The organism is Pseudomonas sp. A-B-19, assembly GCF_019947515.1.
Taxonomy (GTDB): Bacteria; Pseudomonadota; Gammaproteobacteria; order Pseudomonadales; family Pseudomonadaceae; genus Aquipseudomonas.
On record NZ_JAGYGN010000011.1, the window covers coordinates 57,195 to 112,587 of the forward strand.

At 61.2% G+C, this 55,393-nt stretch carries 57 protein-coding genes (2 of these 57 only partly in view); 29 read left to right on the forward strand and 28 right to left on the reverse strand.

Annotated features, from left to right (window positions below; translation table 11 throughout):
• Positions 1–673 carry the 3' portion of an RNA polymerase sigma factor RpoH gene (rpoH, locus tag KGA81_RS14480; RefSeq protein WP_223546892.1) on the forward strand. Its footprint begins 182 nt before the window's first position, so only the last 673 of its 855 coding nucleotides appear in the window; the start codon falls outside the window, past its left edge; its stop codon occupies positions 671–673.
• Positions 674–848: 175 nt separating this feature from the next.
• Here rpoH and mtgA read toward each other — a convergent pair whose 3' ends face one another.
• The gene (gene mtgA, locus KGA81_RS14485; protein ID WP_223546893.1) at positions 849–1,571 is read right to left on the reverse strand and encodes a monofunctional biosynthetic peptidoglycan transglycosylase; all 723 of its coding nucleotides are present in this window, start codon (positions 1,569–1,571) and stop codon (positions 849–851) included.
• 74 nt (positions 1,572–1,645) lie between these two features.
• Between mtgA and KGA81_RS14490 the strand changes: the two genes are divergently transcribed.
• Positions 1,646–2,017, forward strand: a complete 372-nt coding sequence (locus KGA81_RS14490; RefSeq protein ID WP_223546894.1) for a DUF423 domain-containing protein — start codon at positions 1,646–1,648, stop codon at positions 2,015–2,017.
• 9 nt (positions 2,018–2,026) lie between these two features.
• Here KGA81_RS14490 and KGA81_RS14495 read toward each other — a convergent pair whose 3' ends face one another.
• Positions 2,027–4,174: an acyltransferase family protein gene (locus tag KGA81_RS14495; protein ID WP_223546895.1), complete on the reverse strand. Its 2,148-nt coding sequence runs from the start codon at positions 4,172–4,174 to the stop codon at positions 2,027–2,029.
• 72 nt (positions 4,175–4,246) lie between these two features.
• Between KGA81_RS14495 and thiS the strand changes: the two genes are divergently transcribed.
• From thiS to trmB, 3 genes are read left to right on the forward strand one after another with little or no spacing between them, the layout of a single operon-like run.
• Positions 4,247–4,447 (forward strand): sulfur carrier protein ThiS, encoded by a 201-nt coding sequence (gene thiS, locus KGA81_RS14500; protein ID WP_050562648.1) that lies wholly within the window; start codon positions 4,247–4,249, stop codon positions 4,445–4,447.
• A gap of 60 nt (positions 4,448–4,507) precedes the next feature.
• A complete protein-coding gene (locus KGA81_RS14505; protein ID WP_008019974.1) occupies positions 4,508–5,302 on the forward strand; it encodes a thiazole synthase in 795 nt (264 codons plus the stop codon).
• A gap of 9 nt (positions 5,303–5,311) precedes the next feature.
• Positions 5,312–6,037, forward strand: a complete 726-nt coding sequence (trmB, locus tag KGA81_RS14510; RefSeq protein WP_223546896.1) for a tRNA (guanosine(46)-N7)-methyltransferase TrmB — start codon at positions 5,312–5,314, stop codon at positions 6,035–6,037.
• A 117-nt stretch (positions 6,038–6,154) separates the two neighbouring features.
• Here trmB and KGA81_RS14515 read toward each other — a convergent pair whose 3' ends face one another.
• The 10 genes from KGA81_RS14515 to KGA81_RS14560 all read right to left on the reverse strand — a co-directional run bounded on the left by KGA81_RS14515 (position 6,155) and on the right by KGA81_RS14560 (position 13,103).
• Positions 6,155–6,478, reverse strand: a complete 324-nt coding sequence (locus tag KGA81_RS14515) for a DUF3392 domain-containing protein (RefSeq protein WP_007987827.1) — start codon at positions 6,476–6,478, stop codon at positions 6,155–6,157.
• Between the two features lie 9 nt (positions 6,479–6,487).
• Positions 6,488–7,693, reverse strand: a complete 1,206-nt coding sequence (gene hemW, locus KGA81_RS14520; RefSeq protein ID WP_223546897.1) for a radical SAM family heme chaperone HemW — start codon at positions 7,691–7,693, stop codon at positions 6,488–6,490.
• On the reverse strand, positions 7,690–8,286 hold the full coding sequence (gene rdgB, locus KGA81_RS14525; protein ID WP_223546898.1) for an RdgB/HAM1 family non-canonical purine NTP pyrophosphatase: 597 nt from the start codon (positions 8,284–8,286) through the stop codon (positions 7,690–7,692). The genes hemW and rdgB overlap by 4 nt, the downstream gene beginning before the upstream one ends.
• Positions 8,283–8,717 (reverse strand): DUF4426 domain-containing protein, encoded by a 435-nt coding sequence (locus tag KGA81_RS14530; protein ID WP_223546899.1) that lies wholly within the window; start codon positions 8,715–8,717, stop codon positions 8,283–8,285. Before KGA81_RS14530 ends, rdgB begins: the two co-directional genes overlap by 4 nt.
• Positions 8,718–8,743: 26 nt before the next feature.
• Positions 8,744–9,364 (reverse strand): methionine biosynthesis protein MetW, encoded by a 621-nt coding sequence (gene metW / locus KGA81_RS14535; RefSeq protein ID WP_223456686.1) that lies wholly within the window; start codon positions 9,362–9,364, stop codon positions 8,744–8,746.
• A 7-nt stretch (positions 9,365–9,371) separates the two neighbouring features.
• A complete protein-coding gene (gene metX / locus KGA81_RS14540) occupies positions 9,372–10,511 on the reverse strand; it encodes a homoserine O-succinyltransferase MetX (protein WP_223546900.1) in 1,140 nt (379 codons plus the stop codon).
• A gap of 159 nt (positions 10,512–10,670) precedes the next feature.
• Positions 10,671–10,958: a DUF167 domain-containing protein gene (locus tag KGA81_RS14545; protein ID WP_223546901.1), complete on the reverse strand. Its 288-nt coding sequence runs from the start codon at positions 10,956–10,958 to the stop codon at positions 10,671–10,673.
• Between the two features lie 4 nt (positions 10,959–10,962).
• Complete coding sequence (locus tag KGA81_RS14550; RefSeq protein ID WP_223546902.1) at positions 10,963–11,553, reverse strand: YggT family protein; 591 nt, start codon at positions 11,551–11,553, stop codon at positions 10,963–10,965.
• Positions 11,554–11,563: 10 nt separating this feature from the next.
• Entirely contained in the window at positions 11,564–12,382 is an 819-nt protein-coding gene (gene proC, locus KGA81_RS14555) for a pyrroline-5-carboxylate reductase (protein ID WP_223546903.1), read from the reverse strand.
• A gap of 34 nt (positions 12,383–12,416) precedes the next feature.
• Positions 12,417–13,103 carry a YggS family pyridoxal phosphate-dependent enzyme gene (locus tag KGA81_RS14560; protein WP_223546904.1) on the reverse strand — a complete coding sequence of 229 codons (687 nt, stop codon included), beginning with the start codon at positions 13,101–13,103 and terminating at the stop codon, positions 12,417–12,419.
• 56 nt (positions 13,104–13,159) lie between these two features.
• Here KGA81_RS14560 and KGA81_RS14565 point away from each other — a divergent pair, with 56 nt between their 5' ends.
• Positions 13,160–14,194, forward strand: coding sequence for a type IV pilus twitching motility protein PilT (locus KGA81_RS14565; protein WP_223546905.1), 1,035 nt, complete (start codon positions 13,160–13,162; stop codon positions 14,192–14,194).
• Between the two features lie 155 nt (positions 14,195–14,349).
• On the opposite strand, the gene KGA81_RS14570 is transcribed toward KGA81_RS14565, so the two are convergent.
• Entirely contained in the window at positions 14,350–14,970 is a 621-nt protein-coding gene (locus KGA81_RS14570) for a C40 family peptidase (protein WP_223546906.1), read from the reverse strand.
• A gap of 251 nt (positions 14,971–15,221) precedes the next feature.
• Here KGA81_RS14570 and KGA81_RS14575 point away from each other — a divergent pair, with 251 nt between their 5' ends.
• Entirely contained in the window at positions 15,222–15,641 is a 420-nt protein-coding gene (locus KGA81_RS14575) for an NINE protein (protein ID WP_223546907.1), read from the forward strand.
• Positions 15,642–15,726: 85 nt separating this feature from the next.
• On the opposite strand, the gene KGA81_RS14580 is transcribed toward KGA81_RS14575, so the two are convergent.
• The 9 genes from KGA81_RS14580 to gshB all read right to left on the reverse strand — a co-directional run bounded on the left by KGA81_RS14580 (position 15,727) and on the right by gshB (position 23,605).
• Positions 15,727–16,140 carry a hypothetical protein gene (locus KGA81_RS14580; protein WP_223546909.1) on the reverse strand — a complete coding sequence of 138 codons (414 nt, stop codon included), beginning with the start codon at positions 16,138–16,140 and terminating at the stop codon, positions 15,727–15,729.
• Positions 16,141–16,190: 50 nt separating this feature from the next.
• Positions 16,191–17,180 (reverse strand): lipid II-degrading bacteriocin, encoded by a 990-nt coding sequence (locus tag KGA81_RS14585; protein ID WP_223546910.1) that lies wholly within the window; start codon positions 17,178–17,180, stop codon positions 16,191–16,193.
• Between the two features lie 423 nt (positions 17,181–17,603).
• The gene (locus KGA81_RS14590) at positions 17,604–18,875 is read right to left on the reverse strand and encodes a dihydroorotase (protein ID WP_223546911.1); all 1,272 of its coding nucleotides are present in this window, start codon (positions 18,873–18,875) and stop codon (positions 17,604–17,606) included.
• Positions 18,872–19,876: an aspartate carbamoyltransferase catalytic subunit gene (locus KGA81_RS14595; RefSeq protein WP_007939362.1), complete on the reverse strand. Its 1,005-nt coding sequence runs from the start codon at positions 19,874–19,876 to the stop codon at positions 18,872–18,874. Before KGA81_RS14595 ends, KGA81_RS14590 begins: the two co-directional genes overlap by 4 nt.
• 27 nt (positions 19,877–19,903) lie before the next feature.
• Positions 19,904–20,407, reverse strand: a complete 504-nt coding sequence (gene pyrR / locus KGA81_RS14600) for a bifunctional pyr operon transcriptional regulator/uracil phosphoribosyltransferase PyrR (RefSeq protein WP_223456707.1) — start codon at positions 20,405–20,407, stop codon at positions 19,904–19,906.
• A 79-nt stretch (positions 20,408–20,486) separates the two neighbouring features.
• The gene (gene ruvX / locus KGA81_RS14605) at positions 20,487–20,924 is read right to left on the reverse strand and encodes a Holliday junction resolvase RuvX (protein WP_057398155.1); all 438 of its coding nucleotides are present in this window, start codon (positions 20,922–20,924) and stop codon (positions 20,487–20,489) included.
• Entirely contained in the window at positions 20,924–21,496 is a 573-nt protein-coding gene (locus tag KGA81_RS14610; RefSeq protein ID WP_223546912.1) for a YqgE/AlgH family protein, read from the reverse strand. The genes ruvX and KGA81_RS14610 overlap by 1 nt, the downstream gene beginning before the upstream one ends.
• A gap of 191 nt (positions 21,497–21,687) precedes the next feature.
• A complete protein-coding gene (locus KGA81_RS14615) occupies positions 21,688–22,587 on the reverse strand; it encodes an energy transducer TonB (RefSeq protein WP_223546913.1) in 900 nt (299 codons plus the stop codon).
• A gap of 64 nt (positions 22,588–22,651) precedes the next feature.
• Entirely contained in the window at positions 22,652–23,605 is a 954-nt protein-coding gene (gene gshB / locus KGA81_RS14620; RefSeq protein WP_108217044.1) for a glutathione synthase, read from the reverse strand.
• 343 nt (positions 23,606–23,948) lie between these two features.
• Between gshB and pilG the strand changes: the two genes are divergently transcribed.
• The 15 genes from pilG to madM all read left to right on the forward strand — a co-directional run bounded on the left by pilG (position 23,949) and on the right by madM (position 41,528).
• The gene (gene pilG / locus KGA81_RS14625; protein ID WP_223546914.1) at positions 23,949–24,353 is read left to right on the forward strand and encodes a twitching motility response regulator PilG; all 405 of its coding nucleotides are present in this window, start codon (positions 23,949–23,951) and stop codon (positions 24,351–24,353) included.
• A gap of 57 nt (positions 24,354–24,410) precedes the next feature.
• On the forward strand, positions 24,411–24,776 hold the full coding sequence (gene pilH, locus KGA81_RS14630; protein ID WP_109635579.1) for a twitching motility response regulator PilH: 366 nt from the start codon (positions 24,411–24,413) through the stop codon (positions 24,774–24,776).
• Between the two features lie 10 nt (positions 24,777–24,786).
• Positions 24,787–25,326: a chemotaxis protein CheW gene (locus KGA81_RS14635; protein WP_223546915.1), complete on the forward strand. Its 540-nt coding sequence runs from the start codon at positions 24,787–24,789 to the stop codon at positions 25,324–25,326.
• A gap of 144 nt (positions 25,327–25,470) precedes the next feature.
• Positions 25,471–27,531, forward strand: coding sequence for a methyl-accepting chemotaxis protein (locus tag KGA81_RS14640; protein ID WP_411736557.1), 2,061 nt, complete (start codon positions 25,471–25,473; stop codon positions 27,529–27,531).
• 37 nt (positions 27,532–27,568) lie between these two features.
• Complete coding sequence (locus KGA81_RS14645) at positions 27,569–33,595, forward strand: Hpt domain-containing protein (protein ID WP_223546993.1); 6,027 nt, start codon at positions 27,569–27,571, stop codon at positions 33,593–33,595.
• The gene (locus tag KGA81_RS14650; RefSeq protein WP_223546916.1) at positions 33,588–34,049 is read left to right on the forward strand and encodes a chemotaxis protein CheW; all 462 of its coding nucleotides are present in this window, start codon (positions 33,588–33,590) and stop codon (positions 34,047–34,049) included. Before KGA81_RS14645 ends, KGA81_RS14650 begins: the two co-directional genes overlap by 8 nt.
• Positions 34,050–34,269: 220 nt before the next feature.
• Complete coding sequence (gene mdcA, locus KGA81_RS14655) at positions 34,270–35,940, forward strand: malonate decarboxylase subunit alpha (RefSeq protein ID WP_223546917.1); 1,671 nt, start codon at positions 34,270–34,272, stop codon at positions 35,938–35,940.
• Entirely contained in the window at positions 35,940–36,815 is an 876-nt protein-coding gene (locus KGA81_RS14660; RefSeq protein WP_223546918.1) for a triphosphoribosyl-dephospho-CoA synthase, read from the forward strand. The genes mdcA and KGA81_RS14660 overlap by 1 nt, the downstream gene beginning before the upstream one ends.
• Positions 36,815–37,114, forward strand: coding sequence for a malonate decarboxylase subunit delta (locus KGA81_RS14665; RefSeq protein ID WP_223546919.1), 300 nt, complete (start codon positions 36,815–36,817; stop codon positions 37,112–37,114). Before KGA81_RS14660 ends, KGA81_RS14665 begins: the two co-directional genes overlap by 1 nt.
• Positions 37,107–37,958 carry a biotin-independent malonate decarboxylase subunit beta gene (locus KGA81_RS14670; RefSeq protein WP_223546920.1) on the forward strand — a complete coding sequence of 284 codons (852 nt, stop codon included), beginning with the start codon at positions 37,107–37,109 and terminating at the stop codon, positions 37,956–37,958. The genes KGA81_RS14665 and KGA81_RS14670 overlap by 8 nt, the downstream gene beginning before the upstream one ends.
• A complete protein-coding gene (gene mdcE / locus KGA81_RS14675) occupies positions 37,955–38,758 on the forward strand; it encodes a biotin-independent malonate decarboxylase subunit gamma (RefSeq protein ID WP_223546921.1) in 804 nt (267 codons plus the stop codon). Before KGA81_RS14670 ends, mdcE begins: the two co-directional genes overlap by 4 nt.
• Positions 38,752–39,372, forward strand: a complete 621-nt coding sequence (locus KGA81_RS14680; protein ID WP_223546922.1) for a malonate decarboxylase holo-ACP synthase — start codon at positions 38,752–38,754, stop codon at positions 39,370–39,372. The genes mdcE and KGA81_RS14680 overlap by 7 nt, the downstream gene beginning before the upstream one ends.
• Positions 39,369–40,280, forward strand: a complete 912-nt coding sequence (gene mdcH, locus KGA81_RS14685; RefSeq protein WP_223546923.1) for a malonate decarboxylase subunit epsilon — start codon at positions 39,369–39,371, stop codon at positions 40,278–40,280. The genes KGA81_RS14680 and mdcH overlap by 4 nt, the downstream gene beginning before the upstream one ends.
• 65 nt (positions 40,281–40,345) lie before the next feature.
• Positions 40,346–40,762 (forward strand): malonate transporter subunit MadL, encoded by a 417-nt coding sequence (madL, locus tag KGA81_RS14690; protein WP_223546924.1) that lies wholly within the window; start codon positions 40,346–40,348, stop codon positions 40,760–40,762.
• 1 nt (position 40,763) lies between these two features.
• Positions 40,764–41,528, forward strand: coding sequence for a malonate transporter subunit MadM (madM, locus tag KGA81_RS14695; RefSeq protein WP_223546925.1), 765 nt, complete (start codon positions 40,764–40,766; stop codon positions 41,526–41,528).
• 109 nt (positions 41,529–41,637) lie between these two features.
• Here the strand turns inward: madM and KGA81_RS14700 are convergent, their stop codons facing one another.
• A complete protein-coding gene (locus tag KGA81_RS14700; protein ID WP_218431198.1) occupies positions 41,638–42,552 on the reverse strand; it encodes a LysR substrate-binding domain-containing protein in 915 nt (304 codons plus the stop codon).
• Between the two features lie 169 nt (positions 42,553–42,721).
• On the opposite strand from KGA81_RS14700, the gene trhA reads away from it, so the two are divergent.
• On the forward strand, positions 42,722–43,339 hold the full coding sequence (trhA, locus tag KGA81_RS14705) for a PAQR family membrane homeostasis protein TrhA (RefSeq protein ID WP_223546926.1): 618 nt from the start codon (positions 42,722–42,724) through the stop codon (positions 43,337–43,339).
• On the opposite strand, the gene KGA81_RS14710 is transcribed toward trhA, so the two are convergent.
• Positions 43,336–44,253, reverse strand: coding sequence for a LysR family transcriptional regulator (locus KGA81_RS14710; RefSeq protein ID WP_223546927.1), 918 nt, complete (start codon positions 44,251–44,253; stop codon positions 43,336–43,338). The genes trhA and KGA81_RS14710 overlap by 4 nt on opposite strands.
• A 109-nt stretch (positions 44,254–44,362) precedes the next feature.
• On the opposite strand from KGA81_RS14710, the gene KGA81_RS14715 reads away from it, so the two are divergent.
• Genes KGA81_RS14715 through KGA81_RS14725 form a run of 3 tightly spaced genes read left to right on the forward strand, consistent with a single transcriptional unit; the run spans position 44,363 to position 46,914 of the window.
• Positions 44,363–45,604 (forward strand): D-amino acid dehydrogenase, encoded by a 1,242-nt coding sequence (locus KGA81_RS14715; protein ID WP_223546928.1) that lies wholly within the window; start codon positions 44,363–44,365, stop codon positions 45,602–45,604.
• Between the two features lie 27 nt (positions 45,605–45,631).
• Positions 45,632–45,982, forward strand: coding sequence for a RidA family protein (locus tag KGA81_RS14720; protein ID WP_223546929.1), 351 nt, complete (start codon positions 45,632–45,634; stop codon positions 45,980–45,982).
• Between the two features lie 29 nt (positions 45,983–46,011).
• Entirely contained in the window at positions 46,012–46,914 is a 903-nt protein-coding gene (locus KGA81_RS14725) for a transporter substrate-binding domain-containing protein (protein ID WP_223546930.1), read from the forward strand.
• Between the two features lie 82 nt (positions 46,915–46,996).
• On the opposite strand, the gene KGA81_RS14730 is transcribed toward KGA81_RS14725, so the two are convergent.
• Together KGA81_RS14730 and KGA81_RS14735 are read right to left on the reverse strand one after the other, a co-directional pair.
• On the reverse strand, positions 46,997–47,716 hold the full coding sequence (locus KGA81_RS14730) for a 16S rRNA (uracil(1498)-N(3))-methyltransferase (protein ID WP_223546931.1): 720 nt from the start codon (positions 47,714–47,716) through the stop codon (positions 46,997–46,999).
• Positions 47,717–47,791: 75 nt separating this feature from the next.
• On the reverse strand, positions 47,792–49,198 hold the full coding sequence (locus tag KGA81_RS14735) for an adenosylmethionine--8-amino-7-oxononanoate transaminase (RefSeq protein ID WP_223546932.1): 1,407 nt from the start codon (positions 49,196–49,198) through the stop codon (positions 47,792–47,794).
• Positions 49,199–49,421: 223 nt separating this feature from the next.
• Here KGA81_RS14735 and KGA81_RS14740 point away from each other — a divergent pair, with 223 nt between their 5' ends.
• The 3 genes from KGA81_RS14740 (at position 49,422) to KGA81_RS14750 (ending at position 52,619) form a co-directional block, all read left to right on the forward strand.
• A complete protein-coding gene (locus KGA81_RS14740; protein WP_223546933.1) occupies positions 49,422–51,173 on the forward strand; it encodes an FAD-dependent oxidoreductase in 1,752 nt (583 codons plus the stop codon).
• 268 nt (positions 51,174–51,441) lie between these two features.
• The gene (locus tag KGA81_RS14745; protein WP_223546934.1) at positions 51,442–51,993 is read left to right on the forward strand and encodes a cytochrome b; all 552 of its coding nucleotides are present in this window, start codon (positions 51,442–51,444) and stop codon (positions 51,991–51,993) included.
• Positions 51,994–52,025: 32 nt separating this feature from the next.
• Positions 52,026–52,619: a YceI family protein gene (locus KGA81_RS14750; RefSeq protein ID WP_223546935.1), complete on the forward strand. Its 594-nt coding sequence runs from the start codon at positions 52,026–52,028 to the stop codon at positions 52,617–52,619.
• Between the two features lie 223 nt (positions 52,620–52,842).
• On the opposite strand, the gene KGA81_RS14755 is transcribed toward KGA81_RS14750, so the two are convergent.
• Complete coding sequence (locus KGA81_RS14755; protein ID WP_223546936.1) at positions 52,843–54,708, reverse strand: DEAD/DEAH box helicase; 1,866 nt, start codon at positions 54,706–54,708, stop codon at positions 52,843–52,845.
• Between the two features lie 223 nt (positions 54,709–54,931).
• Positions 54,932–55,393, reverse strand: the 3' portion of a protein-coding gene (locus KGA81_RS14760; protein ID WP_223546937.1) for a substrate-binding periplasmic protein. The gene runs 354 nt beyond the window's last position; the window shows 462 of its 816 coding nt (coding positions 355–816); its start codon lies beyond the right edge, outside the window; the stop codon is at positions 54,932–54,934.

Below are 55,393 nucleotides of genomic sequence, written 5' to 3' on the forward strand. Positions count from 1 at the left end.
TGTCGTACATATCGCCCGTAGCTATTCCGGTTACGGCCTGGCTCAGGCTGACCTGATCCAGGAAGGCAACGTTGGCCTGATGAAGGCCGTGAAACGCTTCAACCCGGAAATGGGCGTGCGCCTGGTATCTTTTGCCGTGCACTGGATCAAGGCGGAAATCCACGAGTTCATCCTGCGCAACTGGCGCATCGTGAAGGTCGCGACCACCAAGGCCCAGCGCAAGCTGTTCTTCAACCTGCGCAGCCAGAAGAAGCGCCTGGCCTGGTTGAACAACGAGGAAGTCCATCGCGTAGCGGAAAGCCTGGGTGTAGAGCCTCGGGAAGTACGCGAGATGGAAAGCCGTCTGACCGGCCATGACATGGCCTTCGACCCGGCTGCCGAAGCGGACGACGACAGTGCTTTCCAGTCGCCGGCCAACTATCTGGAAGACCACCGGTACGACCCGGCCCGTCAACTGGAGGACGCCGACTGGAGCGACAACTCCAACCACAACTTGCACGAAGCGCTGGAAGTGCTGGACGACCGCAGCCGTGACATCCTCTACCAGCGCTGGCTGGCGGAAGAAAAAGCCACGCTGCACGACCTGGCGCAGAAGTACAACGTGTCGGCCGAGCGTATTCGTCAGCTCGAGAAGAGCGCGATGAACAAGCTCAAGGTGTCGATCGCTGCGTAACTGGCGACCTGGCAATGCAAAACGCCCCGATCATCGATCGGGGCGTTTTTGTTTGTGTGCAAAAATCTCGTAAGCGGCGCTGCTTCCTGTAGGAGCTGGCTTGCCAGCGAAACAGGCGACTCGGTGTGTCAGACATATCGCCTTCGCTGGCAAGCCAGCTCCTACAAAAGCGTCGTTAGTCCCTCCAGGGCGCCCGGCGCGAATCGTTCAGCCCGACCAGATAGCTGTCCCCGCCCAACTGGCTCATCTGCTGTCGAATCCAGCCAGCCCGGCGCGAAACGTAAGAAGTCGGATGGCCGGCACTCCAGACCCGCGGGTTGGGCAGGACGGCGGCGAGCAGGCTCGACTGCTGACGGCTGAGGTCTTTTGCACTCACACCAAAGTGATGCCGGGCCGCCGCTTCAGCGCCAAACACACCGTCATCCCACTCGACACTGTTGAGGTACACCTCAAGAATCCGCTGCTTGGGCCAGAACACTTCGATCAGTCCGGTGAACCAGGCTTCCAGGCCTTTGCGCAGCCAGCTGCGGCCAGACCACAGGAACAGATTTTTCGAAACTTGTTGGCTCAGGGTGCTGGCGCCACGGATCGAACCGCCGCGCCCGTTATGGGCAAACGCCGCCTGAATCGCGCCGATATCGAAGCCCCAGTGCTCCGGGAATTTCTGGTCTTCGCCGGCAATCACCGCGACTTTCAGGTCATCGGAGATCTCGTCCCAGGGTTTCCAGGTCCGTTGCAGGTCGATGGGTTCGCCATCGAACCAGGATTCGATCTTGCGCTCGACCATCAGCGCCGTTCCCGGTGGTGGCACCACGCGAAAGATCAGCACCAGCAATACGCTGCCACCCATGAACCAGAGCGCGGCCTTGGTGAAATGACGGAAATAGATACGCAGCATAGAGATGGCTTGGCCGAACCCGTTGAGCGGGCCATTATACAGACCCTTGGGATCGAAACTGACTGGAGTTCTGCATGCTGCGTGGCTTTCTGATGCTGGCCGCTTTTTTCGGTTTCACCGGTGTCGGCCTCGGCGCCTTTGCCGCTCATGGCCTGAAAAACCGCCTGAGTGCCGAGTACATGGCGATTTTCCACACGGGCGTCACCTATCAATTGGTGCATGCCCTGGCATTACTGGGCGTCGCATTCCTGGCCGCGCAGATTCCCGGCCGCCTGATCACCTGGGCCGGCGCATCGTTTGCCATCGGTATTCTGCTGTTCTCCGGCAGCCTGTATATATTGACGCTTACGGGCATCAGCAAGCTCGGCATCATCACCCCGTTCGGTGGCCTGGCCTTCCTGATGGGCTGGCTGTGCCTCGGGCTGGCCGCCTGGCGCCTGACCTGACGATGGGAATCAACTCGCGTTTTTCCAGCCATTCAGCAGAGTTTGCGTGAAAGACGGCACAAGGACGCGGTTGCCGTGCCCGCTGAGGTGGTCAGTGTCGCGGAAGAGCGGTTTATCGTCGTCGTAGGCTGAACAGGTAGCGCCTGAGCACAGCAGTGGCAGTGGGTCCCAGACTCGAAGCATCGGATACTGGCGGGTCAAGTGGTCGAGCAGCGTCATTTGCGACGTGCGCAGTTGCTCGATGTGTTCTCGCGCCATGGTGAATCCGGGCGCACAAATCGGATTCATCCGGTTAAACCAGTCCGAGCAGCGATAGGGTGGAGCCTTGAACAGTGGCATGGGCGCATCGATCAATACCCGCACCTTGGCGGCCGTCAAGCGTGTCAGCACGGCCTCGGCGGCGATCCGGGCGCCTTCAGTCTGCTCGGAGGTCAGTTCGGAAAGAGCCTCCCCAAATGCTTCCCCCTCGCTCCGAGCCCAGTCGCGCCCTGCCAGCTCTGGCATTCGCAACGACGCGAGGAAAACAATATCGCCCGGCTCCGCCCGCGCCTCGATATCGCTCAGGGCTTTTTCCCGAGCCCTGGCGCAGGCGCCTTGCGGGTCGGGCGCCATGAGGCTGACGACCGCGCAACCGCCGCGTTCATATTCCGAAACCGTAAAGCCGAGTTGCCGTGATGCGAGGCTGAGCATCGTTCGATAGGCCGCTGCGTGCGAATCGCCGATCACGAACAACTGGCGCCCCTGCAATGGCGGGCTCTGGACCGGTTCGCTGGCGGAATGTTGCGACAGCTGCCTGGAGAACCAGGTATAGGTATCACGGGTCTGGCTCAGTGAAAGGACCTCGGGATTTTCGCTGACCCAGCGCGCGCCGGACCAGCCTAGGCCAATGGCTGCCAGGCAAGAGGTGGTCGTGATCCAGGCGCGGCGCTGAAAAAACGAATGGCCGGCGCGCAACGGTGTCTCGACCCAATGGTAGGAAGCGGCGGCAAGCGCCATAACGATCACCGGGTAGGCCAACTGCACGGCCAGTTGCTCCAGGCCTGTGGTCCAGCGCAGGAACACCAGCACCGGCCAATGCCAGAGATACAGCGAGTAGGATAATCTGCCGACATAGACCGCGGGTGAAGATTGCAACAGGCGCAGGGGCAGGAAGTGATCGTCGGCTTTCTGGGCCAGAGTGGTGATGATCATCAAGGTGCCGGAAACCGTCAGCAGCGCCCAAGGGAAGGGGAACTGGTTTTTATCGGCGAGAAACAGTCCACCGGTGACCAGTGCGAAGCCGCCGAGTAACACGCCTCGGTTTGCGGCCGTTGAATGCAGCGTGAAGTGTCCTGTTGCGATCAACTGGAAAAGGAGTGCCCCGGCGGCCAGTTCCCAGAACCGACTGGGCATCAGGTAGAACGCCTCAAGCGGATTCTCCCGCGTCTGCAAGGCGCTGAGCGCCAGTGACACGAGTGCGAGCACGGGCAGCAAGGCCCAGGCGAGCCGGCTGTGCTGTCGATAGCGCAACCAGGTGAAATAAATGAATGGAAAGACCAGGTAGAACTGCTCCTCTACGGCCAGGGTCCAGGTATGGGTATAGGGGTTGAGCAGGGTGGAAGGGGAGAAGTAGGTGTCGGTGTTCCAAGCCAGCACAAAATTGCTCAGGCCAAAGAAGGCGGCCAGCCCCGTACGGTCATTCTGCATGCTGAGCCAGGCTTGGGGCACGAACATCGCCGAAAGCAGGCTGCAAGCCAGAAGCACCAGGAGCAGCGCGGGCACGATACGCAGGAATCGGCGGCGATAAAAATCCACCAGGAAGGCTGGAAAGCCGCTGTGGGCTCGAGCGGACAGCGACTGGCTGATCACGTAGCCGGAAATGACGAAGAAGATATCGACACCGGTAAACCCACCGGGCAGTGCGTTCAGGAAATCGGCGTGGAAGATGATCACGCTCAGGACTGCAATGGCGCGCAGGCCGTCGATGGCGGGGATGGTCGGCTTTGGATGAAGGCTGGACACAAGCTCCTCTCTCGCGTGTTCGATCAGGTTTTGCTGCGGTTCGACACGAGGCAAAGAATATAGGAGGCTTGGGCGAGTGCTTGAACCCTGGAGTTGTTTCAGGATTGTTCCGGGCTTGCCGCCTGGCGGCTGGGTTGACCAGCCGGTCCATTTCATGACGAATGGCTTGGGTCGGCCTGACTGATCGGGCTAGAATGCCAGCCCCTAAAAATGATGGCGGCATCCGGCATGCGCATTCAGTTGAACGGCGAATCCTTTGAACTGCCCGACGGTGAAACCGTTGCGGCCCTGCTGACCCGTCTGGACCTGACCGGACGCCGGGTGGCGGTCGAACTCAATCTGGATATCGTCCCGCGCAGTCAGCACGCAGACACCGCGTTGAATGATGGCGACAACGTCGAAGTGGTGCACGCCATCGGCGGCGGCTAGCAGCCTCGGCCGAGTGGCCACAGAATTTTGCAAGTACCTCACCCCTACAGAGGATTTCCCATGAGCATCGTTCGTAGCGACAAGCCCTTCGTCCTGGCCGGTCGTACTTACCAGTCGCGTTTGCTGGTCGGTACCGGCAAGTACCGTGACATGGAAGAAACCCGCCAGGCCATCGAAGCCTCAGGTGCCGAAATCGTCACTTTCGCTGTGCGCCGTACCAACCTGGGGCAGATCGAGGGTGAGCCGAACCTGCTCGAAGTGCTGTCGCCGGATCGCTACACCTTCCTGCCGAACACCGCCGGTTGCTACGACGCTATCGAGGCCGTGCGCACTTGCCGCCTCGCTCGTGAGTTGCTCGACGGCCACAATCTGGTGAAGCTGGAAGTGCTGGCCGACCAGAAAACCCTGTTCCCCAACGTGATCGAAACCCTCAAGGCCGCTGAAACGCTGGTCAAGGAAGGCTTCGACGTGATGGTCTACACCAGCGATGACCCGATCATCGCCCGGCAACTGGCGGAAATCGGTTGCATCGCGGTCATGCCGCTGGCTGGTCTGATCGGTTCGGGTCTGGGGATCTGCAATCCGTACAACCTGCAGATCATCCTGGAAGAAGCCAAAATCCCGGTGCTGGTGGATGCCGGTGTCGGTACCGCGTCCGACGCCACTATTGCCATGGAGCTGGGCTGTGATGCGGTGCTGATGAACTCGGCCATCGCTCACGCCCAGCAGCCGGTCATGATGGCTGAAGCCATGAAACATGCCATCGTCGCAGGCCGCCTGGCCTACCTCGCCGGCCGCATGCCGAAAAAACTCTATGCCAGCGCCTCTTCGCCGCTGGATGGTCTGATCAAGTAAGAGCCATTGATGACTGAATCGAACGACACGCCTATCCAGACGGAAGAAGGCGACGAGCGCCAACACCGCCGTATCAAGAGTTTCGTGATGCGTGCCGGGCGCATGACCGAAGGCCAGCAAAAGGGCCTGGAGCAGGGCTCTGCGCTGTTCGTGCTGCCGCTGGCCGACGCGCCGGTGGACTTCGACCAGGTGTTCGGTCGCTCGGCACCGCGCTCGCTGGAAATCGGTTTCGGCATGGGCCATTCGCTGCTGGAAATGGCAGCGGCTTCGCCGGATCAGGATTTCATCGGCGTCGAAGTGCACCGTCCGGGTGTCGGGGCGCTGCTCAATGGCGTCCTGACACAAGGCCTGACCAACCTGCGGGTCTACGATTGCGACGCGATCGAAGTGCTCAACCGTTGCGTGGCCGACAACAGCCTCGATCGCCTGATGCTGTTTTTTCCGGACCCGTGGCACAAGAGCCGTCACCACAAGCGCCGTATCGTTCAGGCGTCCTTCGCTGAACTGGTGCGCAGCAAGTTGAAGGTCGGCGGCATTCTGCACATGGCCACCGACTGGGAACCGTACGCCGAGTACATGCTGGAAGTGATGAACGTGGCGCCGGGTTATCGCAATCTGGCTGAAGACGGCAAGTGCGTGCCGCGTCCGGCCGAACGGCCGATCACCAAGTTCGAACGCCGTGGCGAACGTCTTGGGCATGGCGTGTGGGATTTGAAGTTCGAAAAACTGGCGTAAAACCTGTGGGAGCGAGCTTGCTCGCGATGGCGGCCTGACAGTCAACAGAGATGTTGGATGTGATGGCCTCATCGCGAGCAAGCTCGCTCCCACAGTTGTTTTGGGGTGTGGCTTAATTCAGCGGCGATCCGCGACCACGCCAATCAACACCAGCACCACCAGCAACACCGGCGCCAGGCTGTAGTTATTGAACTGGCTCAAGCCGCGCACGACCCATGGCGTGGCGTAGATCAGCGCCGCGCCGCTGCCGATCATGCACAGCAGGGACATCAGTGGTACGCGCAAGGCGCCGGCGATGCTGCCCAGGCGTTGCTCGACCCAGCCTTTGAAATCCGCACCAAACAGCACCAGCAGGCAACCCACCAGGGCCAGGGCGATTTCCGAGAGGTTGCTGCGGCTCCAGCGGGACACGGTGGCAAGCAGGTCGAGTACCAAATCCATTCGATTTCCTTATGTCAGAAATTTCTGCAGCAAGTCGTTGAGGAAGAGTTGTCCGCGCGTCGTGGCTACCAGACGTGACGGTTCGACCTGCAACAGGCCGCTTTGTTCGGCTTCACGGCGGCCTTCAGCAAGGCTTTCCAGCGTCATGCCGGTACGTTCCGGGTACAGCCTCGATTCGACGCCTTCAGTCAGGCGCAGCGCGTTCATCAAGAATTCGAACGGCATTTCATCGTTGCCCAGTGCTTTCTCGCCGGCCTGGAAGCTCTTCGCCGGATTCAGGTAATCCTTCGGCAGGCGGGTCTTCCAGGTGCGAATGATGCGCCCGTCCGGATGGCTGAGCTTGCCGTGGGCGCCGGCACCGATACCGATGAAGTCGCCAAAACTCCAGTAATTGAGGTTGTGGCGCGCCGGGCGACCGGGCAGGGCGTAAGCCGAAACTTCATATTGTGCATAACCGTGTTCGGCCAGCAGCGCTTGCCCGGCCTCCTGGATGTCCCACAGCGTATCGTCTTCCGGTAGCGTCGGCGGCTGGTTCCAGAACACCGTATTCGGCTCCAGGGTCAGTTGATACCACGACAGGTGTGTCGGTTTCAGGGCAATCGCTGTGCGCAGGTCGGCCAAGGCATCGTCCAGGGACTGATTCGGCAGGCCATGCATCAAGTCCAGGTTGAAGTTGTCGAACCCGGCCTGCCGGGCCATGCCGGCGGCGCGTACGGCTTCGTCGCCGTTGTGAATCCGCCCCAGGGCCTCGAGCTTCTCTTGCTGAAAACTCTGGATACCGATCGACAGGCGATTGATCCCCAGTTTCCGGTACGCCACGAACTTGTCTTGCTCGAACGTCCCCGGATTGGCTTCCAGCGTGATTTCGATGTCGCTGGCAAACGGAATGCGCTGTTCGACGCCTTTGAGCAGGCGACCCAGGGAATCGGCGCTGAACAGGCTTGGCGTGCCGCCACCAAAGAAAATCGAACTCAGCTCACGGCCATAGACGGCATGCAGGTCCTGATCGAGATCGGCCAGCAAGGCGTCGACATACTCTTCTTCCGGCAGCACGGGGCTGGCGGTGTGGGAGTTGAAGTCGCAATAAGGGCATTTGCGCACGCACCACGGGATGTGGATATACAGTGCCAGCGGCGGCAGTACAGGCAGGGCGGCCCGGGGCGATTGAGCGTCGCCGCCGAAGATCAGCGGCGACGCGGATGATTCACGGGTCATTTCAAGCCCAGACGCTGGCGCAGCAGATCCATTGCACGGGCGCGGTGGCTGATCCGGTTTTTGTCGCTGGGCTTAAGCTCGGCGCTGGAGCACTCGCGCTCCGGCACCCAGAACAGCGGGTCGTAGCCGAAACCGTGTTCGCCGCTGGCCTGGGTCAGGATGCGCCCATGCCACAAACCTTCGCAGAGGATCGGCAACGGATCATCGGCATGACGAACCAGTGCCAACACGCAGACGAATTGCGCGCTACGCTCGGCTTCAGGCACATCTTTCAACACGTCGAGCAGCTTGGCATTGTTCGCCGCATCGCCCTTGCCGTCGGCATAACGCGCCGAGTAGATGCCTGGCGCGCCGCCCAGGAAATCCACCGCCAGCCCTGAATCGTCGGCCAGCGCCGGCAGGCCGGAAATACGCGCGGCATTGCGGGCTTTCAGGATGGCGTTTTCGACGAACGACAGGCCGGTTTCTTCAGGCTCGACACTGCTGAACTCGCCGATCGAGCGCAGATGCACCGACTCGCCGAGCATGGCCTGGAGTTCCTTGAGTTTGCCGGCGTTATGGCTGGCCAGTACGAGTTGCGTGAAGTTGATCATTGGCCAGGGAAGAGCTCTTGGTTGAAATTGATGGTGTTGATTTTGTCACCGGTCTGCACCTTGATGTCGAAGGTGCGGGTTTCCTGCTGCGGTACCGGGAATTGGGCGATGTAGTAGATCGCACCTTGTTCAGTGATCTGGCGGAACTTCAGTTCCACACTTTGGCTGGTCAGGTCTTTGACCGTACCGCTGACCTGTGCCATCTGCGGTTTGCCGTCCTTGAGCACCGCAATGTTGATCACACCCTGGTTCTTGCTGCGGGTGAGTTCGGCGGACTTGGCAATGTCCGGGGTCAGGTAGGTGGAGTTGAAGGTGTTGTAGTGCACCGTCACGTCGCCGAAGGTTTCCTTGCGTTCGCCCTTGATGGCGTCGGCGGCCATGGCGGTGACGCTCAGGCAGGCAGTGAGTAGAAACAACGCTAGACGACCCATGATCGTTCTCCTTGAAATAGGGTGGATCAGACTGCGACCTTGTGGTCGGAAAGTCCCGGACTGCTGACCCGGTAGATGCCGATCTCACCTAACAGATTAGGCCATAGCTTGCTGGCCCACCCGTGCCGATGCTGTTGATCCACGGCAAGTCGATCAATGACCTTCGCCTCACGTTCGCGACACAAGGCTTCAAAGTCCGCGAAGGTGCAGAAGTGAATGTTCGGCGTGTTGTACCAGGTGTACGGCAGGAACTCGGAAACCGGCATCCGGCCCTTGCTCGCCAGGTACCAGCGGCAGCGCCAGTGACCGAAGTTGGGGAAGGTGATGATGCACTGCCGGCCCACGCGCAGCATTTCCTCGAGGATCCTGTCCGGGTAGTGCACCGCTTGCAGCGCTTGGGTCATGACCACGATGTCGAAACTGTTGCTGGCAAAGTTGCCCAGGCCCTTGTCCAGGTCCTGTTCGATGACGTTGATGCCTTTGGCCACGCATTCGGCGATGTTGTCGGCGTCGTTTTCCAGGCCGTAACCGGTGACTTGCTTGTTATCGCGCAGCCAGGTCAGCAGTTCGCCATCGCCGCACCCGAGGTCGAGCACGCGGCTGCCGGCGGGGATCCATTCCTGGATGATTTCCAGATCAGCTCTCATGGCTTTCTCACAACGTAATGCGGTTCATGTAATTGCCGAATGCCTGCAGGTAGCGCGGGATCGGAATCAGGAAGGCGTCGTGGCCTTGCGGTGCGTCGATTTCGAGGTAGCAGACGTCCTTGCGCGCGGCCATCAGCGCGTCCACCAGTTCCCTCGAGCGGGCAGGGGAGAAGCGCCAGTCGGTGGTGAACGACATCACGCAGAACTTGGCCTTGGCACTCTCAAAGGTTTTCGCCAGGTTATCGTCGAAGTTCGCTGCCGGGTCGAAGTAATCGAGTGCCTTGGTCATCAACAGGTACGTGTTGGCATCGAAGCGCCCGGAGAACTCCTCACCCTGATAACGCAGGTAGCTTTCCACCTGGAACTCGACGCTGTGGAAGTCGTAGTTGAGCTTCTCGCTCTTGAGCCCGCGGCCGAATTTCTCGCCCATGGAGTCGTCGGACAGGTAAGTGATGTGCCCGACCATCCGCGCCAGCATCAGGCCGCGCTTGGGGATAACGCCGTGTTCCTGAAAAGAACCGCCGTGGAATTCCGGGTCGGTGAGGATCGCCTGGCGCGCCACTTCGTTGAATGCGATGTTCTGTGCCGACAGCTTGGGCGCCGAGGCGATGGCCAGGCAATGACGGATGCGGTCGGGGTAGGTGATGCTCCATTGCATTGCCTGCATGCCGCCGAGGCTGCCGCCAATCACGGCCGCGAACTGGGCGATGCCGAGACGATCGGCCAGACGCGCCTGACTGTGTACCCAGTCCTCCACGGTCAACACCGGGAAGTCGGCGCCGAACGGCTTGCCGGTTTCCGGGTTGATGCTGCTCGGGCCGGTGGAGCCGTTGCAGCCGCCGAGGTTGTTCAGGCTGACCACGAAGAATTTGCTGGTGTCGATGGGTTTGCCGGGGCCGATGCAGCTGTCCCACCAACCGGGTTTGCGGTCGTCGGCGCTGTGGTAGCCAGCGGCGTGGTGGTGGCCGGACAAAGCGTGGCAGATCAGCACGGCATTGCTCGCCATGGCATTGAGGGTGCCATAGGTTTCGTAAATCAGGTCATAGGCCGGAAGCGAACGTCCGCAGGCCAATGCCAGGGGTTCGCTGAAGTGCGCCACTTGCGGCGTCACCAGACCAACAGAATCGGGGGGAAAGGCAGCTGGCATCGACCCTGCTCTCATTGAAATGAGGCGTAAGTCTAAAGACCGCTGCCCCTAGCAGCAAGCTAACCCTTGCCCACTGTAGGAGCCGGCTTGCCGGCGAACCGGATGTCACGGTGTGTCAGTCACGCCGCCTTCGCTGGCAAGCCAGCTCCTACGGTAGGTTCAGCGTTCCAGTCCGGGCAAGTCCGGCAGTTTTTTCGGCGAACAGATCCGCACCCGCTTCTGCCGGCTCAACTCGCCACTGATCAAACTGACCTGGCTCTTGGACACGCCAAAGGCCTTGGCCAGAAACGCCATCAGGTACGCGTTGGCCTTGCCCTCGACTGGCGGCGCGGTCAGGCGGATCTTCAGGCGATCGCCGTGCAGCCCGCAGAAGTCATCGCTACGGGCTGCCGGTTGCAGGTGACACTCCAGAATCAGGTCGTCACCGTCCCAGCGAAAGTAGCTCACAGGGTCAGATCAACACGCGGAGGATTTCCGGCATCATGGTCATGGCGGCGAGGTTGTTGATCACCAGCATGTCGACCAGTTTGATGGCCAGGAATGCAAAGATCGGCGACAGGTCCAGACCGCCCAGGTTCGGCAGGAACTTGCGGAACGGCGCCAGGGCCGGTTCGCAGACGTCATTCACCAGTTCGGCGCCTGGGTTATGGCTGCCCGGTGCAACCCAGGACAGGATCACGCTGATGATCAGGGCGAAGAAGAAAATCTTCATGAACAGCGCGGTCACGCCGATGATCGACCAGATCAGCAGTGGTAGCGGGTTACCGGTGGTGCCATAGGTCAGCAGCAGGGTCAGGGCCATCAGCGCCAGTTGCACCAGGATCGCCAGCACCAGCGAGGACATGTCCAGGCCGAACACGCTCGGGATGATCCGGCGCAGTGGCTTGAGCAGTGGCTGGGTGGCCTTGACGATGAATTGGCAGATCGGGTTGTAGAAGTTCGCCCGCACCAGTTGCAGTACGAAGCGCATTAGCACGATCAGCAGGTACAGGCTGCCGAGGGTTTGCAGCACGTAGACCGCTGCGGTGTTCAATCCAATCATGAAAAACTCCTTATTGACCCAGTTGCTCAGCCATCTCGGCCGAGCGATGCGCGGCAGCACCGAGTGCTTTTTCCACCAGGGATTCGAAGCCATTGGCCTGGAACGACTTGATTGCAGCCTCTGTGGTGCCCGCAGGCGAGGTGACACGGCGGCGCAACTCGGCCGCGTCGACGTCGCTGGAGACGGCCATGTGGGCGGCGCCCAGTGCGGTTTGCAAGGTCAGTTGCGCGGCGATGTCCGCTGGCAGGCCAAGTTTCACACCGGCGGCGGTCATGGCCTCGATCAGCAGGAAGAAATACGCCGGGCCGGAGCCTGAAACGGCAGTGACGGCATCCAGTTGCTGCTCTTCATTCAGCCATAAGGCGATGCCGACTGCGGACAGCAGTTCCTGGGCCTGCTGACGCTGTTCGGCGGTCACCTCAGCTGTCGCGAACAGGCCGCTCGCGCCCTGACGCACCAGCGCCGGAGTGTTGGGCATGCAGCGCACGATCGGCTGGGCGCCGAGCCAGTTGTTCATGCTGGCGCAGGTGATGCCCGCGGCAATCGAAACCACCAGTTGATTGGGCTTGAGGCTTGGGCGAAGAGCTTCGCACACGGCTTTCATCGCCTGGGGCTTGACCGCCAGGACAACGACGTCGGCGCCATCGATGGCCTGGGCGTTGTCGGCGAAGGTTTCGATGCCATGCTCGGCGCTCACGCGGGCGCGGGTTTCTTCGCCCGGGTCGCTGGCGCGAATCTGTGCGGCTTCCAGACCTTTGGCCCGCAGGCCGCCGATCAGGCTGGCGGCCATGTTGCCGGCACCGATAAAGGCAATACGTGTCTTGCTCATGTCAGGTCCTTATTCAGAAGTGTGTCAGCCATGTTTACGGCTGGCTGTAGTCGCGGGCGCCAAACAGGGCCGTACCAATACGGACCCAGGTGGCACCCTGAGCGATGGCTGACTCAAGGTCGTGGCTCATGCCCATGGAAAGTGTGTCGAGCGGCAGGTTCAGGCTGGCTTGCAGGCTTTGCACGGCAGCGAAAGCGGCGTCCTGGGCGGCACGATCATCAGTCGGTTCAGGAATAGCCATCAACCCGCGCAACTTCAAGCGCGGCAGGGCGCTGATGGCGTTGGCCAGGGCCGGCAGGTCGGCCGGGGTGCAGCCGGACTTGCTGGCTTCACCGCTGACGTTGACCTGAATGCAGATATTCAGTGGCGGCAGATCGGCAGGACGTTGTTCGGACAGGCGTTGTGCGATTTTCAGACGATCCACGGAATGCACCCAGTCGAAGTGCTCGGCGATAGCACGAGTCTTGTTCGATTGAATGGGGCCGATGAAGTGCCAGATCAAGGGCAGGTCGGCCAGTTCGAGCTGCTTGCCCAGCGCTTCCTGCAGGTAGTTCTCGCCAAAGTCGCGCAGGCCGGCGGCGTAGGCTTCACGCAGGTCTTGCGCGGGTTTGGTCTTGCTCACGGCCAGCAGCTGGACGCTGTTCTCGGCGCGGTTGGCGGCGAGTGTTGCGGCATGGATGCGCGAACTAACTTGAAGAATGTTGTCTGCTATGGTGGACATCAAGAGGCGCCAGCGGTCTGAAGGTTCGCCGCATTCTACTGGAATTGAGAGACGCTATGGATATCACCGAACTGCTGGCATTCAGCGCCAAACAGGGGGCATCGGACCTGCACTTGTCTGCCGGCCTGCCGCCGATGATCCGGGTGGATGGCGATGTGCGGCGCATCAACCTGCCGGCCCTGGATCACCAGCAGGTGCAAGTGCTGATCCATGCCGTCATGAATGACGCCCAGCGGGTGGACTTCGAGAAACACCTGGAAACGGACTTTTCCTTTGAAGTGCCCGGCGTCGCGCGTTTTCGGGTCAATGCGTTCAATCAGAACCGTGGCGCGGGTGCGGTGTTTCGCACCATCCCGGCAAAAGTGCAGAGCATGGACGAACTGGGTATGGGCGACGTGTTCCGCAAGATGACCGACGCCCCCCGTGGCCTGGTACTGGTGACCGGCCCCACCGGTTCCGGCAAATCGACCACGCTGGCGGCGATGATCGATTACCTCAATACCCATCGCCATCACCATATCCTCACCATCGAAGACCCTATCGAGTTCGTCCACGAGCCGCGCAAGTGCCTGATCAACCAGCGTGAAGTCCACCGCGATACCCGCAGCTTCGCCACCGCCTTGCGATCGGCACTGCGGGAAGACCCGGACGTGATTCTGGTGGGCGAGATGCGCGATCTGGAGACCATTCGCCTGGCGTTGACCGCCGCCGAAACCGGCCATCTGGTGTTCGGCACGCTGCACACCACGTCGGCGGCGAAAACCATCGACCGTGTGGTGGACGTGTTCCCGGGGGACGAGAAGCCGATGGTGCGTTCGATGCTCTCCGAGTCGCTGCTGGCGGTGGTGTCCCAGACCCTGGTGAAGAAAATCGGCGGCGGACGCATCGCGGCCCACGAGATCATGCTGGGGACATCGGCGATCCGCAACCTGATCCGCGAGGACAAGGTGGCGCAGATGTATTCGGCGATTCAGTCGGGAGGGTCGCTGGGGATGCAGACGCTGGATATGAGCTTGAAGGACCTGGTGACCAAGGGCTTGGTCAGTCGTGATCATGCGCAGGAGAAGGCGCGGTCACCGGATGGCTTCTGAGAATTGCAATGTTACCTGTGGCGAGGGAGCTTGCTCCCGCTGGGTTGCGAAGCAGCCCCAAAAAACCGGGAGCGCTACGCACTCCAGCGGGACGGTGCGGCGATCCGACAAGCTCCCTCGCCACAAGTGCTCGCCATCAGGTGTGCGCTAGCCAATCAGCGCTGAACAACCCGCAACTGATTCGGCTCTTTCGGCAGAACCCGCTTGGCAACCACATAGTGGTTATCCCAGTACGGTTTGTTCAACGTGTCGATGGACACTGACTTGCCGCGACGTGGCGCGTGGATGAAACGGTCGTTGCCCAGGTAAATGGCAACGTGATTGACCCGACGGCTCTTGATGTTGAAGAAAATCAGGTCGCCCGGCTTCAGGTCATCACGATCGACTTTCTCCCCATGACCGCTGGCCATGGCATTCGAGGTGCGTGGCAGGTCGAACGTGGCGTCGTTGAACGCGTATTTCACCAGGCCGCTGCAATCGAAACCTTTGCTTGGGCTGCTGCCGCCCCAACGATAAGGAGTGCCAAGGACATTCACGGCGCGGCTCAGCACGTCGCTGCTTTCCTTGGTGCCCATCGGTGGAACCAGGCCGCTTTTGCTGCTGGCCAGGCCTGGAGCATATTTAGCGGATTTTTTGTCTTTGCTCGAAGGAGCAGAAACATGGGATTTTGGGGTGTAACCATTAACGTTAGGAAGACGTTGCTCACGATTGGTGGCGTGGGCGGCCAGTGGCATCAAAAGGCAAATGGTTAGCCATGTCTTGAAAAATGAACGCATTAGGCAAGGCTCTTAATAGGTCAGCGCGCAACTTTATAACAGCTTTTTTGCCGCTTCCGAGGCCGTTGGTCGATTCAATCTGGAGGGCAATGGTGGCAAAAAAGCGGCAAAATGACGCAATTGTCGGACAGAAGTCCGGTGTTACAAGGCTTTGACGGGGGTGAAGGTAGCATTTGCCATACGTCGGATGCCTGTAAAAAAGTCACAAAGAATTAAAGAATATTTATCTATCGTGTGAATCGAGGTCATTCATGAACCCCTATCAACAGGCTGTCCAGCAGCAAGACACCCACAGCAAAGTGATCGGTTACCTGCTGTGGATTTTCGGTTTCACCGGCGCTCATCGCTTCTATTACGGCAAGCCGGTGACCGGGACGATCTGGTTTTTCACCTTCGGTTTGCTGGGGATTGGTTGGCTGATCGACCTTTTCCTGATCCCGGCGATGGATCGCGAGGCTGACCTGCGGTTTACCGCGGGTCCCATCGAATACAACGTGGCGTGGATCCTGCTGACGTTTCTCGGGGTGTTCGGCGTGCACCGGATGTATCAGGGGAAATGGATCAGCGGACTGCTGTACCTGCTGACGGGCGGGCTGTTCTTTATTGGCGTGCTGTATGACTTCTGGACGTTGAATGACCAAGTGTCGTTACGTAACGCGCAGAGTCGTTGATATCTGTGGCGAGGGGGCAGGCCCTTTCGCCGCAGGGTTCTACGCTTGGTGACTGATCCAGCTATCCGTCTGCTTGAGTTGCGGTCTATGAATGGTTGCTGAATATTTTCAGTAATTGAAGTTGAAGTGTTGCAAACGCAATTGTACTGATGCTGTAGAAAGTGGAAATGATGAGATGGTTTGGAGTGGCCCAGTAATTTATGCTGTCGGCTAGAATCACAAGCGATGCAAATGCAACTATCAGTGCTGATGCTTTTATCAAGGTTCCGTTGGTGTGGTGTGTGCGGGCTTTTCTGTATAAAAATATTTGCATTAGGTGAAATATAAATAACATTAAGCCCGCAATCAGGATTGCACCTATTGGTATTCCGATTGAGTCTCGATCTGTTTTGTAAAAGCCTGCACTCAGATTTTTAAATATTGTAAATATCGCTACGCTTGTTGTGATCACTAAAAGTACTGGATAGATGTAGTTCAGATATTTGTAGAGGGGGTTCATGTTGGATCTTCCTGGGTGCAGTCTATAGTCGAGAACTCTAAAGGGTTTTTCTAGTGCGGGTCCGACTGAAAGCCAGTTCCAGTAAGTTTTATTTTTTGTTCTCCAGTTATGTCGATTTCATAGCTCGTTCCTGAGAACACCCTGCCTGCTGTGGTTAAAATTTCGAGTAGTGTTGATCTGTTGCTTTTGTCGAAGTCGTATGTGTCTGTATAAGCTTTTGCAGTTCCATCAAAAGCCCAGGATCCGTTTTCCTCTCTAGTGAAGTCACCTTCGATTTTCAATGTTATCCGCCCTAGATAGGCTCCCGTGACATTGCTGTCGTCAATAGTGGCATAAGGTACTTTTGGATCAGATAAATAATACCTTCCGGGCTCTCTGGTACTGGCGATGGTGTTGGCTAACAGCGGGATTTCACTCGCCTTTACGTTGAGACCTATGTTGTTTATGTCGACTCGCAGCGTCTCTCCATTTCCCCATAGGTAGTTAGCAAATGCTTTGACAGGGCTAAATGTTCCCCCTGATAGCTCGGTTGTTTGTGTTTCATACTTGATCTTGTACAAACTTGTCGATGCTACTTTTATCAGGGCGTCTAGGTTGCTTAGTTTTTGTTGCGCTGCGAAGGCGTCGGCAAGACTGAAATTTACGAGTTTATTTTTGAAATAGGCATGAGTAACGATCGAAGAGCTGTTTAGTAGGTAGTTGTCACTCTCCGTGATTTTCCAAAGGTCTTGAATGGCGCCGAGGGCGTCGTTGTTAATTGCTCTGCCCACCATTTGCAACTCATAGGTAAAGGCTTTTATACCGCTTTTCATTTCTAGCCAATCATGGAACATATCCATTTCGGCTGGAGAAATGACGGGGCCGTCGCACAGTGGCAGTGAGTAGGTTTGCCCGTTGTTGGTGATGATGGCTTCACCTGCGCCCTGCCAATCTGCAATCCCATATGCCCCCCAGCTGAATCCAGAGTTAACAGTAAAGCCGCCTGAATTTCCCGTTGTTCCTTTTGTCACGATAGGAGGTAGAGTAAGTCCATTTTTCATGTGTTGCTCCTTGTTAGTGCTTTGTGTTCATGGTGTTTGTAGTGATGTCTCCTTGTGCTGTTTTTATGCTAGATGATAGGCGTTGAATCGGCACTCAATAACTTTGTAGGATGTTTCTGTGTGTTGCGAAGCTCCTTTCGCACAGGTGATGAGGAGTCAGAAATTTCTGTTCATTGGATGGGTTTATTCTCCATCGCTTGTAGAAATGTACTTGATGCGGATGTGCTGTTAGGGGAAAGGCAGTGGATGACGGAGGAGGGGGGGTAGGAGGGCTGTATGACTTCTGGACGTTGAATGACCAAGTGTCGTTACGTAACGCGCAGAGTCGATAAGCGAAGATCAAAAGATCGCAGCCTGCGGCAGTTCTTACACGGGAATATGCATTTCCCTGTAGGAGCTGCCGCAGGCTGCGATCTTTTGTTTTTAAGCCTGGTGGCTGATCCGTCCATCCACCAAGGTATAGCGCACCACGCCCGGCAGGCTGTGGCCAACGAACGGGCAGTTTTCGCCCTTGGACAACCAGGTTTCACCGGCGACGGTGGAGGCTGCCGGGTCGAACAGCACGATATCCGCCGCACCACCCACCGCCAGCTTGCCAGCTGGCAGGCGCAAGGCCTCGGCAGGGCCGGCGCTCAGGCGTTCGAGTAACGTCGGCAGATCCAGCAAACCGTCTTCCACCAGTGTCAGCGCCAGTGGCAACAGCAGTTCGACGCTGCTGATGCCCGGCTCGGTTGCGCCGAACGGTGCCAGTTTGGCGTCACGCTCATGGGGTTGGTGATGGCTGGAGATGGCCGAGATCACCCCCGATTTCACCGCTGCGCGCAGGCCTTCGCGGTCGGCGCGGGTGCGTAGCGGCGGCTGGACGTGATACAGGCTGCTGAAGTCGATCAGCGCTTCGTCGGTCAGGATCAACTGGTACAGGGCGACATCTGCGGTCACCTTCAGGCCCCGGGCCTGGGCCTGGGCGACCAGTTCAACACCACGTGCACTGGTGAGCTGACTGAAGTGTGCGCGCACGCCGGTCTGTTCAACCAGCAGCAGATCCCGGGCCAGGGCGACGGTCTCGGCGCTTTCCGGAATGCCCGGCAAGCCAAGGAAGCTGGCGGTCGGGCCTTCGTGAGCCAGGCCACCCTCGGCCAGGTCGTGATCCTGGGAGTTGAATATCACCGTCAGGTCGAAGGTCGCGGCGTAGTCGAGTGCCCGGCACAGGGTGCGGGTGTTGCGGAAACTCTCCAGGCCGTTGCCGAAGGCCACGCAACCGGCATCGCGCAGTGCCACCAGCTCTGCCAGCTGTTCGCCGTCCAGGCCTTTGCTCAGGGCGCCAATCGGGAAGACTTTGGTGTTGCCGGCCTCACGGGCGCGGTCGAGGATCAGTTCGGCCACCGCCGAGGTGTCCAGCACCGGTTTGGTCTTTGGCGGGCAGCACAGGCTGGTCACGCCGCCTGCCGCCGCTGCGCGGGTTTCGCTGACAATCGAACCTTTGCGGCTGTAGCCCGGCTCGCGCAGGGCAACGTTGAGGTCGACCAGGCCGGGAGCGGCCACCAGGCCTTTGGCGTCGATGGTGTCGACGGCGACAAAACCGGCTGGCGCCGCGCCAAGGGCGACGACTTTGCAGGCTTCAATGTGGATATCTGTCACTTGATCCAGGCCGCTGGCCGGATCGATCACGCGGGCGCCAAGAATGCTGAGCTTCACTGGGCGTTCTCCTGCTCGAATTGGCGTTGCGCAGTCTGCCCGCTCATGGCCATGGACAGTACCGCCATACGGATGGCGATCCCGTAGGTCACCTGGTTGAGGATCACCGAGTGCGGGCCGTCGGCCACTGCCGACTCGATTTCCACGCCACGGTTGATCGGCCCCGGGTGCATCACGATTGCATCGGGCTTGGCGCCGGCCAGGCGCGCGGTGGTCAGGCCGAACAGGCGATAGAACTCGCCCTCGCTCGGCAGCAGGCCGCCGGTCATGCGTTCACGCTGCAGGCGCAACATGATCACCACGTCGACATCTTTCAGGCCTTCGGTCATGTCGGTGTAGACCTTCACGCCGTATTGCTCGATGCCGATCGGCAGCAGGGTTTTCGGCGCGATCACGCGGATGTCCGGGCAACCGAGGGTTTTCAGGGCCAGCATGTTCGAGCGCGCGACCCGCGAGTGCAGGATGTCGCCGACGATGGCCACTGAAAGGTTTTCGAATCCGCCCTTGTGCCGGCGGATGGTCAGCATGTCGAGCATGCCCTGCGTCGGGTGCGCATGCCGGCCGTCACCGCCGTTGATGATCGCCACTTGCGGGCAGACATGTTCGGCGATGAAGTGCGCGGCACCCGAATCGCCGTGGCGCACGACGAACATGTCGGCGGCCATGGCTTCCAGGTTACGCAGGGTGTCGAGCAGGGTTTCGCCCTTGCTCGCCGACGACGTGGACACGTTGAGGGTGATCACGTCAGCCGACAGCCGCTGGGCCGCCAGTTCGAAGGTGGTGCGGGTACGGGTCGAGTTTTCGAAGAACACGTTGCACACGGTCTTGCCGCGCAGCAGCGGGACTTTTTTCACGGCCCGGGCGCCGACTTCGAGGAAGGAGTCGGCGGTGTCGAGGATCTCCGTCAGCAACTCGCGGCGCAAACCGTCGAGCGAGAGGAAATGGCGCAGCTGGCCCTGATCATTGAGCTGCAGCGGGCGCTTGGTTTCTAGAGGCGTCATCGCGAGGGGGACTCTCAATAGGGCGAATTAAAGGGCGAGGTCTTGCAGTTCGAGCGCGAGCTCCGGGCCAGACAGCTTCACCCGCTCGTGGGCCGCCAGGGACAGGGTCGCGCCCACCACGTTCGGGCGGATTGGCAACTCGCCGGCGTCCAGGTCCAGCAGGCACACCAGCGTCACGCTGGCCGGGCGGCCGTAGTCGAACAGTTCGTTCATGGCGGCGCGGATGGTCCGGCCGCTCATCAGCACGTCGTCGATCAGCACCAGATGCTGGCCTTCGATCTCGAACGGCAGCGCCGAAGGGCGAACCTGCGGGTGCAGGCCGTTCTGGCTGAAATCGTCGCGGTAGAAGGACACGTCGAGAGTGCCAAGGGGCTCATTGCTGCCCAGTTCCTTGAGCAGGGCCTGGGCCACCCAGACGCCGCCGGTACGGATGCCGATGAAACGCGGGTCGCTGATGCCTCGTTTGGCCAGATAAGCGTCAAGTCGGGTTGCCATCTGGCTGACCAGTTCAGCGGGATTGGGCAGGCTCATGGTTGCTCCTTCTTGGGTTCGAGCCAGCTTGTGCGCAAAATGGCTCGGGTTGTAGCTAATGGAGACGCACAACGGCTCTTCAGGACTCGAACAGTGCGCCATTTTCGTCGAGCCAGCCTTGCAGCAGCAGGGCGGCGGCGATGGCATCGACCGGGTTGTCGCGGTAACTGCCTTTCTGGCCACCCCGGGCCAGGCGTTCGCCCTTGGCCTCGAAGGTGGTCAGGCGTTCATCGTGGGTATAAAAGGGCAGGTTGAAGCGGCCGTTCAGGCGCCGGGCGAACTTTTCCGCGCGGGCGCACATGTCACTGGGGGTGCCGTCCATGTTCAACGGCAGGCCGACCACCACGGCATCGGGTTTCCACTCTTTGATGAGGGCTTCGACCTGGTTCCAGTCAGGAATGCCGTTCTGCGCTTTCAGTGTGCACAGCTCGCGGGCCTGACCGGTCACCACCTGGCCGACCGCAACGCCGATCTGTTTGGTGCCGTAGTCGAATCCGAGAATCAGTCGCAGGGCCATCAGGCGTGCCCCGCCTGGCTGGTCAGCAGGCTGAGGTTGATGCCCAGGTGCTTGGCCGCCGCTTCCAGGCGCAGTTCGCTGCTGGTGTTGAACAGGATGTCGGCGTCAAACGGGCAGGTCAGCCAGGCGTTCTGCGCCAGTTCGGCCTCCAGCTGCCCGGGTTCCCAGCCGGCATAGCCGAGGGCGATCAGGCTTTTTTCCGGGCCGACGCCGTCAGCGATGGCGAACAGTATGTCCTGGGTGGTCGACAGGGATAATTCGTCTTCCAGATCAACGGTTGCCTGGAAGCTCAGCCCCTTGGGGTGAAGGACGAAGCCGCGATCTGTCTGCACCGGGCCACCGATAAAGATCGGCACATGCTGGCAGAGCGCTGGTGGTTCGATATCCGGGCGCAATTGCTCAAGGATATCGGCCAGGTTCAGATCTTGCGGACGGTTGACCACCAGCCCCATGGCACCATTGGCCGTGTGCTCGACGATGTAGGTCAAGGTGTGCGCAAAGTTCGGGTCGGCCATGTGCGGCATGGCGATCAGGAATTGATGCTTGAGGTAGCTGGGGCTGACGTTCTTCATGAGCGCTAGTGTGGCGTTCGAGGGGCGAACTGACAAGCTGGGGATGCACAGGAAATACCTCAAATCCCCACTGACGACTTGGATTTCTGTGGGAGCGAGCTTGCTCGCGATGGCGGCCTGGCAGTCGACATCTTTGTTGGATGTGAAGTTGTCATCGCGAGCAAGCTCGCTCCCACAGGGTTTCGGGGTGGTCAATTGCTTGAGAGTCGATCCCCACGGGCAAACTTCCAGGTGCGGATGATTTCCAGCCGGTCAACATCCGACAGATCCCCGGTAAACGGTGCAAACGGCGCCGCCAGCCGTACGATCCGCTGCGCCGCCTGGTCCAGCAGCGGCTGGCCGGAAGACTCCAGCACCAGCACTTCATACAGCGAACCGTCGCGGTTGATCGACACCATCAGGCGCAAATTGCCGTAGATCTGCTTGCGCCGCGCTTCGTCTGGGTAATTGAGGTTGCCGATGCGCTCGACTTTCTTGCGCCATTCGTCCTTGTACCAGGCGCCCTTGTCGCGCATGGTCGAGGCCGCGCTCAAGCGGTGAATGCGCGGGCGCTTGGCGTACAGCTGCTGTTCGGCGGCCAGTTCCGCTTCCAGGCTGGCGATGTCGCTGGACAGCTGCTCGCTGTCGAACGTCGGTGCCTGGACCTGGGATTTGACCTCGGTCCTGGGCTCCTCGGTCTTGGCGGGGGCCTTTTTCGGTTTCGGTGCCACGGTGGTCACGGCAGCCTTGGGCGGGGCTTCCTGCGTTTCAGGCTTGGCGGCCGGCGGTGGCGTGACCTTTTGCACTTTGTTGTCCTGGAACGGCGCGACCTCGGTGGTCTTGGGGATCGCCTTTTTATCCAGGGTGCCGCTGCCTTGCTGATTCTCCTGGGCGAGGAAGTCGGCCTTTTCAGGCTTCTTTTCGCTTTTGAAGGTGGCGAGGGTGATTTCCAGGGTTTTGCTGATCTGCTTGGGTTCGACCACTGCAAACCCGACACCCAACAGCAAGGCGAGGTGGATCAGCGCCGCCAGAAACAGGGTAAAACCGAGGCGGTCGGCCGGGCGCACGCCACGGTGGGCGAGTTCGGCGGGCAGATCGGACGGCAGGGTCATGACAAGGAAACCAACATCGCGTTTTCACAGGCCGCGCATGATAACGCAATGTTGGTTTGGCTAATCAACGTGCCTTGAGCTTCTGATCGATGGCATCCATCAGCAGGCCGCCGATATCGGTGCCAAACGCATTATCGATCTCGCGAATGCAGGTCGGGCTGGTGACGTTGATCTCGGTCAGGTGCTCGCCGATCACGTCCAGGCCAACGAACAGCAGGCCTTTTTCGCGCAGGGTCGGGCCGACTTGCGCGGCGATCCAGCGGTCCTTGTCGGTCAACGGACGGGCTTCGCCACGGCCGCCGGCGGCGAGGTTGCCACGGGTTTCGCCCAGGGCCGGAATCCGCGCCAGGCAATAATCCACCGGCTCGCCATCGATCATCAGGATGCGCTTGTCGCCATCGACGATGGCCGGCAAGTAGCCCTGGATCATGATTTGCTGCTGGCCATGCAAGGTCAGGGTTTCGAGAATCACCGAGAGGTTCGGGTGGCCGGCGGTGTGGCGGAAAATCGAGGAGCCGCCCATGCCGTCCAGCGGCTTGAGGATCACATCGCCATGATGGTCGGCAAATTCGCGCAGCACGTCCGGGCGGCGGCTGACGATGGTCGGCGGCGTGCACTGCGGGAACAGTGTGGCGAACAGCTTTTCGTTGCAGTCGCGCAGGCTCTGCGGCTTGTTGACCACCAGCACGCCCGCGCGCTCGGCCTGTTCCAGCAGATAGGTGGAGTAGACGAACTCCATGTCGAACGGCGGATCCTTGCGCATCAGGATCACGTCCAGATCGCTCAGCAGCGCATCGCTTTCGGCGCCCAGTTCGAACCACTTTTCCGGGTTGGCGAACACCTGTAGCGGACGCATCCGCGCCCGCGCCTGGCCTTCGCCCTGATACAGGTCGCGCTGCTCCATGTAGAACAGCTCCCAGCCACGCTTTTGCGCGGCCAGCAGCATGGCCAGCGAGCTATCCTTTTTATAGGAAATGCTGGCGATAGGGTCCATGACAATCCCGACGCGAACGCTCATTGGGTTTTCCTCGAAATTTTGGGGGTAATGTCGACCTGTAGGAGCGAGCTCGCTCGCGATGGACTTGAGAACACCGTTTTTAACCAGCGAACACGCGCCATCGTTGACGACCATCGCGAGCGAGCTCGCTCCTACAAAGGGCCGTATAAAAGTGGCGTCAGAGTGGCGCTGAGTGTGTTCCCGGTCAAGGAAAAACCACCTTGCAGGTCGGTCGATAGATTGGTTTTGGAGACTGTGCTAAAAAGGCTGCCATGTCGTGCTGGCCCTTGAGCGTCAAGGGTTTCGAGCCGCGTTAACCGGCAAACGGACAATTTGTTTCGCAAAGGCGACGGTAGAGCATTTTATGGAACGACACCCCAGCGCCTTGAAGGTCATGGTGATCGACGATTCGAAGACGATCCGTCGTACCGCCGAAACGCTGCTCAAGAACGTGGGTTGTGAGGTCATCACGGCCATCGACGGTTTCGATGCCCTGGCCAAGATTGCCGACAACCACCCCGGCATCATCTTTGTCGACATCATGATGCCGCGCCTGGATGGCTACCAGACCTGTGCCCTGATCAAGAACAACAGCGCGTTCAAGTCCACGCCGGTGATAATGCTGTCGTCCAAGGACGGGCTGTTCGACAAGGCCAAGGGGCGCATCGTCGGTTCCGACCAGTTTTTGACCAAGCCTTTCAGCAAGGAAGAATTGCTTGAAGCGATCCAGGCCCATGTACCTGGTTTCGCCGCCGTTTTGCCGCAGTAGGACACGCACAGTGACGCTCGGCCATCGGGCCCGGTGTCGACAAGAATGGGGAAGAGCATGGCACGTATTCTGATCGTCGATGATTCGCCGACCGAAATGTACAAACTGACCGGCATGCTGGAAAAGCACGGCCATGAAGTGTTGAAAGCCGAAAACGGCGCCGACGGCGTGGCCCTGGCCCGCCAGGAAAAACCCGACGCGGTGCTGATGGACATTGTCATGCCCGGACTCAACGGCTTCCAGGCGACCCGCCAGTTGACCAAGGACCCGGACACCGGGCACATCCCGGTGATCATCATCACCACCAAGGATCAGGAAACCGACAAGGTCTGGGGCACGCGCCAGGGCGCCAAGGACTACCTGACCAAACCGGTCGATGAGGACACCCTGATCAAGACCCTGAACAACGTGCTGGCCGGTTGATCATCAGGTCATGAACGAGTCGCTGACGGCTTTCGAACTGCTGCTGCAAATCGACCGGCGCTGTCGTTTGCTGGCAGCGGACTTGCCGTCCCAGCCGGCCCGACGGGACAGCTGGAGCGGCATCGGTTTTCGTCTGGGCGAGCACTGGTACGTCGCGCCCATGAGCGAAGTCAGCGAAGTCCTGCACGAACCGCGCGTCACTCAGCTGCCGGGAGTCAAACCCTGGGTCAAGGGTGTCGCCAACCTGCGCGGGCGTTTGCTGCCGGTCATGGATTTATGCGGCTACTTCGGGCACGAGCTTTCGGCGGTGCGCCGGCAGCGGCGGGTGTTGGTGGTGGAACATGAAGAGATGTTTGCCGGATTGCTGGTCGACGAAGTCTTCGGCCTCCAGCACTTTGCCCAAGGCAGCCTGGAGCCGGTGCCGGCAGACGAGTTGAAGGGGCCGATGGCGGCGTTCCTCAAAGGCCGGTTTCAGCGCGAGCAGTGCTGGCAGGTGTTCAGCCCGTTTGCGTTGACGCAGTCTCAGGGGTTCATGAACGTTGCGGTGTAAACACGGACCTTTGTAGGAGCGAGCTTGCTCGCGAAGAGGGCGTGTCAGTCGACATCAATGTTGACCAATGCACCGCTTTCGCGGGCAAGCCCGCTCCTACAGGGTTCCGGGCAGGCCCAGAAGTTGGTTAACAGGCGAGGACCGATGATAAAAGCAAAAGCAGGCAAGCCAATGGAAGGGTCGCGCAGCCGGTCGCAGATTATCGTGCTGTTCATCGCGCTGATCGTCTTCATCATGCTGCTGTTCGCCAACTTCGCGTACCTCAACACCCAGGCTACCTACGACAAACAGTACATCGGCCACGCGGGCGAGCTGCGTGTGCTGTCCCAGCGTATCGCCAAGAACGCCACCGAAGCCGCCGCCGGCAAGGCTGCCGCGTTCAAGTTGCTCAGCGATGCGCGCAACGACTTTGCCCAGCGCTGGGGCTATCTGAAGAAGGGCGACCCGGCCACCGGCCTGCCGCCGGCCCCGGCTACCGTGCGTCCAGAGATGCGTGCGGTGCAACAGGACTGGGAACGCCTGCTGAAAAACACCGATGCGATTCTTTCCAGCGAGCAAACCGTACTGTCGCTGCATCAGGTCGCCGCAACCCTGGCCGAAACCGTGCCGCAGTTGCAGGTCGAGTACGAAAAAGTCGTCGAGATCCTGCTGCAGCGGGGCGCCCCGGCGGCCCAGGTGGCGATGGCCCAGCGCCAATCGCTGCTGGCCGAGCGGATCCTCGGCGCGGTCAACACGGTATTGGCCGGCGACGAAAACTCACAGCAGGCTGCCGATGCATTCGGGCGTGACGCGACTCAGTTCGGCAAGGTGCTCAACGGCATGCTCCAGGGCGACCCGGCGCTCAAAGTCAGCCAGGTCGAAGACCGCGACGCCCGTGCGCGTCTCGCGGAAATCTCCGAGCTGTTCGAGTTCGTCTCGGGTTCGGTGGACGAGATCCTCGAAACTTCGCCGGAACTGTTCAGGGTCCGCGAGTCGGCCTCGAACATTTTCAGCCTGTCGCAAACCCTGCTCGACGAAGCCTCGCACCTGGCCAACGGTTTCGAAAACCTGGTCGGTGGACGTACCACCGACACCATTGGTGGTTATGTGCTGGGCTTGCTGGCGCTGGCTTCGATCATCCTGATCGGTATGGTGATGGTGCGCGAAACCAATCGTCAGTTGCGCGAGACCGCGGAGAAAAACGAGCGTAACCAGAACGCGATCATGCGTTTGCTCGACGAGATCGAAGACCTGGCCGACGGTGATCTCACAGTGACGGCCTCGGTGACCGAGGACTTTACCGGCACCATCGCCGACTCGATCAATTACTCCGTCGACCAGCTGCGCGATCTGGTCGCGACCATCAACCTCACCGCTGGCCAGGTCGCCGCCGCTGTGCAGGAAACCCAGGCCACCGCCATGCACCTGGCCCAGGCGTCGGAACATCAGGCCCAGCAGATTTCCGAGGCCTCCATGGCGATCAACGACATGGCCGAGTCCATCGACCAGGTGTCGGCCAACGCGGCGGAATCTTCGGCGGTTGCCGAACGCTCGGTGGAAATCGCCAACAAGGGCAATGAGGTGGTGCACAACACCATCCACGGCATGGACAATATTCGCGAGCAGATCCAGGACACCGCCAAGCGCATCAAGCGCCTGGGTGAGTCGTCCCAGGAAATCGGCGACATTGTAAGCCTGATCGATGACATTGCCGACCAGACCAACATCCTTGCCCTCAACGCGGCCATTCAGGCATCCATGGCCGGTGACGCCGGTCGTGGTTTCGCAGTGGTTGCCGATGAAGTGCAACGCCTGGCCGAGCGTTCATCCGCTGCCACCCGGCAGATCGAAACCCTGGTGCGGGCGATCCAGACCGACACCAACGAAGCGGTCATCTCCATGGAGCAGACGACCACCGAAGTGGTGCGCGGCGCCCGTCTGGCGCAGGATGCAGGTGTGGCCCTGGAAGAAATCGAAGGCGTGTCCAAGACGCTCGCGGCGCTGATTCAGAGCATTTCCAATGCGGCGCAACAGCAGACGTCATCGGCCGGTCAGATTTCCCTGACGATGAACGTGATCCAGCAGATCACCTCGCAGACTTCATCGGGTTCCACCGCCACGGCCGAAAGCATTGGTAATCTGGCGAAAATGGCCAGTCAGTTGCGTCGTTCGGTGTCCGGCTTCACCTTGCCGGCGGCCAAGGCGCAGGCTGTGGACAAAGCGTGAATCGCCCGCAGGTAGAACTATGGTGACTGAAGTGGTTATGGGTGATCGGCACGACTATGTGGCCCTCGAATGGGTCAAGGGCGAGATTGTCGAAACGCTGAAACAGGCTCATCACGCGATTGAAAACCTGCTAGATGACCCGCAGGCGACCCAAGCGCTGGATGATTGCCTTTCGTGCATCCATCAGGTGCACGGCAGTTTGCAGATGGTCGAGTTCTACGGCGCGGCGTTGCTCGCCGAAGAAATGGAACAACTGGCCATAGCCTTGCAGGGCAGCCGTGTCAGTCATCGCGACGAGGCGTTGCACCTGTTGTTGCAGGCCCTGGGGCAGCTGCCGATCTACCTCGACCGGGTGCAAGGCGCACGCCGTGACTTGCCTCTGGTGGTGTTGCCACTGATCAATGACCTGCGCAGCGCCCGCGGCGAAAGCCTGCTGTCGGAAACCAGCCTGTTCAGCCCGCAATTGCCCGAGTTACCAGCGCTGGACGCAAAAACGCTGGCGCAGCTGGAGCCGGCCGAATTGCCCCATGTGCTGCGTGAGCTGCGCAAGATGCTGCAAATGGCACTGGTCGGTTTCCTGCGTGAACAGGACAACGACACCAGCCTCGATTACCTGGCCAAGGTATTCACCCGCCTCCAGGCACTGTGCGCCAATGCACCCCTGAGCCCGTTATGGCAGGTGGCATCGGCGCTGGTCGAAGGCATGCAGGGCGGTGCGATCGCCAACAGCCCGACCATGCGCAGCCTGTTCAAGGATGCCGACAAAGAACTCAAGCGCCTGCTCGAACAAGGCATGCGCGGCATCAACCAGCCAGCTCCGCCAGAGCTGCTCAAGAGTCTGCTGTTCTACATTGCAAAGGCCGAACATCCCACCGGGCAGATGCTGACCATGAAAGAACGCTACTCACTGGACGACGCGCTGCCCGACAGCGCGATGGTCGATGAAGAACGCGCGCGGCTGGCCGGTCCCGACCGTGACGCCATGCGCTCGGTGCTGGCAGCGCTGTGCGAAGAGCTGGTGCGGGTCAAGGAACGCCTGGATCTGTTCGTGCGCAGTGATCGCCAGCACACCTCTGACCTCGACAGCCTGCTGGCGCCGCTGCGGCAAATCGCCGACACCCTGGCAGTCCTGGGTTTCGGCCAGCCGCGCAAGGTGATCATCGATCAATTGGCGGTGGTGCTCAGCCTCGCCCAGGGCCAGCGCGAACCCAACGATGCGATCCTCATGGACGTTGCCGGGGCCTTGTTGTACGTCGAGGCGACGCTGGCCGGCATGGTCGGTACCGTGGAGCAGGAGAGCCAGGATGACAATCGCCTGCCGACCACCGACCTGACACAGATCCATCAGATCGTGATCAAGGAGGCCCGCATCTGTTTGCAGCAGGCCAAGGACATGATCGTCGACTACATCGACGCCGACTGGGACCGCCAGCATTTGCAGGCGCTGCCGGCCTTGCTGACCCAGGTGCGCGGCGCGCTGGCGATGGTTGCGCTGGGCCGGGCGGCGAGCCTGGTCGAAACCTGCAATCACTTTATCCGCGAGCACCTGTTGCTGGAGCCGGGTCAACCGGGCTGGCAGGAACTGGACAGCCTGGCCGACGTCATCACCAGCATCGAGTACTACCTCGAGCGCCTCAGCGATGACCCGCAAGCGCAGGGTGAAAACCTGCTCGATGTCGCGGAAAAAAGCCTGGCCAGCCTCGGGTTTTTCCCCAGTGAGCAGCATGTGCCAGTGCTTGATGACGTGCTCAACCCGAGCGAAGCGCAGGTGATGCAGATGATGCAGGAGCTGGATGATCCGCAGATCGTCCAGACTCTGGCCGATGTGCTTGCCAGCCCGGTTTCGAGCCTGAACCCACCCGCCCTGGACATTCCGGGCAGCCTGTTGCCGCCGCCGGTAGGCGAAGAGCCGGTGGACGAGGAACTGCGTGAGGTGTTCCTCGAGGAAACCGACGAAGTCCTGGAGATCCTGCACGAGTACTTGCCGCGCTGGTCAGTCAACCCTGACAACCGCTCGGCCCTGAGTGAGCTGCGCCGTGCCTTCCATACCCTCAAAGGCAGTGGCCGAATGGTGCGCGCTCTGGTGCTGGCCGAGCTGGCCTGGGCCGTGGAAAACCTGCTCAATCGCGTACTGGAAGGCAGCGTGGAACCAGGCGCTACGGTGCAGCGACTGATCGACGATGTGTTGCAGCTGCTTCCGGAGCTGGTGGCTGAATACGCCACCAATGCCCAGCGCCAGCGCAGCGATGTCGATCAATTGGCTGCCCGCGCCCATGCCCTGGCCAAGGGCGATGAGCCGGTGTCCGATGAGGATACGCAGGATGTCGCGGCCCTCGACCCGCTGTTGCTGGAGATCTTCCGCAAAGAGGCTGAAACTCACTTGGGCAGCCTCAATCGCTTCCTTGATCAGGCCGCCGAACATGTGCCATTGCCGGCCAGCGACGAATTGCAGCGTGCCTTGCACACCCTCAAGGGCAGCGCTTATATGGCTGGTGTGTTGCCGATTGCCGAGCTGGCCGTACCGCTGGATCAACTGGCCCGGGAGTACAAGGCGCACCTGATCGCGCTGGATCTGGATGAAGTCCAATTGCTGCTCGAAGCTGAAGGACTGTTTCGCCTCGGCTTGCGCCAACTCAAGACTGATCCGCTGGCGGAAATTCCCGGCGCCCGGAGTTTGACCGAACGCGCCAGGGCGCTGCTGGCCGAGCGTCTGGAAAACCACCTGAACACACCGAACACCGGGCTGCGGATCAAGCGCGACCCGCAACTGATCAACAGCTTCCTCGCCCAGGGCATGGACATCCTGCTGGACGCCGAAAGCCTGTTGCAGCGTTGGCAGCAACACCCCGGCGAGCGTCAGGAACTCAGCGCGCTGCTGGACGAATTGACCACCCTCGGCGAAGGCGCCCATCTGGCCGACCTGCACCCGGTGGATGAGCTGTGCGAAGCGTTGCTCGACCTGTACGGTGCTGTGGAAGAAAGCAGCCTTGCGGTCAGCGAGCGGTTTTTCCATGAAGCACAGGCTGCCCACGAAGCGCTGATCAACATGCTCGACGAACTGGCTGCCGGTCAGGAAGTCAGCCCGCGGCCGAAACGGATCGGGGCCTTGCGCGAACTGCTCGACGAGAGCCTTGACCCGTCGGCCATAGGCCTGATCCGCAGCGATGGCAGCCGTAGCCTGAGCATCCGCGAGTTGGGTACAGCCACCGCCGAACTCGAGCACACTGCACGCCCCCCTGCAGGAGCTGGCTTGCCAGCGAAGGGCTCACCGGCACCGCGGTTACCCAGTGAAAACGCGTCATCGTTAACGTCCTTCGCTGGCAAGCCAGCTCCTACAGAGGACCGGGTTGTCGGTGTGGACGATGAAATCGTTGGGATCTTCCTTGAAGAAGCGGCGGATATTCTCGAAGGCGCCGGTCAGGCCTTGCAGCGTTGGTTGCGCGACCCGGACAACGCCGTACCGCTGTCGTCCCTGCAACGGGATTTGCACACCCTCAAGGGCGGCGCACGCATGGCCGAGGTCGGGCCGGTCGGCGATCTGGCCCATGAACTGGAAAGCCTTTACCAGGGCCTGGTGGACCGTCGTTATGCCTTCTGCGATTCAATGGCTGTGTTGCTTAAACAGAGCCATGAGCGACTGGCGTTGTATCTCGAACAGTTGCAGCTCAACCAGCCGCTGGACGATTCCCGTGATCTGATCGAAGCCATTCGTGCCTACCGTCAAGGGCACGCGGGTATCGCCGAGTCCGCCCGGCAGGCGACCGACAATGACTCGGCCGGGCATGATCCGCAATTGCTGGAGATCTTCCTCGAGGAAGGTTTCGACATCATCGAGAGCTCCGGGGCGGCGCTGGAGCGCTGGCAGGCCCAGCCTTCGAATCGGCAGGAAATGGAAACCCTGCTGCGCGACCTGCACACCCTCAAGGGCGGCGCGCGCATGGTGGAAATTGCCGCGATTGGTGATCTGGCCCACGAACTGGAGTTCCTCTACGAAGGCCTGTCCAGCGGCGTGTTGCAACCGACGGAGCCGTTGTTCGCGCTGTTGCAGCGCAGCCACGACCGCCTGGCGCAGATGCTCGATGCGGCCCGCGCCGGTGAGCCGATGCCGCCGGCCGACCGCTTGATCGATGCCATCAAGAACTTCAGCCACCCGGCCATGCCAGAGGCGCCGGTGCCGGTTGCGACGCTGGCAACGTCCAAGGCCGAGCCGCTGGCGCCGCCGTCCGATGCCGGTGCCGACATGGTCAAGGTCTCGGCGGAGCTGCTCGACGATCTGGTCAACCTGGCCGGTGAGACCTCGATCTTCCGTGGCCGGATCGAACAGCAAGTCAACGATGCGCACATCGCCCTGAATGAGATGGAGACCACCATCGAGCGCATGCGCGACCAGTTGCGCCGCCTCGATACCGAAACCCAGGGGCGGATTCTCAGCCGTCAGCAAGTCGACGCCGAACGCCTGGGCTACGAGGAATTCGACCCGCTGGAAATGGATCGCCACTCACAATTACAGCAACTGTCCCGGGCGCTGTTCGAATCGGCCTCTGACTTGCTCGACCTCAAGGAAACCCTCGAGCGACGCAATCAGGATGCGGAAAACCTGCTGCAACAGCAGGGTCGCATCAACACCGAATTGCAGGAAGGCCTGATGCGTATGCGCATGGTGCCGTTCGAACGCATGCTCCCGCGTTTGCAGCGCATTGTCCGGCAGGTGGCTGGCGAGCTGGGCAAGGACGTGGATTTCATCGTCGATAACGCCGAAGGCGAGATGGATCGCAACGTTCTTGAACGCATGGCCGCGCCGCTGGAACACATGCTGCGCAACGCCGTCGACCACGGTCTGGAGTCCGTCGAAGCGCGGCTGGCGGCGGGGAAACCGGCCAAGGGCAAGATCACCCTCGATCTGCTGCGTGAAGGCGGCGACATCATTTTTGACATCCGCGACGATGGCGCCGGTGTGCCGCTGGACGCGGTGCGGCGCAAGGCGATCAAGCGCGGCCTGCTCGCTCCGGACAGTGTCATCAGTGATCACGATGTGCTGCAGTTCATCCTGCAACCGGGGTTTTCCACCGCCGAAAAAATCACCCAGATCTCCGGGCGCGGCGTCGGCATGGACGTGGTGCACGAAGAGGTGCGGCAACTGGGCGGCACCATGAGCATCGACTCGGTGCCGGGGCAGGGCGTGCATTTCCGCATTCGCCTGCCGTTCACCGTCTCGGTCAACCGGGCGCTGATGGTGCAGTGCGGCGAGGACCAATACGCGATCCCGCTCAACACCATTGATAGCATCGTTCGTGTCCTGCCCAATGAACTCGAAGGGTATTTCCGTTTCGATGCGCCGACCTACGAATACGCCGGACAAGGTTACGAGCTGTGCTACCTGGGTGAGTTGCTGAAAACCAGCCCGCGCCCGAAACTGCTGGGCCAGAGCCTGCCATTGCCGGTGTTGCTGGTGCAGTGCAATGAGCGGCACATCGCGGTGCTGGTGGACGCCATGGCCGGCACTCGCGAAATCGTGGTCAAGAGCCTGGGGCCGCAGTTCGCGGCGGTGCAAGGGGTGTCCGGGGCAACGATTCTCGGGGACGGCCGGGTGGTGCTGATTCTGGATTTGCTGGCGCCGATCCGTGCCATGCAGGCCCGCGTGCCCCAGCGTTCGGCAGGACAAGAGGTCGAGGTCGAGGCCGAACCGCATCGCCCGCTGCTGGTGATGGTGGTCGACGACTCGGTCACCGTGCGCAAGGTCACCAGCCGCTTGCTCGAACGCCACGGCATGAGCGTGCTGACCGCCAAGGACGGGGTCGATGCCATGCTGCTGCTGGAAGAACACATGCCCGACCTGATGCTGCTGGACATCGAGATGCCGCGCATGGATGGCTTCGAGGTCGCGACCCAGGTGCGCAATGACGAGCGTCTGCGACACCTGCCGATCATCATGATCACCTCCCGCACCGGGCAGAAACACCGCGACCGCGCCATGGCCATCGGCGTCAACGACTACCTGGGCAAGCCGTACCAGGAATCGGTGCTGCTCGAAAGCATCGCCTTGTGGAGCAAGACCCATGCTTGAGCACCGCACCAGCAACCTCACCGGCCTGCTGCTGCCATTGGCCGACCGCAACCTGATCCTGCCCAACGTCGCTGTTGCCGAGCTGATCGACTACCAGCAGCCGGGGACCTTCGACCTGGACACACCGCCGTGGTGCCTGGGCCTGGTGACGTGGCGCGACCGGCAGATTCCGCTGCTGAGTTTCGAGTCGGCATGCGCGCAGAAAGTCGTCGTCGGCGAACGTGCGCGGATCGTGATCCTCAACGCCCTCGGCGGGCGCCCCGAGCTGAAGTTCATCGCGCTGTTGGTGCAGGGCATTCCGCGCTCCTGCAAGCTCGACAGCCAGTTGAGTTATGTGGATGTGCCGTTGTGTGCGCTGGAGCAGGCGGCGGTGCAGGTGGGCGAGCAGGTGGCCAAGGTGCCGGATCTGTTGGCGCTGGAGGACTTGTTGGTGGATGCCGGGTTGATCGACTGATCCCGATTTTTGTGTTGATGGTGTTGACGCCTTCGCTGGCAAGCCAGCTCCTACAGGGTTTTGTGTCCGCCGCAGAGCCACTGTAGGAGCGGGCTTGCCCGCGAAGGCGTCAGCCAAGCAACCATTAACCTGAGCGTAACGATCCACCACTCTGCTTGATTGATACGCCACACCCAACACTCCTAAGGTGACCCCACGACAGCGAACCCGTGGAGTGGTCATGACAACAACAATATCCCCCGACTCGCGATGGACGCGGCGGCGCAGCGAAAAGCAGCGGCGCCTCGAGCTGGTGCGAGGGCTTGCCGACGGTGTGGTGTTGCCCACCGACAACATCGTCGCGGCGCTTGAAGCGTTGATCCTGCCCGGCGACCGCGTGGTGCTCGAAGGTAACAACCAGAAGCAGGCGGATTTCCTCTCGCGCTCCCTGGCCAAGGCCGACCCCGCGAAGCTGCATGACCTGCACATGATCATGCCCAGCGTCGGGCGCGCCGAGCACCTGGACCTGTTCGAACGCGGTATCGCGCGCAAGCTCGACTTCTCTTTCGCCGGCACCCAAAGCCTGCGCATCAGCCAGTTGCTCGAGGACGGCCTGCTGGAAATCGGCGCGATCCACACTTACATCGAGCTCTACGCACGGCTGGTGGTGGACCTGATTCCCAACGTCGTATTGTCGGCCGGGTTCATGGCCGACCGTGCGGGCAACATCTACACCGGGCCGAGCACCGAAGACACCCCGGCGCTGATCGAGCCGGCGGCCTTCAGCGACGGCATCGTCATCGTCCAGGTCAACCAGTTGGTGGACGATGTCAGCGATCTGCCGCGGGTGGACATTCCCGCCTCCTGGGTAGATTTCGTGGTGGTGGCGGACAAGCCGTTCTACATCGAACCGCTGTTCACCCGCGACCCACGGCACATCAAGCCCGTGCATGTGCTGATGGCGATGATGGCGATTCGCGGGATCTACGAAAAACACAACGTGCAGTCGCTCAACCATGGCATTGGTTTCAACACCGCTGCCATCGAACTGATCCTGCCGACCTACGGCGAATCCCTCGGCCTCAAAGGCAAGATCTGCCGCAACTGGACCCTCAACCCGCACCCGACTCTGATTCCGGCGATTGAAAGCGGCTGGGTCGAAAGCGTGCATTGCTTTGGCACCGAACTGGGGATGGAGAACTACATTGCGGCGCGGCCGGATGTGTTCTTTACCGGGCGCGACGGCTCCCTGCGTTCCAATCGGATGTTCAGCCAATTGGCCGGGCAATACGCCGTGGACCTGTTCATCGGCGCGACGTTGCAAGTCGATGGCGACGGTCATTCTTCCACCGTGACACGCGGACGCCTGGCCGGTTTCGGCGGGGCTCCGAACATGGGCCATGACCCGCGCGGTCGTCGTCACGGCACGCCGGCCTGGCTCGATATGCGCAATACCGAGGTGGCCGAGCCGATGCTCGAACGTGGCAAAAAGCTCGTGGTGCAGATGGTCGAAACCTTCCAGGAGGGCGGCAAACCGACCTTCGTCGAAACCCTCGATGCGGTCGATGTGGCGAAGAAAAGCGGCATGCCACTGGCGCCGATCATGGTCTATGGCGACGACGTGACCCACCTGTTGACCGAAGAAGGCATCGCCTACCTGTACAAGGCGCGCTCGCTACAAGAACGCCAGGCGATGATCGCCGCTGTCGCCGGGGTGACCGCCATCGGCCTGCGCCACAACCCCAAAGACACTGCACGCATGCGCCGCGAAGACCTGATTGCCTTGCCCGAAGACCTCGGCATCCGCCGCACCGACGCCACTCGCGAACTGCTCGCGGCGAAAAGCGTGGCCGATCTGGTGGAATGGTCCGGGGGCCTCTACAACCCGCCCGCCAAGTTCAGGAGCTGGTAATGCACGCACTTGACCTGCAACCCAAAAACCTGAGCCTGGCCGAGCGGCTGGCGGACCTGGCGGTGGACGCGCTGATCGACGAGGCTGATCTGTCGCCGAAACCGGCACTGGTCGACCGTCGCGGCAATGGCGCCCACACCGATTTGCACCTGGGGCTGATGCACGCATCGGCGCTGTCCTTGTGGCCGGCCTTTAAAGAAATGGCGGAAGCCGCCATCGAGTTCGGCGAAGTCGGCTTGCCGCTACGCGAAGCCGTGGGCCGCATCGGTCGCGAAGGCGAGCAAGCGATGCTCGACACCACTGGCGGCGTGAACACCCATCGCGGGGCGATCTGGGCCTTGGGCTTGTTGGTCACTGCCGCAGCGCTGCAACCTCAATCCTGCAGCGCCAATAGCGTGGCGCTGCGAGCTGCGCGGTTGGCCTTGCTTGACGACCGTTTTGCACCACGTCTGCTCAGCCACGGTACGCAAGTCGCCCAACGCTACGGCGCTCGCGGTGCCCGTGAAGAAGCGCAGCTGGGTTTTCCGGCGGTGACCCAACGTGCCCTGCCACAACTTCTGCGCAGCCGCGCCGCCGGTCATGGCGAACAGAGCGCCCGGCTCGACGCGCTGCTGGCGATCATGACGAATCTGGCCGACACCTGCGTGCTTTACCGCGCGGGCGAAGAGGGCCTGAACACCATGCAGCGGGGCGCCCGGGCGGTGCTCGAGGCGGGTGGCAGTGCGAGCCTCGCCGGACGTCGCCGTCTGCATGAGCTGGACCAACAACTCATCGCATTGAATGCCTCGCCCGGCGGTGCTGCGGACCTGCTTGCAGCCTGCCTGTTCATCGACCGTATCGCGTCTGGCGATGGCCTCATCCAGGGAGTGTTTTGATGGAAACCTTATCTTTTGAATTCCCCGCCGGGCAGCCACCACGCGGCCGTACCCTGGTGGGTTGTGTCGGCTCGGGCGATCTGGAAGTGCTGATCGAACCGGGCCAGGCCGGCAAGCTGACGATCAACGTGCAGACTTCGGTCAATGGCAGTGCACAACGCTGGCAGCATCTGTTCGAACGGATGTTCGACGGCCAGACACCACCGGCCATGGATATCGATATCCACGATTTCGGCGCGACGCCCGGCGTGGTGCGCCTGCGTCTGGAACAGGGCTTCGAGGAGATCGGCCATGACTGACAGCGCAGCCTTGCTCAATAAGCACAGCTTCGTCGAACTCGGTGCCCGGCAACGAGCCAGGGCCTTGCTCGATGCGGGCAGCTTCCGCGAATTGCTCGATCCGTTCCAGCGCATCATGTCGCCGTGGCTGTCGCGCCAGGGCGTGGTGCCGCAAGCCGACGATGGCGTGGTGATCGCCAAGGGCAATGTCGATGGTTTGCCGGTGGTGATTGCGGCCATCGAAGGTGCATTCCAGGGCGGCAGCCTCGGTGAAGTCGGCGGGGCAAAAATTGCCGGTGCACTGGAACTGGCCGCCGAAGACAACCGCAACGGCATCCCGACCCGCGCCGTGCTGCTGCTGGAAACCGGTGGCGTGCGCTTGCAGGAAGCCAACCTCGGCCTGGCGGCAATTGCCGACATCCACGCGGCGATTGTCGATTTGCAGCAGTACCAACCCGTGGTCGGTGTGGTGGCGGGCAGCGTCGGCTGCTTTGGCGGCATGTCGATTGCCGCCGGGTTGTGCAGCTACCTGTTGGTGACCCAGGAAGCGCGGCTTGGCCTGAACGGTCCGCAGGTGATCGAGCAGGAAGCCGGACTCGAGGAATACGATTCCCGCGACCGGCCTTTCATCTGGAGCCTGACCGGTGGTGAACAGCGTCTCGCCAGTGGTCTGGTGGACCGTTACGTGGATGACGATGTGGCGCAGATTCGCCAACAGGTGGGTGAACTGCTCAAGCAAGGTTTGCCGGTGCAACCACGTAGCCAGCAGGCCGAGCTGTTCCTCCAACGGTTGGCGCGTCTGGATGCCGAACCGCAAATCGAACCATCCGTGGTTCGCGATCTGTACCAAGGAGAACGCTCATGAGTGCCTATTCCCTGCGAGGCTTGAACTGGTTCAACGCCTTGAGTACCGGGGCGAAAGCGGTCGAGGGTTTGCCGGCTTCGCTGAAGGTCGCGGACGGAGCGCTGGGCGATCAGCCTGTGCGTTTCATCGCGGTGGTGGCTGACCCGGAAAACCGCTTCGTCCGTGCCCGCCACGGCGAGGTGGGTTTGCTCGAAGGCTGGGGCCTGGCCAAGGCTGTGGATGAAGTCATTGCGGCCGATCAGAACAAGGCACACAAACGCGCCCTGATCGCCATCGTCGACGTGCCGAGCCAGGCTTACGGTCGGCGCGAGGAAGCCCTCGGCATTCATCAGGCACTGGCCGCTGCGGCGGACAGTTATGCCCGCGCGCGTCTCGCCGGTCATGCGGTGATCGGTCTGCTGGTGGGCAAGGCCATGTCCGGGGCGTTTCTGGCCCACGGCTATCAGGCCAACCGCTTAATCGCCCTGCGTGATCCGGGAGTGATGGTGCATGCCATGGGCAAGGCGTCGGCGGCGCGGGTGACCTTGCGCAGCGTCGAAGAGCTCGAAGCCTTGGCTGCCAGCGTGCCGCCGATGGCCTATGACATCGACAGCTATGCCAGCCTGGGGCTGCTGTGGGAAACCTTGTCGGTGGAACAGATCGAGCAGCCGACCGTGGCGGATCTGACGCGGGTGAGCGAGTGCCTGGTTCAGGCGATTGGCGATGTGGCTGCCACTGGCCGTGATTTGAGCGGTCGCCTGGGTGCGGCCAATCGGGCGGCGTCGAGCAAGGTTCGTCAATTGCTGAGAGCGCAGTGGTGAGTACGCTATTGGCTCACGACCTGCTGTGGGGCATGACCCCGCAGCAGTTGCCCACGGATGCGCCTGCCTGGGTGATCGAGTCGATCAGTGCCGGCCAGCCGGTGGTGGTCCGTCGCGCCTTGAGCGCGGCGGGGCAGGTGGCGGTGGGCTTGCGCGGGCCGCTGCGCGAACAGCGATTTGCGGCGGTGATGGAAGTCGCTGCCATTACGCGACGAGTGCGACCGGAGGAGCTGTGCCATGTTCAAGGTCAGCGCGATTTCCCGGCGCTGCGGGCCTTGGCGCAACTGCGCTCGCACCTCGATGACTGTGGCTGGGTCTGGGGTGTCAGTGGCAGCGCCGGGTTCGAATTGGCCAGTGGATTTTCCGCTTTGCATGAGGGCAGCGATCTCGATCTGATTCTGCGTACGCCGCGCCCATTGAGTCGTGTCGATGCCCAGGTGTTGGTGGCCATTCTTGATGTAGCCGTGTGCCGCGTGGACCTGCAATTGCAGACACCGTCAGGCGCCGTTGCCCTGCGCGAATGGGCTGGTGCTTCATCGCGGGTCCTGCTGAAAAATGCCATTCAAGCCACTCTGGTGACTGACCCGTGGAGTCCACAGGAGCAAGCAGCGTGAGCAGCTTGCTGGTGTTCCCCGGCCAGGGCGCGCAACAACCCGGGATGCTGGCACGCTTGCCTCGGGAAACATTGAACGAAGCGAGCGACCTGCTCGGTGAAGATGTGACGCAGCTGGATTCTGCCGAGGCGTTGCAGTCGACGAGGGCGGTGCAGCTTTGCCTGCTGATTGCCGGTGTCGCCGCTTCACGTCAGCTGGCCATGGCCCCGGACTACGTGGCCGGCTTGTCGATTGGCGCTTATCCGGCAGCGGTGGTGGCTGGCGCCCTGGGTTTCAGCGATGCGTTGCATCTGGTCAGCCTGCGCGGCGAACTGATGCAGCAGGCTTATCCACAGGGTTACGGCATGACCGCGATCATCGGTCTGGACCTGGCTGCGGTGGAAGGATTGCTGGCCCGGGTGCACTGCGTTGAAATGCCGGTTTATCTGGCCAATATCAATGCCGATAACCAGGTGGTGATTGCCGGTAGCGACGCGGCGATGAAAGCGGTGGCGGAGTTGGCGAAAGGTTGCGGGGCTGGCTTGGCCAAGCGTCTGGCAGTGAGCGTGCCGTCCCACTGCCCACTGCTTGAGACGCCCGCGCAACGGCTGGCCGAAGCTTTCGCCAAGGTGTCGCTGCAAACCCCGAAGATCGGCTACCTGAGCAGCAGTCGCGCGCGTCCGCTGATCAAGCCTGATGCCCTGCGTGACGATCTGGCCTTCAACATGTGCCAAATCGTCGATTGGCGCGGCACGGTACAAAGCGCCTACGAGCGCGGCGTACGTCTACAGATCGAACTGCCGCCCGGTGCGGTGCTGACCGGGCTGGCGCGCCGGGTGTTCGAGCAGGGCACCGTGATTGCCTTCGACGGTGCGCGGCTCGATACCTTGCAGGCGCTGATGCGTGAGGAGGGAAGCCGCCACTCTTGAATCCCCCGGCTTAAGGCTTCGAACAACAAAAACAACATTCGAAATGCACTTTGAGGACTACAACAATGATTATTTACGGTGTGGCGCTGTTGGCGATCTGTACGCTGGCAGGGGTGATCATGGGTGACATGCTCGGTGTGTTGCTGGGCGTGAAGTCAAACGTCGGCGGTGTCGGGATCGCGATGATTCTGCTGATTTGCGCGCGGTTGTGGATGCACAAGCGTGGCGGCATGACCAAGGATTGCGAGCTGGGTGTCGGCTTCTGGGGGGCCATGTACATCCCGGTGGTGGTGGCCATGGCGGCGCAACAAAACGTGGTCACGGCGCTGCATGGTGGTCCGGTGGCGGTGTTGGCGGCGATAGGATCGGTGGTGGTCTGCGGCTGCACCATTGCCCTGATCAGCCGAACCCATAAAGGCGAACCCTTGCCCGATGAACCGGCGGATGTAACGCCGGTTGCGGCACCGGCAGGAGGTCGCTGATATGTGGGATCTCATCAAGAACGGTCTGGAACACAACGGTCTGGTCACCGCATTCGCCTTTGTCGGCGTGATCATGTGGGTATCGGTCATTCTTTCCAAACGCCTGACCTTCGGACGCATCCACGGTTCGGCGATTGCCATCGTCATCGGCCTGGTGCTGGCCTGGGTCGGCGGCACAATGACCGGCGGGCAAAAAGGCCTGGCGGACTTGACGCTGTTTTCCGGCATCGGGTTGATGGGCGGCGCCATGCTGCGGGACTTCGCCATCGTTGCCACGGCATTCGAGGTGCAGGCCACGGAAGCGAGAAAGGCCGGTTTGATCGGCGTGATCGCGCTGCTGTTGGGCACGGTGCTGCCGTTTATTGTCGGCGCGTGCATGGCCTGGGCTTTCGGTTATCGCGATGCGGTGAGCATGACCACCATTGGCGCGGGAGCCGTGACTTATATCGTCGGCCCGGTGACTGGTGCGGCAATCGGTGCAACCTCGGATGTGATGGCGCTGTCGATTGCCACCGGCCTGATCAAGGCGATTCTGGTGATGGTCGGCACGCCAATGGCGGCGCGCTGGATGGGCCTGGACAACCCGCGCTCGGCGATGGTGTTCGGTGGGCTGGCCGGCACCGTGAGCGGCGTGACCGCCGGTTTAGCGGCGACGGATCGGCGCCTGGTGCCTTATGGCGCGCTGACCGCGACCTTCCACACCGGGCTGGGCTGCTTGTTGGGGCCTTCGCTGTTGTTCTTCATAGTTCGCGGGATTGTTGGCTAGTCCTGGATCTGCGGTGCCTGTTCTGACGTCTTCGCCGGCAAGCCGGCTCCTACAGGGACAGCGCAGTTCCTGTAGGAGCTGGCTTGCCAGCGAAGAGGGCGGCACGGTTTCAAACCTGCCGATTGGCATACATCCGGCACTCCGCCAGCAACGCCAGCAGATTCGGATCACGCTCCTTGGCCTTCAGGAACACCACGCCAATGTGCTGCTGCAAGCGGTACTTTTCCTGCAGCGGGATCAGCTTCACCCGGTTCTCGTACACCGCCGCAATCCGCCCCGGCAGCAACGCATAACCCACGCCCGAACTGACCATGCTCAGCAGGGTGAAGATATCGTTGACCTGCATCGCCACCTTCGGCTCGAACCCTGCCTGCTCGAATACCCGCTTGCCGTCCTGATGGGTGGCGAAGCCCTGGGTCAGGGTGATGAAGGTTTCGTCGCGGACTTCGGCCAGGTCGACTTCGGTGCGCTGGGCAAATTTCGAATCGGCGGGTGTGGCGAGGAAGATGTCGTCGGAAAACAGCGGGATCTGCTCGCAATCCGGATCGTTGACGGTGTCGTCCAGCGACACCAGGGCCGCATCGACTTCCATGTTCTTGAGCTTGTAGAGCAGGTCGATATTGGAGCCCAGTATCAGGTCGATGTTCAGCTCGCTGCGGCGGATCTTCAGGCCCATGATCAGTTGCGGTACGGTCTTCACTGTCAGCGAATAGAGTGAACCCAACTTGAAGCGCTCGGCGGAGAAACCGGCGGCTTCGCGGGTCAGGCGCACGCTTTCAACCACGTCCTGAATCAGCTTCTGCGCCCGCTCTTCCAGCACATAAGCGCTTTCCAGCGGCGTCAGGCTGCGGCCTTCGTGCTTGAACAACGGGCAGCGCAGGGCGCTTTCCAGGGAATGGATCGCCCGATGCACGCTGACATTGCTGGTCTGCAATTCGGCAGCGGCCCGCGCCAGGTTGCCGGTGCGCATGAAAGCCAGGAACACCTCGAGTTTTTTCAGGGTCAGTTCTTCATCGATCAGCATGGGGCGGACTCTTTTTGGTATCGGTTTATTGTGCCCGGTAAACACGAAGCGTTGTAGGAGCTGCCGAAGGCTGCGATCTTTTGACTTTGAAATCAAAAGATCGCAGCCTTCGGCAGCTCCTGCGCTTGAGCCTTGTTTTGCGGTAACCATTTTTTAAGGTGGGTAATCGATGTATCACGGGGAAAGACTAAACGCCTGGACGCATCTGGTCGGGGCAGTGGCGGCGTTTATCGGCGGGGTGTGGCTGATTGTGCTGGCCAGTCTCGACGGCAGCCCATGGAAGATTGTCAGCATGGCGATCTACGCCTTTACCTTGCTGGTGCTCTACAGCGCATCGACCGTGTACCACAGCGTGCGCGGGCGCAAGAAAGTGATCATGCAGAAGGTCGATCACTTTTCGATCTACCTGTTGATCGCCGGCAGCTACACGCCGTTCTGCCTGGTGACCCTGCGCGGGCCGTGGGGCTGGACGTTGTTCGGGATAGTCTGGGGCCTGGCGCTGATCGGCATCCTGCAAGAGATCAAGCCACGGTCGGAAGCACGCATTCTGTCGATCGTGATTTATGCGGTGATGGGCTGGATTGTGCTGGTGGCGGTCAAGCCGCTGCTCGCGGCGCTGGGCGCCGCCGGATTTGCGTGGCTGGCCTCGGGCGGGGTGTTGTACACCGTCGGGATTATCTTTTTTGCCCTCGATCATCGACTGCGGCATGCCCATGGAATCTGGCATCTGTTCGTGATTGCCGGGAGCCTGCTGCACTTTGTGGCGATTTTCTTTTATGTGCTTTAAGGCTGTACCGGAACCAGGCGATCCAGCTGCTCCCGGGCTCGCCGGCTGAACACCTGCAACAGGTCGTTCAAGGTGTGGGGCGGCGGTTCGGCGGCTCGGGTCACTGCGTACAGAGTGATGGGTAGCGGTGGTGCCAGAGGGCGGATCGTTGTGCTGGCGCAAGAGGCGCCAAGGGCGGTGAACGGATCGATCACCGCCAGGCCCGCGCCGGACTCCACCATCGCCCGTGCCAGTGAGTAGGTTTGCACGGCGATGCGTACCCGCGGCGGCGGTTCGACCGCTTCCAGGTAACTGTCGAGTCGCGCGGCCAGCGGATCGGCGCTGGATAAACCGATCAGCGGCGCATCCGCCAGCGCCATCAGCGGCAACGGTTGACCCGCCTCTTCCTGAGGCCAGTAACCACTCGGCGCCAGCGCCACCAGCACGCCGCTCGCCAGCGCCTGGGCCTTGAGCCCCGGGTGATCCGGGCGTTGCAGGGTCAGGGCGACATCCACTTCGCGCATCAACAGGTTCTGCACCAGTTCGCGACTGTGAGCGCTGGAGAGTTCGCAAACGATGTCCGGGTAACGCCCGGTCCATTCGTGAATGGCCGGCGGCAGCAATGACAGGGCCAGTGCCGGGGTGGCACCGATGCGCAGGCTGTGGCCAGGCTCGCGGCGCAGGCTCTGCGCCAGGCGTCGCACGCCTTGCAGGCTTTCACTGACCTTGTCCACTTCGCGCTCCAGCTCCAGCGCTTCCGGCGTCGCCTGCAACTTGCCGCGTACCCGCAGGAACAGCGGAAAACCCAATTGCTGCTCGGCGTGCTGCAACACCTTGCTCACAGCCGGTTGCGAGACGTGCAGCAATTGCGCGGCAGCGCTGATCGATCCGGTCTGGCGGATGGCCTGGAAAATTTCGATATGGCGAAGGCGCATGGCAAGTCCATAACCTTTGTTTATGGGTTTGCCATCTTTATGCATTGTTCAACGTCTGTCACCTGGCTCTAACCTTGGCGTTGTCTTCACAACGGTTTTAGGGACGGACATGGCTCAGCGTGTGTGCATCATCGGTGGCGGCGTGATTGGCCTGGCAACGGCCTATGCGCTGGTGCGCGACGGCTTCGAGGTAACGGTGGTCGAGGCACGGGACTCGCTGGGCAGCGAAACCAGCTTCGCCAACGGCGGCCAGTTGTCCTATCGCTATGTCGCGCCCCTGGCCGATGCCGGTGTGCCTTGGCAGGCCATCGGCTGGATGCTGCGCGGCGATTCACCGCTGAAGCTGCGCCCGCGCTTCGACCCGGCCCAGTGGCGCTGGATGGCGTCGTTCCTCGGCGCCTGCCGCCGCTCGGTCAACCGCGAGAACGCCGCGCACTTGCTGCGCCTGGCGCTGTTCAGCCAGGACACCTTGAAGTCCTGGCGCGAGGACGATGGACTGGCGGGATTCCAGTGGCGGCGCAATGGCAAACTGGTGACTTTCCGCCAGAACAGCAGCTTCGAGCATGCGCGCCAGGGCCTGGTCGACCCGCAGCAACAGCAGGTGTTGTCGCCGGCCGAATGCGCGCAGCTGGAACCGGCGCTGATCGATGCGCCCTTTGTCGGGGCGATCTACACGCCGGACGAAGAGGTCGGCGATTGCCACGGTTTCTGCCAGCAACTGGCCGCACGTCTGAAAGCGTCAGGCCGCTGCGAATTTCTCCTCGGGCAAGCGGTGACCGGCATTCGCCACAGCAACGGCAGCGTCAACGCCATTGAACTGGGCGAGCAAGTGCTGCCGGTCGATCAACTGGTGATCGCCGCTGGTCACCGCAGTCCGCTGTTGGCGCTACCCGGGCTGCAACTGCCGCTTTATCCGCTCAAGGGCTACAGCCTGACCGTGCCGATCGGCGCCGGTCACCGGGCGCCGGACGTGAGCATCACCGACTATGACCGCAAGATCGTCTACGCCCGCATCGGCGAGCAATTGCGAGTGGCAGCGATGGTCGATATCGTCGGCTTCGACCCTGCGCTGGACCCCAAACGCCTGGCACTGATCAAGCGCCAGGCTCATGACACCTTTCCCGATGCCGGCGCTTATGACGCGGCCGTCGAGTGGGCCGGCATGCGCCCGGCCACCCCCAGTGGCGTGCCGATGCTGGGCGCGACGGCGTATCGCAACCTGTGGCTCAACCTCGGTCATGGCGCACTGGGCTTCACCCTGGCATGCGGTAGCGGGCGCTTGCTCAGCGAGCTGATTGGCGAGCGCGAGACTTCCATCGACCTGCGCGGCTTCAACCACCGGGCCGCCTGAATAGCGATTTCTGAAGAGGACATTGCAATGACCATCACTCGACTGCACAGCAACCCGCGCCTGTCCGGCGCCGTGACCTTTGGCGACCTGGTGTTTCTCTCCGGGCAGGTACCGGGCGATGCCCTGGATGCCAGCGGCCAGACCCGCGAAGTGCTGGCGAAAATCGATACCTTGCTGGGCGAGGCGGGCAGCGACAAGGATCATCTGCTCAGCGCGACCATTTACCTGAAGAACATCAGCGAGGATTTCGCCGCGATGAACGAGGTCTGGTCGGCCTGGCTGTCGCCGGGGCAGGCGCCGAGCCGCACCACCGTGCAGGCCGAACTGGCTCGCCCGCAGGTGCTGGTGGAAATCACCGTCATCGCTGCACGCGTCTGATCAACCAATACCTACAACGGAGAATAACAATGCAAAAAATCACGTTGCTCGCTTGTGCGCTTGGCCTGTTGCTCGGCAGTCAGGTTCAGGCCAATGAAGCGCCACTGACCGGCACCCTGAGCAAGATCGCCAGCGCCAACAGCATCACCCTGGGTTTTCGCGATGCTTCGGTGCCGTTCTCCTACGTGGGTGATCACAGCGGCAAGCCAATGGGGTACTCGGTGGATCTGGCGGGCAAGATCGTCGAGCGCATCCAGCAGCAACTGGCGCTGCCGGACTTGCAGGTGAAGTACAACCTGGTGACCTCGCAGACCCGCATTCCACTGGTGCAGAACGGCACCGTGGACCTGGAGTGCGGCTCCACCGGCGTGACCGCCGAGCGGCAGAAGCAGGTGGCGTTCTCCTACGGTTTCATCTATGTCAAAGGCCAGTTGCTGACCGCGAAGGACAGCGGGATCAAGAGTTTCGCCGACCTGCGCGGCAAGAACGTGGTGACCACCGCCGGCACCACCAACGAGCGTTTCCTGAAAAGTTACAACGTCGATCACAAGATCGACATGTTCGTGATCAGCGCCAAGGACCACGGCGAAGCCTTCCAGATGCTGCAGTCGGGCCGGGCGGTGGCGTTCTACATGGACGACGCGCTGCTCTACGGCGAGCGCGCCAAGGCCAATGACCCGCACAAGTGGGTGGTGGTCGGGGAGGAGCAATCGCGGGAGATCTACAGCTGCATGGTACGCAAGGACGATCCGCAGTTCCTGGCGCTGGTCAACGGCGCGTTGGCGGATCTGTACAGCTCGGGCGAGATCAACGGCATCTACAAACGCTGGTTCGAGCAACCGATCCCGCCGAATGGTTTGAACCTCGAGTTCCCGATGACCAGCGAACTCAAGGCGATCATTGCCAAACCGGTGAGTGATCCGGTGCAGTAAAAGGCAAAAGATCGCAGCCTGCGGCAGCTCCTACAGGATGTACGCCAATCAACTGTAGGAGCTGCCGCAGGCTGCGATCTTTTTAGAAATCACCCCAAAGCTGCTGGGCCACCGCGAGCGCTACTACTGGCGCGGTTTCGGTACGCAGCACCCGCGGACCGAGGCGGGCGGCGTGGAAGCCGCCGGCCTTGGCCTGATCGACTTCGGCATCGGACAAACCACCCTCCGGACCGATCAGGAATGCCAGGCTTGAAGGCTTGGCATGGCTCACCAGCGGTTCGGCCACCGGGTGCAGCACCAGTTTCAACTCAGCCTGCGTCTGCTTCAACCATTCAGCCAGCAACAACGGCGGATGAATCACCGGCACCCTTGAACGCCCGCATTGCTCGCAAGCACTGATCGCTACCTGGCGCCAGTGCAGCAGGCGTTTGTCGGCGCGCTCGTCCTTGAGCCGGACTTCGCAGCGATCGGTGAAGATCGGGGTGATCTCGGTGACGCCCAGTTCCGTGGCTTTCTGGATCGCCCAGTCCATGCGCTCGCCTCGGGACAGGCCCTGGCCGAGATGGATGTGCAGCGACGATTCGACCTGCCCGGCGAAGCTTTCGTCGACCTGCGCTACCACGCGCTTTTTGCCGACGTCGACCAGCCTGGCGCGAAACTCCTGGCCCGAGCCGTCGAACAGTTGCAACGCATCACCCTCGGCCATGCGCAGCACACGGCTGATGTAATGGGCCTGGGCTTCGGGCAACTCGTGCTCGCCGGTGCTCAGGGGGGCGTCGATGAAGAAGCGGGACAGTCTCATGCTGGGTCTCTAAAAATTGGATCGGAATCGCATTAGTGGCTGACGGGCTTCTGTGGCGAGGGTTCTCCGTTGGCCTTAGCCCGGATCACGGAAGCCTGGGTGGAAGTCCTTCGGCACCGCCACGCTGACGCTGTCACGGGTCGCAATGTCGATCCCTTCGCTGGCCACTTCGGCCAGGAAATCGATCTGCTGCGGGGTAATCACATACGGCGGCAGGAAATACACCACGCTACCCAATGGACGCAGTAAGGCTCCGCGCTCCAGGGCGTGCTGGAACACCTTCAGGCCACGACGTTCCTGCCATGGGTAAGCCTCTTTGCTGGCCTTGTCCTTGACCATTTCGATAGCCAGCACCATGCCGGTCTGGCGCACTTCGGACACGTTCGGGTGATCGACCAGATGCGCGGTCGACGAAGCCATGCGCTGGGCCAGGGCCTTGTTGTTCTCGATGACGTTGTCTTCTTCGAAAATATCCAGGGTCGCCAGGGCCGCCGCGCACGCCAGCGGGTTGCCGGTGTAGCTGTGGGAGTGCAGGAAGGCGCGCAGGGTCGGGTAGTCGTCGTAGAAGGCGCTGTAGACTTCGTCGGTGGTCATGCACGCCGCCAGGGGCAAGTAACCGCCGGTCAGGGCCTTGGACAGGCACAAAAAGTCCGGGCGGATGCCGGCCTGTTCGCAGGCGAACATCGTCCCGGTGCGGCCGAAGCCAACGGCGATTTCGTCGTGGATCAGGTGCACGCCGTAGCGGTCGCAGGCTTCTCGCAGCAGCTTGAGGTACACCGGGTGGTACATGCGCATGCCACCGGCACCCTGGATCAGCGGCTCGACAATGACTGCAGCCACGCTGTCATGGTTCTGCGCGAGGGTCTGCTCCATCGCGGCGAACATGTTGCGCGAGTGCTCTTCCCAGCTCATGCCCTCGGGACGCAGGTAGCAATCCGGGCTCGGCACCTTGATGGTGTCCATCAACAGCGCTTTGTAGGTCTCGGTGAACAGCGGCACGTCGCCCACCGACATCGCCGCCATGGTCTCGCCGTGGTAGCTGTTGGTCAGGGTGACGAAGCGCTTCTTGGCAGGCATGCCGCGATTGAGCCAGTAGTGAAAGCTCATTTTCAGTGCGACTTCGATGCAGGACGAACCGTTATCGGCGTAGAAGCACCGGGTCAGGCCTTCCGGCGTCAACTTCACCAGGCGCTCGGACAGTTCGATCACCGGTTGATGGCTGAAGCCGGCAAGGATCACATGTTCGAGCTGATCGACCTGGTCCTTGATGCGCTGGTTGATTCGCGGGTTGGCGTGGCCGAACACATTGACCCACCAGGAGCTGACCGCATCGAGGTAGCGTTTGCCTTCGAAGTCTTCCAGCCACACGCCTTCCCCGCGCTTGATCGGGATCAGCGGTAGTTGTTCGTGATCTTTCATCTGGGTGCAGGGATGCCACAACACGGCGAGATCGCGTTGCATCCACTGATTATTCAGGCCCATTTTCACTCTCCTGGAGGCGGTCCGTGAACTGCGCGGACAAACAATCGCGCAAGCCTATGCAATGCGTGCCACGGGGACAACCCATTGTGTCGAATCAGCTACTTTATCCAGGTCGATAGAGGTTGCTGGCGGGTGTTTGAAGGCTGACGTATCCTTCGCGGTTCTTGAGCCGTCTGGCTCGCAAAAACTGCTGTTTTCCTCGTTTGATTCCGGAGTTCGCTGAATGTCTGTCGGTTGGCTGCGCGCCTGTGCGCTGGTGATGTTGGGGCTGTTCAGCGTGTCTGCGCTGGCCAAGGATAAAACCGCGATCGTGATCGGCGGCGGCCTGTCGGGCCTGACTGCTGCGTACGAGCTGCAGAACAAGGGTTGGCAGGTCACCCTGCTGGAAGCCAAGTCGAGCCTGGGCGGCCGTTCCGGCATGGCCACCAGTGAGTGGATCGGCAACGACAAGGCCCAACCGGTGCTGAACAAATACGTATCGAACTTCAAGCTGAGCACTGCGCCGGCCCCTGAGTTCGTGCGGACCCCAGGCTATTTGATCGATGGTGAGTATTTCTCCGCCGCCGACCTGGCGACCAAACAGCCGGCCACCGCCGAGGCGCTCAAGCGTTTCGACAAGACCGTGGACGATCTGGCGCGTTCGATCGACGACCCGCAGAACCCGGCCGCCAACAACACGCTGTACGCGCTGGATCAGATCAACGTGTCGAGCTGGCTGGACAAGCAGAACCTGCCGGCCACCGCCCGCCAGTTGATCAACCAGCAGATCCGTACCCGCTACGACGAACCTTCGCGTTTGTCGCTGCTGTACTTCGCGCAGCAGAGCCGCGTTTACCGCGGCGTCTCCGATCGCGACCTGCGTGCTTCGCGTCTGGTCGGTGGCAGCCCGGTGCTGGCCCAGGCTCTGGTCAAACAGCTGAAAACCATCAAGACCAATTCCCGGGTCTCGTCGATCATTCAGGACAAGGACGGCGTGACCGTCAAAGTCGACAGCGTCAGCTATCAGGCTGACTACGTGGTGCTGGCCGTGCCACTGCGCGCCCTGAACAAGATCCAGATGACCCCGGCGCTGGACGCCCAGCACCTGGCGGCGATCAAAGGCACCAATTACGGCTGGCGCGACCAGATCATGCTGAAGTTCAAGACGCCGGTTTGGGAATCCAGGGCGCGCATGTCTGGCGAGATCTACAGCAACACCGGCCTGGGCATGCTGTGGATCGAGCCTGCCCTGAAGGGCGGTGCCAACGTGGTGATCAACCTGTCCGGCGACAACGCGCGGGTGATGCAGGCGTTCGGCGACAAGCAGATGGTCGATCAGGTGTTGATTCGCCTGCATGAGTTCTATCCACAGGCTCGCGGTGCGTTCACCGGTTATGAAATCCGTCGCTACAGCTCCGATCCGTCGACTGGCGGCGCCTACCTGGCCTTCGGTCCGGGTCAGATCAGCAAGTTCTGGCGCCTGTGGGAACGCCCGATTCAGCGTGTAACCTTCGCTGGCGAACACACCGACACCCTGTACCCGGGCACCCTGGAAGGCGCGTTGCGCACCGGTCAGCGTGCAGCCAGCCAGGTTGAGGACCTGGCGGCGGGCAAGTCGTTCGAACCGGCGAAAGTGGTCCCGGCTGCCGCTGCGGCGGGCGCTGGTGCGGTGGCGGCGAAGAAAGGCAATTTCTTCAGCAACCTGTTCGGCGGCTCCGATGACGAGAAGAAGCCAGAGCTGGTCAAGGCGCCTGAGCCGGTTGCACCGCCAGCGCCTGCTCCGGCACCAGCCCCGGCGGTCGCACCGGCCCCGGTGGAAGCGCCGAAGCCTGCGACCCCGGTAAAAACCGAGCCGGCCAAAAAGGCTCCGGTGAAACCGACTGCCAAGACCGAGGCGAAAAAAGCCCCGGTCAAGGCCCCGGCCAAGAAAACCGAGCCGGTGAAGAAGCCAGCCGCTAAACCCGCGGCGACTCCGGCAATGGATGCCAAGGCGTAGTAGTAAGTCATGGGACAAAAAGAACGCGGCGTAAATGCCGCGTTTTTTTTGCCTGAAGAAAGCCGGGGTCTAAAATCGAATAAAACATTTGGTACAGGTGTTCTTCGGTTTGTATTCATTTTTTCTGACACTTTCGACTTTAATCTTTCCTTAACTCGCCTGTTTCAGACTCTTGATCGCATTTTTCGATATTTCAAAGCGAAATTTTCCGCTTTAATTCGATAGATAACTCGATAGTCTTGGGCCAGTACTTACAGGGATCTAGGCAATGCAGCTACGTAACTCGACCTCTCGCTATGGCTGGGTCAGCATCATCATGCACTGGGGCGTGGCACTGGCCGTGTTCGGTTTGTTCGCCCTCGGGCTGTGGATGGTCGGCCTTGGTTATTACGACCCGTGGCGCAAAGACGGGCCGGATCTGCACAAGAGCATTGGTTTGATCTTGCTGGGCGTCATGGTGCTGCGGATGTTGTGGCGCTTCATCAGTCCGCCACCACCGGCGTTGGCCAGTTACAGCCGCATGACGCGTCTTGGCGCCATGTTCGGTCATGCCTTTCTGTATTTCTGTCTGTTCGCCGTGATGATTGCCGGTTATCTGATTTCCACCGCAGAGGGTGCGGGGATTCCGGTGTTTGACTGGTTTGAAGTGCCTGCCCTGGTTTCCGGATTGCCGGATCAGGCAGATAACGCCGGTGCGATTCACCTCTATCTGGCGTGGGTGCTGGTAATTTTTTCCGGCCTCCATGCGTTGGCAGCATTGAAGCACCACTTTATCGACCGTGATGCGACCCTCAAGCGAATGCTGGGTCGCAACGCCTGAAGTTCAACCTCGACTCCCAAGGAAAACAAAGCATGTTGAAAAAGACTCTCGCCGCTCTGGCAATCGGTTCCGCTCTGCTGTCCGCCAACGTGATGGCGGCTGACTACGTTGTAGACACAACAGGCCAGCACGCCTTCGTCAATTTCAAGATCAGCCACCTGGGCTACAGCTTCATCACCGGTACCTTCAAGACCATGGACGGCAAGTTCAGCTTCGACGCTGCCAAGCCTGAAGACAGCAAGATCGAGTTCAACGTGAACACCGCCAGCGTTTTCACCAACAACGCCGAACGTGACAAGCACATCTCCAGCAAAGACTTCCTGAAAGTGGCTGATTTCCCTAAGGCCACGTTCGTGTCCACCAGCGTTAAAGCCACCGGTAAGAACGCCGCTGGCAAAGACACGGCCGACGTGGCCGGCGACCTGACTATTGATGGCGTAACCAAGCCAGTCGTGATCAAGGCCACTTTCCTGGGTGAAGGCAAGGATCCATGGGGCGGCTACCGTGCAGGCTTCGAGGGCACTACCAGCATCAAGCGTTCCGATTTCGGCAAGATGATGGACCTGGGTCCACAGTCCGATGCGGTTGATCTGTACGTCACGTTTGAAGGTGTCAAAGCGAAATAACTTTCGCTGCGACATAAAAAACGCCCGCTGCTCTCCCGAGCACGGGCGTTTTTTATTGCCGCACACGACCCCCTGTAGGAGCTGCCGCAGGCTGCGATCTTTTACTCCTAAACAATCAAAATCAAAAGATCGCAGCCTGCGGCAGCTCCTACAAAGGCAGTTCCAGCTCCAACAAAAATGCCCCGGCTCTTTCGAACCGGGGCATTTTCATTGCAGCGATAACTCAGCGATTGCGGGTCAGCAACGCTGGTTTCTCACCACGAGGACGGCTTGGCAGTTGATCCAGTTGCTCAGGCGTCGGGAAGCGGTCAGCCTTCGACTCCTTGTGCATGATCTTCGGCGCGGGGCCACGCGGGTTCTGCACGGCTGGCTCGGAGCGCGACTGCTCGTCACGGGCCGGGCGGCGGTTGCGCGAGTCTTCGCGACGGGCCTGGCCGTCGCGCGGTGCGCCACTGCGAGGGCCGCTACGCTTGGCCGGCGGGGTGCCGGTGCTGGCGCCATCGCTGTTGCGCGGACCGCTCTGGCGACCTTGTGGTTTGCCGGAGCGTGGAGCGCCCGAACCTGCCGCGGTGCCTTGCGCCGGAGCACCCGGACGGCGACCACGGCCTTGGGCCGGTTTCTGCTGCGGCACGTAGTCGACGCGGTTACCGAAATTATCGATATCGTCGTCCAGGAACTCGTCCGGGGCGCGATCAGCGGCGGCACGAGGAGGCTGCGACGGACGCTGTTCGCGAGCCGGAGTGCCTTCACGTGGCTTCTGCTGACGGGCTGGACGCTCGCCGCGCTCACCCGCCGGTTTTTCCTTGCCCTTGTCTTTTCCTTTGTCCTTGCGACCGCCGCCGCCGCTGCCGTTCGGACCGTCGCCGCGCGGGCCGCGTGGATTGCGCGGGTTACGCATGTCCGGACGCTCGCGCACTTCTGGTTTCTCGGCTTCCACGGCGCTGGCATCGAAGCCCATCAGGTCGCCGTCGGCGATTTTCTGCCGGGTCATGCGTTCGATGCTTTTCAGCAGTTTTTCTTCGTCCGGGGCTACCAGCGAAATCGCCTCGCCCGAACGACCGGCGCGGCCAGTACGGCCGATGCGGTGCACGTAGTCTTCATCGACATTTGGCAACTCGAAGTTGACCACGTGGGGCAACTGGTCGATATCCAGGCCGCGGGCGGCGATGTCGGTGGCGACCAGGATGCGCACTTCGCCGGCCTTGAAGTCGGCCAGGGCTTTGGTGCGGGCGTTCTGGCTCTTGTTGCCGTGGATCGCGACGGCGCTCAGGCCGTGTTTGTCCAGGTACTCGGCCAGGCGGTTGGCGCCGTGCTTGGTGCGGGTGAACACCAGCACCTGTTCCCAGGCGCCGGCGGTGATCAGATGGGCCAGCAAGGCACGCTTGTGGCTGGCGGCCAGGCGGAACACACGCTGTTCGATACGCTCGACCGTAGTGTTCGGCGGCGTGACTTCGATGCGCTCCGGGTTGTGCAGCAGCTTGCCGGCGAGGTCGGTGATGTCCTTGGAGAAGGTCGCCGAGAACAGCAGGTTCTGGCGCTTGGCTGGCAGGCGCGCCAGCACTTTCTTCACGTCATGGACGAAACCCATGTCGAGCATGCGGTCGGCTTCGTCCAGCACGAGGATTTCCACGTGGGACAGGTCGACGCTGCCTTGGCCGGCCAGGTCGAGCAGGCGGCCAGGGCAGGCCACCAGCACATCCACGCCACGGGCCATGGCCTGCACCTGCGGGTTCATGCCGACACCGCCGAAGATGCAGGCGCTGACGAACTTCAGGTCACGGGCATAGACCTTGAAGCTTTCATGCACCTGGGCTGCGAGTTCGCGAGTCGGGGTCAGGACCAGTACGCGCGGCTGGCGCGGGCCGTGACGCTGGGATTTGTCCGGGTGACCGTTGGGGAACAACCGCTCCAGGATCGGAAGGGCGAAACCACCGGTTTTACCAGTACCTGTCTGTGCCGCGACCATCAGGTCGCGACCTTGCAACACGGCGGGAATGGCCCGCTGTTGCACCGGAGTAGGCTCGGTATAGCCCGCCGCCTCGATGGCGCGGACTAAAGCCTCGGAGAGACCGAGGGAAGCAAAGGACATGAGTAATCCTGTTTTAAGTTAGGGCTTGGCCCAATGGGAGTCTTGCCTGGCGCGAATGGCGTTTAAGAGGACGCTATCCCGTCCGGTCCTGCTGGGTCTCGAAGGCTCGTCTGCAAGCGCTCGCGCGGGCTGAAAGCTGCGCAGTAGCGGGGTTGAGATGCCTTGAACGATTCCGAGCGTCCGGGCGTGAGCCTGGCGGGAAGGCCGGAGTATAACAGAGCAATCACTGCGCGCCGCTTTCCTGCTGCTCAACGGTTTTTTCCGTGGCGGCCGTGGCCTTTTCAGCCTTCACGCTGGCGGCCGGCTGCGCGCCATAACGGGCACTCAATTCAGCGTAGGCGGGCTCGCGCTTGAAGCGTTTGAGTTCGGCGCCAAAACGCTGCACCAGCAGATCCATGCCCGCATTGCGACGTACTGCGAGAAACTGGCTTTGCTGGCTGATGACCGTGGGGTTTTCGGTGATCTTGCCGCGGATGCCCAGTTCATCGAGCAAATGCTGGCCGACCCGGCGGTCGGTAATCAGCAGGTCGATGCGCCCGCGTACCAGTTTGCCGAAGTTGGCTTCATGGGTGGGAGCCGGCTCACGGGTGAACAGCGTCGAATCGCTGAAGTCCTTGCTGTACAGGTAACCCGGCGAGGTGCCGATGGTCAGGCCGCGCAAGTCATCGAGGGTGCGAAATGGATG

What these genes read in the sequence shown, in the direction of transcription:
- mtgA (WP_223546893.1), bottom strand. Translation starts at nt 1,571, where the DNA reads ATGCTGCGTATCTATTTCCGTCATTTCACCAAGGCCGCGCTCTGGTTC.
- KGA81_RS14490 (WP_223546894.1), top strand. Translation starts at nt 1,646, where the DNA reads ATGCTGCGTGGCTTTCTGATGCTGGCCGCTTTTTTCGGTTTCACCGGT.
- KGA81_RS14495 (WP_223546895.1), bottom strand. Translation starts at nt 4,174, where the DNA reads ATGAAATGGACCGGCTGGTCAACCCAGCCGCCAGGCGGCAAGCCCGGA.
- thiS (WP_050562648.1), top strand. Translation starts at nt 4,247, where the DNA reads ATGCGCATTCAGTTGAACGGCGAATCCTTTGAACTGCCCGACGGTGAA.
- KGA81_RS14505 (WP_008019974.1), top strand. Translation starts at nt 4,508, where the DNA reads ATGAGCATCGTTCGTAGCGACAAGCCCTTCGTCCTGGCCGGTCGTACT.
- trmB (WP_223546896.1), top strand. Translation starts at nt 5,312, where the DNA reads ATGACTGAATCGAACGACACGCCTATCCAGACGGAAGAAGGCGACGAG.
- KGA81_RS14515 (WP_007987827.1), bottom strand. Translation starts at nt 6,478, where the DNA reads ATGGATTTGGTACTCGACCTGCTTGCCACCGTGTCCCGCTGGAGCCGC.
- hemW (WP_223546897.1), bottom strand. Translation starts at nt 7,693, where the DNA reads ATGACCCGTGAATCATCCGCGTCGCCGCTGATCTTCGGCGGCGACGCT.
- rdgB (WP_223546898.1), bottom strand. Translation starts at nt 8,286, where the DNA reads ATGATCAACTTCACGCAACTCGTACTGGCCAGCCATAACGCCGGCAAA.
- KGA81_RS14530 (WP_223546899.1), bottom strand. Translation starts at nt 8,717, where the DNA reads ATGGGTCGTCTAGCGTTGTTTCTACTCACTGCCTGCCTGAGCGTCACC.
- metW (WP_223456686.1), bottom strand. Translation starts at nt 9,364, where the DNA reads ATGAGAGCTGATCTGGAAATCATCCAGGAATGGATCCCCGCCGGCAGC.
- metX (WP_223546900.1), bottom strand. Translation starts at nt 10,511, where the DNA reads ATGCCAGCTGCCTTTCCCCCCGATTCTGTTGGTCTGGTGACGCCGCAA.
- KGA81_RS14550 (WP_223546902.1), bottom strand. Translation starts at nt 11,553, where the DNA reads ATGATTGGATTGAACACCGCAGCGGTCTACGTGCTGCAAACCCTCGGC.
- proC (WP_223546903.1), bottom strand. Translation starts at nt 12,382, where the DNA reads ATGAGCAAGACACGTATTGCCTTTATCGGTGCCGGCAACATGGCCGCC.
- KGA81_RS14560 (WP_223546904.1), bottom strand. Translation starts at nt 13,103, where the DNA reads ATGTCCACCATAGCAGACAACATTCTTCAAGTTAGTTCGCGCATCCAT.
- KGA81_RS14565 (WP_223546905.1), top strand. Translation starts at nt 13,160, where the DNA reads ATGGATATCACCGAACTGCTGGCATTCAGCGCCAAACAGGGGGCATCG.
- KGA81_RS14570 (WP_223546906.1), bottom strand. Translation starts at nt 14,970, where the DNA reads ATGCGTTCATTTTTCAAGACATGGCTAACCATTTGCCTTTTGATGCCA.
- KGA81_RS14575 (WP_223546907.1), top strand. Translation starts at nt 15,222, where the DNA reads ATGAACCCCTATCAACAGGCTGTCCAGCAGCAAGACACCCACAGCAAA.
- KGA81_RS14580 (WP_223546909.1), bottom strand. Translation starts at nt 16,140, where the DNA reads ATGAACCCCCTCTACAAATATCTGAACTACATCTATCCAGTACTTTTA.
- KGA81_RS14585 (WP_223546910.1), bottom strand. Translation starts at nt 17,180, where the DNA reads ATGAAAAATGGACTTACTCTACCTCCTATCGTGACAAAAGGAACAACG.
- KGA81_RS14595 (WP_007939362.1), bottom strand. Translation starts at nt 19,876, where the DNA reads ATGACGCCTCTAGAAACCAAGCGCCCGCTGCAGCTCAATGATCAGGGC.
- pyrR (WP_223456707.1), bottom strand. Translation starts at nt 20,407, where the DNA reads ATGAGCCTGCCCAATCCCGCTGAACTGGTCAGCCAGATGGCAACCCGA.
- ruvX (WP_057398155.1), bottom strand. Translation starts at nt 20,924, where the DNA reads ATGGCCCTGCGACTGATTCTCGGATTCGACTACGGCACCAAACAGATC.
- KGA81_RS14610 (WP_223546912.1), bottom strand. Translation starts at nt 21,496, where the DNA reads ATGAAGAACGTCAGCCCCAGCTACCTCAAGCATCAATTCCTGATCGCC.
- KGA81_RS14615 (WP_223546913.1), bottom strand. Translation starts at nt 22,587, where the DNA reads ATGACCCTGCCGTCCGATCTGCCCGCCGAACTCGCCCACCGTGGCGTG.
- gshB (WP_108217044.1), bottom strand. Translation starts at nt 23,605, where the DNA reads ATGAGCGTTCGCGTCGGGATTGTCATGGACCCTATCGCCAGCATTTCC.
- pilG (WP_223546914.1), top strand. Translation starts at nt 23,949, where the DNA reads ATGGAACGACACCCCAGCGCCTTGAAGGTCATGGTGATCGACGATTCG.
- pilH (WP_109635579.1), top strand. Translation starts at nt 24,411, where the DNA reads ATGGCACGTATTCTGATCGTCGATGATTCGCCGACCGAAATGTACAAA.
- KGA81_RS14635 (WP_223546915.1), top strand. Translation starts at nt 24,787, where the DNA reads ATGAACGAGTCGCTGACGGCTTTCGAACTGCTGCTGCAAATCGACCGG.
- KGA81_RS14640 (WP_411736557.1), top strand. Translation starts at nt 25,471, where the DNA reads ATGATAAAAGCAAAAGCAGGCAAGCCAATGGAAGGGTCGCGCAGCCGG.
- KGA81_RS14645 (WP_223546993.1), top strand. Translation starts at nt 27,569, where the DNA reads ATGGGTGATCGGCACGACTATGTGGCCCTCGAATGGGTCAAGGGCGAG.
- KGA81_RS14650 (WP_223546916.1), top strand. Translation starts at nt 33,588, where the DNA reads ATGCTTGAGCACCGCACCAGCAACCTCACCGGCCTGCTGCTGCCATTG.
- mdcA (WP_223546917.1), top strand. Translation starts at nt 34,270, where the DNA reads ATGACAACAACAATATCCCCCGACTCGCGATGGACGCGGCGGCGCAGC.
- KGA81_RS14660 (WP_223546918.1), top strand. Translation starts at nt 35,940, where the DNA reads ATGCACGCACTTGACCTGCAACCCAAAAACCTGAGCCTGGCCGAGCGG.
- KGA81_RS14665 (WP_223546919.1), top strand. Translation starts at nt 36,815, where the DNA reads ATGGAAACCTTATCTTTTGAATTCCCCGCCGGGCAGCCACCACGCGGC.
- KGA81_RS14670 (WP_223546920.1), top strand. Translation starts at nt 37,107, where the DNA reads ATGACTGACAGCGCAGCCTTGCTCAATAAGCACAGCTTCGTCGAACTC.
- mdcE (WP_223546921.1), top strand. Translation starts at nt 37,955, where the DNA reads ATGAGTGCCTATTCCCTGCGAGGCTTGAACTGGTTCAACGCCTTGAGT.
- madL (WP_223546924.1), top strand. Translation starts at nt 40,346, where the DNA reads ATGATTATTTACGGTGTGGCGCTGTTGGCGATCTGTACGCTGGCAGGG.
- madM (WP_223546925.1), top strand. Translation starts at nt 40,764, where the DNA reads ATGTGGGATCTCATCAAGAACGGTCTGGAACACAACGGTCTGGTCACC.
- KGA81_RS14700 (WP_218431198.1), bottom strand. Translation starts at nt 42,552, where the DNA reads ATGCTGATCGATGAAGAACTGACCCTGAAAAAACTCGAGGTGTTCCTG.
- trhA (WP_223546926.1), top strand. Translation starts at nt 42,722, where the DNA reads ATGTATCACGGGGAAAGACTAAACGCCTGGACGCATCTGGTCGGGGCA.
- KGA81_RS14710 (WP_223546927.1), bottom strand. Translation starts at nt 44,253, where the DNA reads ATGCGCCTTCGCCATATCGAAATTTTCCAGGCCATCCGCCAGACCGGA.
- KGA81_RS14715 (WP_223546928.1), top strand. Translation starts at nt 44,363, where the DNA reads ATGGCTCAGCGTGTGTGCATCATCGGTGGCGGCGTGATTGGCCTGGCA.
- KGA81_RS14720 (WP_223546929.1), top strand. Translation starts at nt 45,632, where the DNA reads ATGACCATCACTCGACTGCACAGCAACCCGCGCCTGTCCGGCGCCGTG.
- KGA81_RS14725 (WP_223546930.1), top strand. Translation starts at nt 46,012, where the DNA reads ATGCAAAAAATCACGTTGCTCGCTTGTGCGCTTGGCCTGTTGCTCGGC.
- KGA81_RS14730 (WP_223546931.1), bottom strand. Translation starts at nt 47,716, where the DNA reads ATGAGACTGTCCCGCTTCTTCATCGACGCCCCCCTGAGCACCGGCGAG.
- KGA81_RS14735 (WP_223546932.1), bottom strand. Translation starts at nt 49,198, where the DNA reads ATGGGCCTGAATAATCAGTGGATGCAACGCGATCTCGCCGTGTTGTGG.
- KGA81_RS14740 (WP_223546933.1), top strand. Translation starts at nt 49,422, where the DNA reads ATGTCTGTCGGTTGGCTGCGCGCCTGTGCGCTGGTGATGTTGGGGCTG.
- KGA81_RS14745 (WP_223546934.1), top strand. Translation starts at nt 51,442, where the DNA reads ATGCAGCTACGTAACTCGACCTCTCGCTATGGCTGGGTCAGCATCATC.
- KGA81_RS14750 (WP_223546935.1), top strand. Translation starts at nt 52,026, where the DNA reads ATGTTGAAAAAGACTCTCGCCGCTCTGGCAATCGGTTCCGCTCTGCTG.
- KGA81_RS14755 (WP_223546936.1), bottom strand. Translation starts at nt 54,708, where the DNA reads ATGTCCTTTGCTTCCCTCGGTCTCTCCGAGGCTTTAGTCCGCGCCATC.